This window comes from Klebsiella sp. G-Nf4 (genome assembly GCF_002810615.1).
GTDB lineage: Bacteria > Pseudomonadota > Gammaproteobacteria > Enterobacterales > Enterobacteriaceae > Klebsiella > Klebsiella variicola.
Genome location: NZ_PION01000010.1, coordinates 56,652 through 113,283, shown reverse-complemented (window position 1 = coordinate 113,283; position 56,632 = coordinate 56,652). Strand labels below are relative to the sequence as shown.

Annotated in this window: 55 protein-coding genes, 7 tRNA genes and 1 pseudogene (2 of these 63 only partly in view); 43 read left to right on the top strand and 20 right to left on the bottom strand. The window is 57.5% G+C overall.

All coding sequences use genetic code 11. The features are described 5' to 3' along the window. Window positions 1-540, top strand: partial view of a glutamine--tRNA ligase gene (gene glnS / locus CWM57_RS20000; RefSeq protein WP_061155335.1) — the 3' end only. 1,128 nt of this gene lie to the left of the window's left edge; 540 of the gene's 1,668 nt are visible here — the last part of the coding sequence; the start codon falls outside the window, past its left edge; it ends in the stop codon at window positions 538-540. Window positions 541-594: 54 nt separating this feature from the next. Here the strand turns inward: glnS and CWM57_RS28455 are convergent, their stop codons facing one another. Further along, window positions 595-747, bottom strand: a complete 153-nt coding sequence (locus CWM57_RS28455; protein WP_411550375.1) for a hypothetical protein — start codon at window positions 745-747, stop codon at window positions 595-597. A 230-nt stretch (window positions 748-977) separates the two neighbouring features. Here CWM57_RS28455 and chiP point away from each other — a divergent pair, with 230 nt between their 5' ends. Both chiP and chiQ read left to right on the top strand, forming a co-directional pair. After that, window positions 978-2,381, top strand: a complete 1,404-nt coding sequence (gene chiP / locus CWM57_RS19990; protein WP_061155334.1) for a chitoporin ChiP — start codon at window positions 978-980, stop codon at window positions 2,379-2,381. Between the two features lie 47 nt (window positions 2,382-2,428). Then, a complete protein-coding gene (chiQ, locus tag CWM57_RS19985; RefSeq protein WP_061156400.1) occupies window positions 2,429-2,764 on the top strand; it encodes a ChiQ/YbfN family lipoprotein in 336 nt (111 codons plus the stop codon). 52 nt (window positions 2,765-2,816) lie between these two features. On the opposite strand, the gene CWM57_RS19980 is transcribed toward chiQ, so the two are convergent. The 8 genes from CWM57_RS19980 to ybfF form a co-directional block, all read right to left on the bottom strand. Continuing rightward, window positions 2,817-4,112 (bottom strand): MFS transporter, encoded by a 1,296-nt coding sequence (locus CWM57_RS19980; RefSeq protein WP_100675906.1) that lies wholly within the window; start codon window positions 4,110-4,112, stop codon window positions 2,817-2,819. A gap of 55 nt (window positions 4,113-4,167) precedes the next feature. Beyond that, window positions 4,168-5,307 (bottom strand): tricarballylate utilization 4Fe-4S protein TcuB, encoded by a 1,140-nt coding sequence (tcuB, locus tag CWM57_RS19975; RefSeq protein WP_100675905.1) that lies wholly within the window; start codon window positions 5,305-5,307, stop codon window positions 4,168-4,170. Continuing rightward, a complete protein-coding gene (gene tcuA / locus CWM57_RS19970) occupies window positions 5,294-6,697 on the bottom strand; it encodes an FAD-dependent tricarballylate dehydrogenase TcuA (protein WP_061155331.1) in 1,404 nt (467 codons plus the stop codon). The genes tcuB and tcuA overlap by 14 nt, the downstream gene beginning before the upstream one ends. 97 nt (window positions 6,698-6,794) lie before the next feature. Then, on the bottom strand, window positions 6,795-7,721 hold the full coding sequence (gene tcuR, locus CWM57_RS19965) for a tricarballylate utilization LysR family transcriptional regulator TcuR (RefSeq protein WP_100675904.1): 927 nt from the start codon (window positions 7,719-7,721) through the stop codon (window positions 6,795-6,797). A gap of 127 nt (window positions 7,722-7,848) precedes the next feature. Continuing rightward, window positions 7,849-8,301 carry a ferric iron uptake transcriptional regulator gene (fur, locus tag CWM57_RS19960; RefSeq protein WP_002894761.1) on the bottom strand — a complete coding sequence of 151 codons (453 nt, stop codon included), beginning with the start codon at window positions 8,299-8,301 and terminating at the stop codon, window positions 7,849-7,851. A 291-nt stretch (window positions 8,302-8,592) separates the two neighbouring features. After that, window positions 8,593-9,123, bottom strand: a complete 531-nt coding sequence (gene fldA, locus CWM57_RS19955; RefSeq protein WP_002894765.1) for a flavodoxin FldA — start codon at window positions 9,121-9,123, stop codon at window positions 8,593-8,595. Window positions 9,124-9,274: 151 nt separating this feature from the next. Next, window positions 9,275-9,568 carry a LexA regulated protein gene (gene ybfE / locus CWM57_RS19950; RefSeq protein WP_074386525.1) on the bottom strand — a complete coding sequence of 98 codons (294 nt, stop codon included), beginning with the start codon at window positions 9,566-9,568 and terminating at the stop codon, window positions 9,275-9,277. Between the two features lie 133 nt (window positions 9,569-9,701). Continuing rightward, entirely contained in the window at window positions 9,702-10,475 is a 774-nt protein-coding gene (ybfF, locus tag CWM57_RS19945) for an esterase (protein ID WP_074386524.1), read from the bottom strand. Between the two features lie 183 nt (window positions 10,476-10,658). On the opposite strand from ybfF, the gene seqA reads away from it, so the two are divergent. The 3 genes from seqA to CWM57_RS19930 are packed head-to-tail and all read left to right on the top strand — an operon-like array spanning window position 10,659 to window position 13,371. Then, window positions 10,659-11,207, top strand: a complete 549-nt coding sequence (gene seqA, locus CWM57_RS19940; protein WP_100631542.1) for a replication initiation negative regulator SeqA — start codon at window positions 10,659-10,661, stop codon at window positions 11,205-11,207. Between the two features lie 32 nt (window positions 11,208-11,239). Next, a complete protein-coding gene (pgm, locus tag CWM57_RS19935) occupies window positions 11,240-12,880 on the top strand; it encodes a phosphoglucomutase (alpha-D-glucose-1,6-bisphosphate-dependent) (protein ID WP_074386523.1) in 1,641 nt (546 codons plus the stop codon). A gap of 53 nt (window positions 12,881-12,933) precedes the next feature. Next, a complete protein-coding gene (locus CWM57_RS19930; protein WP_074386522.1) occupies window positions 12,934-13,371 on the top strand; it encodes an arginine:ornithine antiporter in 438 nt (145 codons plus the stop codon). On the opposite strand, the gene kdpE is transcribed toward CWM57_RS19930, so the two are convergent. The 6 genes from kdpE to kdpF are packed head-to-tail and all read right to left on the bottom strand — an operon-like array spanning window position 13,353 to window position 21,138. Further along, the gene (gene kdpE, locus CWM57_RS19925; RefSeq protein WP_061155327.1) at window positions 13,353-14,030 is read right to left on the bottom strand and encodes a two-component system response regulator KdpE; all 678 of its coding nucleotides are present in this window, start codon (window positions 14,028-14,030) and stop codon (window positions 13,353-13,355) included. The genes CWM57_RS19930 and kdpE overlap by 19 nt on opposite strands. Further along, complete coding sequence (gene kdpD, locus CWM57_RS19920) at window positions 14,027-16,714, bottom strand: two-component system sensor histidine kinase KdpD (RefSeq protein ID WP_074386521.1); 2,688 nt, start codon at window positions 16,712-16,714, stop codon at window positions 14,027-14,029. The genes kdpE and kdpD overlap by 4 nt, the downstream gene beginning before the upstream one ends. Beyond that, window positions 16,715-17,290: a potassium-transporting ATPase subunit KdpC gene (gene kdpC / locus CWM57_RS19915; protein ID WP_100675903.1), complete on the bottom strand. Its 576-nt coding sequence runs from the start codon at window positions 17,288-17,290 to the stop codon at window positions 16,715-16,717. 10 nt (window positions 17,291-17,300) lie between these two features. Beyond that, the gene (gene kdpB / locus CWM57_RS19910; RefSeq protein WP_008805672.1) at window positions 17,301-19,349 is read right to left on the bottom strand and encodes a potassium-transporting ATPase subunit KdpB; all 2,049 of its coding nucleotides are present in this window, start codon (window positions 19,347-19,349) and stop codon (window positions 17,301-17,303) included. A gap of 20 nt (window positions 19,350-19,369) precedes the next feature. Then, window positions 19,370-21,049, bottom strand: coding sequence for a potassium-transporting ATPase subunit KdpA (kdpA, locus tag CWM57_RS19905; protein ID WP_074386519.1), 1,680 nt, complete (start codon window positions 21,047-21,049; stop codon window positions 19,370-19,372). Next, a complete protein-coding gene (kdpF, locus tag CWM57_RS19900) occupies window positions 21,049-21,138 on the bottom strand; it encodes a K(+)-transporting ATPase subunit F (RefSeq protein WP_020323459.1) in 90 nt (29 codons plus the stop codon). Before kdpF ends, kdpA begins: the two co-directional genes overlap by 1 nt. Window positions 21,139-21,444: 306 nt before the next feature. On the opposite strand from kdpF, the gene CWM57_RS19895 reads away from it, so the two are divergent. Both CWM57_RS19895 and phrB read left to right on the top strand, forming a co-directional pair. Then, entirely contained in the window at window positions 21,445-21,654 is a 210-nt protein-coding gene (locus CWM57_RS19895; protein WP_162677839.1) for a DUF2517 family protein, read from the top strand. A gap of 182 nt (window positions 21,655-21,836) precedes the next feature. After that, the gene (phrB, locus tag CWM57_RS19890; protein ID WP_100675902.1) at window positions 21,837-23,279 is read left to right on the top strand and encodes a deoxyribodipyrimidine photo-lyase; all 1,443 of its coding nucleotides are present in this window, start codon (window positions 21,837-21,839) and stop codon (window positions 23,277-23,279) included. On the opposite strand, the gene CWM57_RS19885 is transcribed toward phrB, so the two are convergent. Next, on the bottom strand, window positions 23,251-24,729 hold the full coding sequence (locus tag CWM57_RS19885; protein WP_074386516.1) for an MFS transporter: 1,479 nt from the start codon (window positions 24,727-24,729) through the stop codon (window positions 23,251-23,253). The genes phrB and CWM57_RS19885 overlap by 29 nt on opposite strands. Before the next feature lie 267 nt (window positions 24,730-24,996). On the opposite strand from CWM57_RS19885, the gene CWM57_RS19880 reads away from it, so the two are divergent. Genes CWM57_RS19880 through nei form a run of 6 tightly spaced genes read left to right on the top strand, consistent with a single transcriptional unit; the run spans window position 24,997 to window position 29,560 of the window. Further along, window positions 24,997-25,740 (top strand): type 2 GTP cyclohydrolase I, encoded by a 744-nt coding sequence (locus CWM57_RS19880; RefSeq protein ID WP_100631539.1) that lies wholly within the window; start codon window positions 24,997-24,999, stop codon window positions 25,738-25,740. Between the two features lie 14 nt (window positions 25,741-25,754). Continuing rightward, window positions 25,755-26,411 carry a 5-oxoprolinase subunit PxpB gene (gene pxpB, locus CWM57_RS19875; RefSeq protein WP_061155320.1) on the top strand — a complete coding sequence of 219 codons (657 nt, stop codon included), beginning with the start codon at window positions 25,755-25,757 and terminating at the stop codon, window positions 26,409-26,411. Then, window positions 26,405-27,337 (top strand): 5-oxoprolinase subunit PxpC, encoded by a 933-nt coding sequence (pxpC, locus tag CWM57_RS19870; protein WP_061155319.1) that lies wholly within the window; start codon window positions 26,405-26,407, stop codon window positions 27,335-27,337. Before pxpB ends, pxpC begins: the two co-directional genes overlap by 7 nt. Continuing rightward, the gene (gene pxpA / locus CWM57_RS19865; protein WP_061155318.1) at window positions 27,327-28,079 is read left to right on the top strand and encodes a 5-oxoprolinase subunit PxpA; all 753 of its coding nucleotides are present in this window, start codon (window positions 27,327-27,329) and stop codon (window positions 28,077-28,079) included. The genes pxpC and pxpA overlap by 11 nt, the downstream gene beginning before the upstream one ends. A gap of 29 nt (window positions 28,080-28,108) precedes the next feature. Then, complete coding sequence (gene pcp / locus CWM57_RS19860) at window positions 28,109-28,753, top strand: pyroglutamyl-peptidase I (RefSeq protein WP_100675901.1); 645 nt, start codon at window positions 28,109-28,111, stop codon at window positions 28,751-28,753. Window positions 28,754-28,768: 15 nt separating this feature from the next. Beyond that, entirely contained in the window at window positions 28,769-29,560 is a 792-nt protein-coding gene (gene nei / locus CWM57_RS19855; protein ID WP_100675900.1) for an endonuclease VIII, read from the top strand. 67 nt (window positions 29,561-29,627) lie between these two features. Here the strand turns inward: nei and gltA are convergent, their stop codons facing one another. Then, entirely contained in the window at window positions 29,628-30,911 is a 1,284-nt protein-coding gene (gene gltA / locus CWM57_RS19850; RefSeq protein ID WP_061155315.1) for a citrate synthase, read from the bottom strand. A 640-nt stretch (window positions 30,912-31,551) separates the two neighbouring features. On the opposite strand from gltA, the gene sdhC reads away from it, so the two are divergent. The 26 genes from sdhC to CWM57_RS19705 all read left to right on the top strand — a co-directional run bounded on the left by sdhC (window position 31,552) and on the right by CWM57_RS19705 (window position 52,715). Further along, window positions 31,552-31,956, top strand: a complete 405-nt coding sequence (gene sdhC / locus CWM57_RS19835; RefSeq protein WP_061155314.1) for a succinate dehydrogenase cytochrome b556 subunit — start codon at window positions 31,552-31,554, stop codon at window positions 31,954-31,956. Then, the gene (gene sdhD / locus CWM57_RS19830) at window positions 31,950-32,297 is read left to right on the top strand and encodes a succinate dehydrogenase membrane anchor subunit (RefSeq protein WP_002894949.1); all 348 of its coding nucleotides are present in this window, start codon (window positions 31,950-31,952) and stop codon (window positions 32,295-32,297) included. Before sdhC ends, sdhD begins: the two co-directional genes overlap by 7 nt. Then, complete coding sequence (gene sdhA, locus CWM57_RS19825) at window positions 32,297-34,063, top strand: succinate dehydrogenase flavoprotein subunit (RefSeq protein ID WP_061155313.1); 1,767 nt, start codon at window positions 32,297-32,299, stop codon at window positions 34,061-34,063. Before sdhD ends, sdhA begins: the two co-directional genes overlap by 1 nt. A 15-nt stretch (window positions 34,064-34,078) precedes the next feature. Further along, on the top strand, window positions 34,079-34,795 hold the full coding sequence (gene sdhB / locus CWM57_RS19820) for a succinate dehydrogenase iron-sulfur subunit SdhB (protein WP_002894954.1): 717 nt from the start codon (window positions 34,079-34,081) through the stop codon (window positions 34,793-34,795). Window positions 34,796-35,300: 505 nt separating this feature from the next. Continuing rightward, window positions 35,301-38,108, top strand: a complete 2,808-nt coding sequence (gene sucA / locus CWM57_RS19815; protein ID WP_061155312.1) for a 2-oxoglutarate dehydrogenase E1 component — start codon at window positions 35,301-35,303, stop codon at window positions 38,106-38,108. Between the two features lie 14 nt (window positions 38,109-38,122). Then, on the top strand, window positions 38,123-39,349 hold the full coding sequence (odhB, locus tag CWM57_RS19810; protein ID WP_061155311.1) for a 2-oxoglutarate dehydrogenase complex dihydrolipoyllysine-residue succinyltransferase: 1,227 nt from the start codon (window positions 38,123-38,125) through the stop codon (window positions 39,347-39,349). Between the two features lie 147 nt (window positions 39,350-39,496). Continuing rightward, window positions 39,497-40,663 (top strand): ADP-forming succinate--CoA ligase subunit beta, encoded by a 1,167-nt coding sequence (gene sucC / locus CWM57_RS19805; protein WP_002895039.1) that lies wholly within the window; start codon window positions 39,497-39,499, stop codon window positions 40,661-40,663. Next, the gene (gene sucD / locus CWM57_RS19800) at window positions 40,663-41,532 is read left to right on the top strand and encodes a succinate--CoA ligase subunit alpha (RefSeq protein ID WP_100675899.1); all 870 of its coding nucleotides are present in this window, start codon (window positions 40,663-40,665) and stop codon (window positions 41,530-41,532) included. Before sucC ends, sucD begins: the two co-directional genes overlap by 1 nt. 828 nt (window positions 41,533-42,360) lie before the next feature. Beyond that, window positions 42,361-43,929, top strand: a complete 1,569-nt coding sequence (gene cydA, locus CWM57_RS19795; RefSeq protein WP_061155310.1) for a cytochrome ubiquinol oxidase subunit I — start codon at window positions 42,361-42,363, stop codon at window positions 43,927-43,929. 15 nt (window positions 43,930-43,944) lie between these two features. Next, window positions 43,945-45,084 carry a cytochrome d ubiquinol oxidase subunit II gene (gene cydB, locus CWM57_RS19790; RefSeq protein ID WP_074386512.1) on the top strand — a complete coding sequence of 380 codons (1,140 nt, stop codon included), beginning with the start codon at window positions 43,945-43,947 and terminating at the stop codon, window positions 45,082-45,084. Window positions 45,085-45,099: 15 nt separating this feature from the next. After that, window positions 45,100-45,213, top strand: coding sequence for a cytochrome bd-I oxidase subunit CydX (gene cydX / locus CWM57_RS19785; RefSeq protein ID WP_004100325.1), 114 nt, complete (start codon window positions 45,100-45,102; stop codon window positions 45,211-45,213). A 130-nt stretch (window positions 45,214-45,343) separates the two neighbouring features. Continuing rightward, window positions 45,344-45,628, top strand: coding sequence for a cyd operon protein YbgE (gene ybgE / locus CWM57_RS19775; RefSeq protein WP_008805691.1), 285 nt, complete (start codon window positions 45,344-45,346; stop codon window positions 45,626-45,628). Window positions 45,629-45,777: 149 nt separating this feature from the next. After that, complete coding sequence (gene ybgC, locus CWM57_RS19770; RefSeq protein WP_002895056.1) at window positions 45,778-46,182, top strand: tol-pal system-associated acyl-CoA thioesterase; 405 nt, start codon at window positions 45,778-45,780, stop codon at window positions 46,180-46,182. Further along, on the top strand, window positions 46,179-46,871 hold the full coding sequence (gene tolQ / locus CWM57_RS19765; protein ID WP_074386511.1) for a Tol-Pal system protein TolQ: 693 nt from the start codon (window positions 46,179-46,181) through the stop codon (window positions 46,869-46,871). The genes ybgC and tolQ overlap by 4 nt, the downstream gene beginning before the upstream one ends. Window positions 46,872-46,874: 3 nt before the next feature. Next, window positions 46,875-47,303 (top strand): colicin uptake protein TolR, encoded by a 429-nt coding sequence (gene tolR, locus CWM57_RS19760; RefSeq protein ID WP_002895061.1) that lies wholly within the window; start codon window positions 46,875-46,877, stop codon window positions 47,301-47,303. 99 nt (window positions 47,304-47,402) lie between these two features. Beyond that, complete coding sequence (gene tolA / locus CWM57_RS19755) at window positions 47,403-48,743, top strand: cell envelope integrity protein TolA (protein ID WP_074386510.1); 1,341 nt, start codon at window positions 47,403-47,405, stop codon at window positions 48,741-48,743. 129 nt (window positions 48,744-48,872) lie between these two features. After that, complete coding sequence (tolB, locus tag CWM57_RS19750; RefSeq protein WP_023288877.1) at window positions 48,873-50,165, top strand: Tol-Pal system beta propeller repeat protein TolB; 1,293 nt, start codon at window positions 48,873-48,875, stop codon at window positions 50,163-50,165. Between the two features lie 34 nt (window positions 50,166-50,199). Next, window positions 50,200-50,724: a peptidoglycan-associated lipoprotein Pal gene (gene pal / locus CWM57_RS19745; RefSeq protein ID WP_002895068.1), complete on the top strand. Its 525-nt coding sequence runs from the start codon at window positions 50,200-50,202 to the stop codon at window positions 50,722-50,724. Between the two features lie 9 nt (window positions 50,725-50,733). After that, window positions 50,734-51,534 carry a cell division protein CpoB gene (cpoB, locus tag CWM57_RS19740; RefSeq protein WP_061155305.1) on the top strand — a complete coding sequence of 267 codons (801 nt, stop codon included), beginning with the start codon at window positions 50,734-50,736 and terminating at the stop codon, window positions 51,532-51,534. A gap of 161 nt (window positions 51,535-51,695) precedes the next feature. Next, a tRNA-Lys gene (locus CWM57_RS19735) sits at window positions 51,696-51,771 on the top strand. A gap of 125 nt (window positions 51,772-51,896) precedes the next feature. Then, window positions 51,897-51,972, top strand: a tRNA-Val gene (locus CWM57_RS19730). Window positions 51,973-51,974: 2 nt separating this feature from the next. Beyond that, window positions 51,975-52,050: transfer RNA gene (locus CWM57_RS19725), tRNA-Lys, on the top strand. Between the two features lie 79 nt (window positions 52,051-52,129). After that, window positions 52,130-52,205 (top strand) — tRNA-Val (locus tag CWM57_RS19720). A 3-nt stretch (window positions 52,206-52,208) separates the two neighbouring features. Continuing rightward, window positions 52,209-52,284: transfer RNA gene (locus CWM57_RS19715), tRNA-Lys, on the top strand. A 146-nt stretch (window positions 52,285-52,430) separates the two neighbouring features. Further along, window positions 52,431-52,506: transfer RNA gene (locus tag CWM57_RS19710), tRNA-Lys, on the top strand. Between the two features lie 133 nt (window positions 52,507-52,639). Continuing rightward, window positions 52,640-52,715, top strand: a tRNA-Lys gene (locus CWM57_RS19705). A gap of 39 nt (window positions 52,716-52,754) precedes the next feature. On the opposite strand, the pseudogene CWM57_RS28250 reads toward CWM57_RS19705, so the two are convergent. Beyond that, window positions 52,755-52,930: pseudogene (locus tag CWM57_RS28250) on the bottom strand (hypothetical protein). Window positions 52,931-52,999: 69 nt separating this feature from the next. On the opposite strand from CWM57_RS28250, the gene nadA reads away from it, so the two are divergent. Further along, window positions 53,000-54,043, top strand: coding sequence for a quinolinate synthase NadA (gene nadA, locus CWM57_RS19700; RefSeq protein ID WP_012968682.1), 1,044 nt, complete (start codon window positions 53,000-53,002; stop codon window positions 54,041-54,043). Between the two features lie 35 nt (window positions 54,044-54,078). After that, the gene (gene pnuC, locus CWM57_RS19695; RefSeq protein ID WP_008805696.1) at window positions 54,079-54,798 is read left to right on the top strand and encodes a nicotinamide riboside transporter PnuC; all 720 of its coding nucleotides are present in this window, start codon (window positions 54,079-54,081) and stop codon (window positions 54,796-54,798) included. On the opposite strand, the gene zitB is transcribed toward pnuC, so the two are convergent. Together zitB and CWM57_RS19685 are read right to left on the bottom strand one after the other, a co-directional pair. Continuing rightward, window positions 54,795-55,739, bottom strand: coding sequence for a CDF family zinc transporter ZitB (gene zitB / locus CWM57_RS19690; protein ID WP_061155303.1), 945 nt, complete (start codon window positions 55,737-55,739; stop codon window positions 54,795-54,797). The genes pnuC and zitB overlap by 4 nt on opposite strands. Window positions 55,740-55,856: 117 nt before the next feature. After that, entirely contained in the window at window positions 55,857-56,234 is a 378-nt protein-coding gene (locus tag CWM57_RS19685) for a YbgS-like family protein (protein ID WP_012542423.1), read from the bottom strand. A gap of 315 nt (window positions 56,235-56,549) precedes the next feature. On the opposite strand from CWM57_RS19685, the gene aroG reads away from it, so the two are divergent. Beyond that, window positions 56,550-56,632: the 5' portion of a 3-deoxy-7-phosphoheptulonate synthase AroG gene (gene aroG, locus CWM57_RS19680; protein WP_061155302.1), read on the top strand. It continues 970 nt past the right edge of the window; the window shows 83 of its 1,053 coding nt (coding positions 1-83); it begins with the start codon at window positions 56,550-56,552; the stop codon falls past the right edge of the window.

Here is a 56,632-nt window from a genome sequence, read left to right as displayed (position 1 = left end):
GGCAGCCGCGAAGTGCCGTTCAGCGCCGAAATCTGGATCGACCGCGCTGACTTCCGCGAAGAAGCCAACAAACAGTACAAGCGTCTGGTGCTGGGTAAAGAAGTGCGTCTGCGCAATGCCTACGTGATCAAAGCGGAACGCGTGGAGAAAGATGCCGAAGGCAATATCACCACTATTTTCTGCACCTACGATGCCGATACCCTGAGTAAAGATCCGGCCGACGGTCGCAAGGTCAAAGGCGTGATTCACTGGGTGAGTGCGGCGCATGCGCTGCCGGTGGAGATCCGTCTCTACGATCGCCTGTTCAGCGTACCGAACCCGGGTGCGGAGGAAGATTTCCTCGCGGTGATCAATCCGCAATCACTGGTGATCAAGCAGGGATATGCGGAGCCGAGCCTGGCGCAGGCCGAAGCGGGCAAAGCTTACCAGTTTGAACGTGAAGGTTACTTCTGCCTCGACAGTCGCTATGCAACCGCAACCAGTCTGGTGTTCAACCGCACTGTCGGGCTGCGTGATACCTGGGCGAAAGTCGGCGAATAAATTTCCCTTCCTGTAAAAGCGCCGCACCTTGCGGCGCTTTTTTTTGTTTCAGAATCAGCTAATTAAACTTTTTATTTTCGCGATGCGAATTAATCCTGTTGCTGCACGGTAATAAATAGCGCTTCTGATGTTTCCCGTCACATACAAAAAACCAATGTAATCGCTTTCAATTCTCGCTTTTTTCCCTGATTTTGCAATGACTTCCATAACAAAATCATCAGAGATAAGACTGTAACAAAAAGACATAAATTATGTGCGCTTTGTCATAATCTTAAGCTTTGCCTCACGAAAAACATTGATAATTCGCGTCACGAAAAATAGTCTATCTACAGTGGTTTCGCGGCCTTTTTCACCGCCCCACATTTTGCAGTTTTATTTATTTTTTTAGCGAATGACCGTTGGTCTTCGCCTTTTAAAACGTCAAAGAGGATATGCACATGCGTACGTTTAGTGGCAAACGTAGTACGCTGGCGCTGGCTATTGCCGCCGTCACCGCGATGTCGGGCTGGGTTGTGATTCCGCAGGCCAGTGCAGCAGGATTTATCGATGATTCAACCTTAACCGGCGGTATCTATTACTGGCAGCGTGAGCGTGACCGTAAAGATGTGACCGACGGCGACAAATATAAAACCAACCTTTCACACTCCACCTGGAACGCCAACCTGGACTTCCAGTCCGGCTATGCCGCCGATATGTTTGGCCTTGATATTGCTGCATTTACCGCGATTGAAATGGCTGAGAACGGCGATAGTGGCCACCCGAACGAAATCGCCTTCTCGTCGCGCAACAAAGCCTATGACGAAGATTACTCTGGCGATAAGAGCGGCATCAGCCTGTATAAGGCCGCAGCAAAATTCAAATACGGTCCGACGTGGGCGCGCGCGGGCTATATCCAGCCAACCGGCCAGACTCTGCTGGCGCCGCACTGGAGCTTTATGCCAGGTACCTATCAGGGGGCGGAAGCCGGGGCTAACTTCGACTACGGTACTGCGGGCGCATTAAGTTTCTCCTATATGTGGACGAACGAGTATAAAGCGCCATGGCATATCGAGATGGACGACTTCTATCAGAACGACAAGAAAACCAAAGTCGATTATCTCCACTCCGTCGGTGCCAAATATGATTTCAAAAATGACCTGGTGCTGGAAGCGGCATTTGGTCAGGCACAAGGCTATATCGATCAGTACTTTGCAAAAGCCAGCTACAAATTTGACGTCGCTGGCGCGCCGTTGAGCACCAGCTACCAGTTCTATGGCACCCGCGATAAGGTCAGCAACGGCGGCATCAACGATATCTATGACGGCACCGCATGGCTGCAGGCACTGACCTTTGGCTATAAAGTGGCGGATGTGCTGGACCTGCGTCTGGAAGGTACCTGGGTGAAGGCCGAAGGCCAGCAGGGCTACTTCCTGCAGCGTATGACCCCAACCTACGCCTCTTCCAACGGCCGTCTTGATATCTGGTGGGATAACCGCTCCGACTTCAACGCCAATGACGAAAAAGCGGTCTTCTTCGGCGCGATGTATGACATGAAAAACTGGGACATGCCGGGCTGGGCGTTTGGCGCGTCTTATGTGTACGCCTGGGATGCGAAGCCGGGGAGAATGTCCTCACCGGATGCGTACTACGATCCGAACTATCGCCTGAAAGAGTCAGCTTACAGCCTGGATGCACTGTATACCGTGCAGGAAGGCCGGGCGAAGGGCACCCTGTTCAAACTGCACTTTACCCAGTACGACAACCATTCCGATATTCCGAGCTGGAGCGGCGGCTACGGCAACATCTTCCAGGATGAGCGCGACGTGAAGTTCATGGTTATCGCCCCGTTCACTATTTTCTGATGCCTGCGCGGCGGGCGTGAGCCTGCCGCACCTCTGGGAGAACAATGATGAAAAAAATGCTGCTTATTGCCATGATGGCATCGGGTTTGGTGGCCTGCGCCACGTCGCCAGCGCCAAAAGAAGACACCAAACTCAAAGATGCCTATAGCGCCTGTATTAATACGGCGGAAGGGAATCCGGACAAGATTGAAGCCTGTCAGAGCGTACTGAATGTGCTGAAAGAGGATAAACAGCACCAGCAGTTTGCCAACCAGGAGAGCGTTCGCGTGCTGGATTACCAGCAGTGTATTCAGGCCACTCGTACCGGCAACGATCAGGCGGTGAAAGCACGCTGCGACCAGATCTGGAAAGAGATCCGCAGCAATAATAATACCCCCCATTAAGTCAGACGGCTGTGGCAAACGGGCGGAGCGCATCTCCGCCCGTTTGTTTTTTTTAGCGTTGACTCTCCGCCGGTTGATAGCCGCGGCTCAGGCGTACAAACAGCAGCGCGGTGGCAACGAATCCGCACAGCGCGGCGCACATCAGCCACCAGCCCGGTGAACTTTTATCACCGGTAAGCTCGACCAGGGCGGTAGAGATAGCCGGCGTCAGGCCGCCGAAAATGGCAGTAGCGAGACTAAAGGCCAGAGAGAAGCCCACGGTGCGGACGTACACCGGCATCACTTCGGTGAGCGCCGCCACCATCGCGCCGTTATACATACCAAAGAAGAACGAGAACCACAGCAGGACCAGCGTCATACGGGTGAAATCGGGCGCGGCGGTGAGCCAGTGCATCACCGGCCAGGTGGTGAGCAGCGCCAGCAGCGTAATGCCCATCAGCACCGGGCGACGACCGATCCGATCAGAGATCGCCCCGCCAATCGGTAACCAGATAAAATTAGAGATGCCCACCAGCATGGTCACCAGCAGGCTGTCGCGAGCGCTGAGGTTCAGCACGGCTCTGCCGTAGGTCGGCGTATAGACGGTGATAAAATAAAAGGTGGTGGTGGTCATCGCCACCAGTAACGTCCCCGCGGTAATAATGCGCCAGTTGCTGGCGATGGTGGTCAGGATCTCTTTGGTATCCGGGCGGTGTTTACGCTGCAGGAACTCTTCTGTCTCCTGCAGCGAGCGGCGCAGCACGAAAATCAGCGGAATGATCAGACAGCCAATGAAGAAGGGAATGCGCCAGCCCCAGTCAGCGATCTTCTCATGCTCCAGCGTGGCGTTCAGCGCATAGCCAATCAGCGCCGCCATGACGATAGCCACCTGCTGGCTGGCGGACTGCCAGCTGGTATAGAACCCTTTATTGCCCGGTGTGGCGATTTCCGACAGATAGACCGACACCCCGCCAAGCTCGACGCCCGCGGAGAACCCCTGCAGCAAGCGGCCCACTAACACCAGGATCGGCGCCAGCACGCCGATGGTGTGGTAGCCAGGGACCAGGGCTATCAGAAGCGTTCCGCAGCCCATGATCGCCAGGGTGACCATCAGCCCTTTGCGGCGCCCGATTCTGTCGATATAGGCACCGAGTACCACCGCACCGATGGGGCGCATCAGGAAGCCCGAACCAAACACCGCAAAGGTCAGCATCAGCGCCGCAAACTCGCTCTCCGCCGGAAAGAAGGTGCGGGCGATATAGGTGGCATAAAAGCCAAACAGGAAAAAGTCGAACTGTTCAAGAAAATTACCGCTGGTCACGCGGAGGATAGCGCCGACGGTGCCAGCGCGCGTGGGTTGTTGCGTCATAGGGTGTGCTCTCCATTGTCTTTATCTTGTTGTTATTGGGTTCAGAGGGAGTGGGTCAGTCGCCGGCGACGCCCACCTGTTTTCCGCGCCGCTTCTCAATCGCCCACTTGAGTAACGCTGCACAGCGGTAAAATCCGTGGGCAAATTTTCCGTAGGGAAGGGTTAAAAACAGCGCCATCACCACCCCGAGATGAACAGCGAGCAGGATGCCCATCCACGAGGTATCTCGTCCCGCCAGCAGGGCCAGGCCGGTGAAACTGGTCAGCAGCAGCAGCAGGATAAAGCCGCGGTCCATCGGTTTTTGTCGCGCATCGCCGTGCAATGGCGACCGGCGCAGGTTCAGCCACAGCAGGCCAGCCGGGCCGACCAGCAGGCCGATGCCGCCGAGGGTCCCCAGCAGCACCGGGACGCTGAAGAACGGGTAGGGGGCTTCCAGGCCGGCGAAATAGTGATAGCCCGTGGCCACCACGGTGGCGGCGAAGCAGAGCATAAAGCCGTAGAAGGTGAAGTGGTGGAAACGGCGGCGCATCAGCGTGAAGGCGTCATCGGCTTCGTTGCAGCCTTTGCCGTGCCCGCCATCGAGATATTTCAGCGTCAACGCATCCTGTGAGGCCTTTGCGATATCAACAGGCTGCGGCTGGCCCGGAGAGATCTCGCGCCAGAAGCGGATCACCCCGGTCATCAGTAAGCCAATCGCCAGCACGAAGACCGAACCAAACATCCACGCCAGCAGGTTATGCGGGAATATCTGATAGAAATCGCCGGCCAGAGGAGAGTGAAGCAGCGAGCCTTTAAGCCCCATCGCCAGCAGCAGAAAGAAAATCAGTCCGCCGACCAGCGCCAGCACGGTGGTCACGCCAGCCCGACGGTACAGGCTGCCAAAGGCCGCAGGCTGGGCGTAGTGTTGATAGGTCTCCAGCCGGACTTCGGCCATCGCCTTCGGAACATTAATGGCAAACTCGTGCGGCGGCGCGTACTGGCAGGCGTGCAGGCAGGCGCCGCAGTTATGACACAGGTTAGCCAGATAGTTAATATCCGCTTTGCCAAAGGCCAGGCGTTGGGTCATCGCCGGAAATACGGCGCAAAACCCTTCACAGTAGCGGCAGGCGTTACACACCTGCATCACCCGTTCGACTTCCGCCTCCGGCTCGGTGATGATCTGCGCGTCAATGATCAGCTTCTCAAGCGACTTCATGGTGTTTCTCCTGCTGTGCCGCCCGGGCGGCTTGCTGGCCGGCGATGCGGCCGAAGGTAGTGCCGATCGACATCCCGACGCCGGCGGTGTAGCCCTTGCCCAGCACGTTGCCGGCCATCATTTCCCCGGCGACAAACAGATTACGGCTGGGTTTGCCGGCGAAGTGGACGGCGGCGGTTTTGTCGACGTAGAGCCCGAGGTAGGTGAAGGTGATCCCCGGACGGAGGGCGTAGCCGTAGTAAGGCGGCGTATCGAGGGGCCGCGCCCAGTGGGTTTTTGGCGGCGTCAGGCCTGCCGTCGCGCAGTTATCCAGGCGGGTATGATCGAACTGGCCCGGCGCGCAGGCGGCATTATATTCGGCGATGGTTTGCGTTAAGCGTTCGCTGTCCAGGCCGAGCTGGCGGGCCAGCTCGGGAAGGGTGTTGGCCTGAGCGCCGGGAAAGACGGGCGGCATAAAGTGGCCGATGGCTTTGCTGTCGATGATCGAGTAGCCGATCTGTCCGGGCTGGTGGGCGACCAGCCGGCCCCAGATGGCATAACGTTTGGGCCAGAAATCTTCCCCTTCATCGTAAAAGCGGTCGGCATCGCGGTTGACCACTACCCCCAGCGACACGCAGTCGACGCGGGTGCAGATCCCGCCATCGTAGAGCGGCGCCCGGGCGTCAATGGCGACGCAGTGGGACTGCGAGGGATCGCCGATGATATCTGCCCCGGCGTCGATCATAAACTTGAGCAGCACCCCCTGGTTGAAGCGGGTGCCGCGGATGAGGAAGTTATCGGCGGGCCATTCACCGCGGTCATTTTGCCCCCAGGCCTCGCGCAGCCACTCGCGGTTGGATTCAAATCCACCGGCGGCGAGGACGCAGCTTTTCGCAACAATCCGTTCCTCGCCCGCCAGCGCGGCGACAAATTCGCCGTTGCGCAGCTCGAGAGCCTGCACCGGGGTGTTGTAGCGGATCTGCACCCCCATCTGCTCCGCGCTGCGGTAATAGGCATTGACCAGTGCTTTGCCGCCGCCCATAAAAAAGGCGTTGGTGCGGGCCACGTGCAGGGCGCCGGAGAGCGGTGGCTGAAAGTTCACGCCGTGCTGGCGCATCCAGTCCCGGCATTGTGACGAGGTGCGGATCACCAGTCGGGCCAGCGCTTCGTTGGTGTTACCCTCGGTGACGCGCAGCAGATCTTGCCAGTACTCTTCTTCCGGGTAGCTGTCGACCAGCACGTCCTGCGGCGCATCGTGCATACAGCGCAGGTTACGCGTGTGCTGCGAGTTGCCGCCGCGCCACTCCCGCGGCGCCGCCTCCAGCAGCAGCACCGAGGCGCCAGCTTCCCGGGCGGTTAAGGCGGCGCATAGCGCGGCATTGCCGCCGCCAATCACCAGTACATCCACCATTATCGGCTCCCTTACAATTTAATTAATTGTTAAATTTGTAATTGGAATGTAGGTGGTAACGGCGGTGAGGCGCTATGGTGTAATGCTAAAGAGGGGTTTAGTGAGCGTAAAGGGTAGCGCCCGGCCAGCGGTCAGACTCCACCAGCTGGCGCATGACTTTGCTGAGTATCACACGCGCCGCAAGGCCTGCCGGAGTGAGTTCATCATCGGACAGACTGACCAGAAAGTTGGGGCGACTGAGTACCGGATTAACGACGTCGATCACCCTTAGCGCCTGATGGTCAAGATGGGAAATGGCGGCTCCGGGCTGTAGGGTGGCCCCCAGTCCGCTGCGCACGGCCTGCATCAGCAGAGCCAGACCGTCAATGTCCGCCACCACCTCAACGCTGAGATTGTGTTGCTGGCAAACCGCCTCCAGCCTGCCGCGCAGGCCGTGGCCCTGGCTTGGCATAATCAACGGCAGGGAGGTGAGCTGGTCAGGAGAGATGTGGTCCTCCTGCAGGGGGGCCAACAGCGTATGGGTGCCTATCAGGAACAGGCGCTCTTCCAGCACCGGTCTGGCGCTCCAGCGCAGGATCTTCTCCTGCTGGAAGACGATAGCTAAATCGAGCTGGCGGGTGTTGATCATCCGCTCCAGATTACCGGAGAGGCTTTCCACCAGATGCAGGCGTACGTCGGGATAGCTTTCGCGCATCGCATTGATGAACGGGACGCCGAGAACGGAGGCGGTGCTGGGGGCCATGCCGACGCTAACGTGGCCTGACAGGCGCGCCTCGCGGGCGGCGAGGATGGCATCATCGGCATGGCGCAGCGCCAGCTGTGCCTGCGAGTAGAAGGCGAGCCCCGCGCTGGTGGGCGTGACCCCGCGGGAGGTCCGCTGCAGCAGGCGAATGGCCAGTTCGTTTTCCAGGCGCGCGATCTGCTGGCTGAGCGCCGAGACGCCGATATTAAGATCAAGCGCGGCGCGTCCCATGCTGCCGGTTTCAACAATGCGCACAAAATAGCGTAGCTGGCGAAGTTCCATATCAACTCTCCGGACAAAACGGGGACGCGGGAAGGTCACCTTTGGGACGAGAGCGGGAAGGGCGGCAGAGGCGCCCATAAAAAAGCCAACCGGCAGGTTGGCTTTTCAGTCTCAGCGAAGCGGGAAATTATTTTTCCACCGCGTCGTGGGCGTGTTCGTCCTCGCGGCAATCACCTTCCGCACAGTGACCGTACAGATACAGACTGTGGTTGGTCAGGCGGATGCCGTGGCGGGAGGCAATTTCACGCTGGCGCAATTCGATCGAGTCATCGCTGAATTCGATCACTTTGCCGCAGTCGAGGCAAATCAGGTGATCGTGGTGATGCTGCTGGGTCAGTTCGAAAACGGATTTACCGCCTTCAAAATTATGACGAGTCACGATACCGGCATCATCAAACTGGTTGAGTACGCGGTAAACAGTCGCCAGACCGATCTCCTCGCCCATGTCGATCAGGCGTTTATATAAGTCTTCCGCACTGACATGATGGTTATCCGGTTCCTGCAGCACTTCAAGGATTTTCAGTCGAGGAAGTGTGACTTTCAGGCCAGCCTTCTTTAATGCGGTATTGTTGTCAGTCATGCGGAATCTGTCCTGTTGCTAAACGATCTACTTCCTTCAACGGAAGTCATACAGAAATTAACCCGACGTAATGCGTCTCATTATAGAACTGCCACTGGTAAATGAAAACTGCAAGCATCAGGCCTGGTTTGCTGTCAAAAACGAGGCACCAGCTACAAACTGCGTCACGTGCCTCGTAGAATCAGAGGACATTGTACAGATATGTGATTAAAAGTTAAAAACTTGTAGCTATTAGTTTGATTGCTTTTGTCTATTAATGCGACGCAACTCAATGATTGCGCCGCTTAATCATCAGGCGTTTTTGATTTCTTCGAGGTGCAGCTCTTCGGCAACCTGCTTCACCCATTTCTCAACGCGCTCGTTGGTCAGCTCCGGCTGGCGGTCTTCATCGATGGCGAGGCCGACGAAGTGGTCGTCATCCGCCAGGCCTTTGGAGGCCTCAAAATGATACCCGGCTGTCGGCCAGTGACCGACGATGGTCGCGCCGCGCGGCTCAATGATGTCGCGGATGGTGCCCAGCGCGTCGCAGAAGTATTCTGCGTAGTCTTCCTGGTCGCCACAGCCGAACAGCGCCACCAGTTTACCATTGAAGTCGATCTCTTCCAGCGTCGGGAAGAAGTCATCCCAGTCACACTGCGCTTCCCCGTAGTACCAGGTGGGGATACCGAGCAGCAGAATGTCATGGGCTTCCAGGTCTTCTTTGCTGCTTTTGGCAATGTCGTGAACATCAGCAACATCTTTACCAAGCTGCTTTTGAATCATTTTTGCAATATTTTCGGTGTTGCCGGTGTCGCTGCCAAAAAAGATGCCGATGATTGCCATGAGTAAAATAACCTCTTGAAACTTAAATGATGTGGTAGGGACGCGATGCCCATAGATAACGGCAATCATAGCAGAACAGGCAAGGGCGCGGAAACAGCAATCACGCCCGACTGCACACTCTGCTACACGAATGCGGATTTTTCGCGGAAAGTTAGACTTTTCCCTGGCTGTGCAGGGCGTGCAATTGCGTCATCAGCATCTCTTCAATGAGATCGCTGCGGCTCATATTACGCGCTTCCGCCAGTTCATTGAGCGCATCGACCGCCTCGGCGTTGAGTTTTAACTCGACGCGCTTCAGCCCGCGAACCTTATCGCGTTTCAGCTGGTTACGTTTGTTGATGCGCAGTTGTTCATCGCGCGACAGCGGATTGGTTTTCGGTCTTCCCGGGCGACGCTCGTTTGCGAACAAATCTAATGTCGTACGGTCCGTTTGTTCTTTTGCCATGATTCTGAGTGACTTCGGGGAAACAAGCAGCCGGGCTCTAGCCGGCGCAGATAGCGCGCCATCATACATCAGGCGAACGGCTGCGCCAACGACCGCGGGCATTCTGCGGCGCGGTCGGGCATATTTTAGCCAATCAGGCGGCGATGCTCGTCAGATAGCGGCGGATGGCGCGTAACACCGCTTCGGGTTTCTCGGCATGCACCCAGTGTCCGGCGCCGGCGATGACGTGCGCCCGGGCCTGCGGGAACTGCGCCAGCAGCGCGTCGCGGTAGGCGTCGGTCACATAGGGCGAGTTGCCGCCGGGAATAAACTGCGTCGGATGCGGCCAGGCCGGAATAGTTTCCCAGCCGACGATATGCGGGTACTGGTCCCACAGCACCGGCACGTTAAAGCGCCATTCGCCGTCGACAAAAGATTTCAGCAGAAACTGAATCACGCCTTCTTCCCGCAGATGCTCGCGCATCACCTGCGCCGCCTGCTGGCGGCTGCTGGCGGGGGATTCGCTGACGGCGCGGATAGCGGTGAAGATCTCGTCATGGCGACGCACATGATAATCCACCGGCGCGATATCGATCGCCACCAGTCCGCTGATGCGTTCCGGCGCCAGCGCGGTGAGCGCCATCACCGCTTTCCCGCCCATCGAATGGCCGATAAAGGTGGCGCGCTCGATCTGGTGCGCGTCGAGCGTATCGAGCAGATCCTGCGCCATCGCGGGGTAGGTCATCTCTGGCGATCGCGGCGACAAACCGTGGTTGCGCATATCGACCTGCACAATATCGTGGTCGGCGATCAGGTCGCGGGCGAGGATGCCCAGGTTGTCCAGGCTGCCAAAAAGACCGTGGACCAGCACGATCGGGGAGTGGTTGTGCGGATTCTGTGCAGATTGCGCTCGGCTATTTAATTTCATGGCAAAGTTCTTTTTTTCGCTCCGTCGGGTTAGGGTATTATGTTGGACATTCTGCCATCCGGCTGCAAGACCCAGAAGTTTTCTGAGTTTTACCGCCATCCTGGTTTGACGCTATCCGCGGTTGGGATTTGAACTTATAATCCCAACGATTTGTATTCAGAAAAGATATCGCACTGGATTAAGATGAAAACAATTGAAGTTGATGATGAACTCTATCGCTATATTGCCAGCCACACTCTGCATATCGGCGAGAGCGCATCCGACATTTTACGGCGCATGCTGAAATTTTCCGCCGTTTCCCAACCGGCTACACCGGTCAGCAAAGCCGCGCCGGCACTGGCGCCAGCGCCTGCCGTTGAGGTGAAACCCGTTAACCCGGCGAAAGATAAAGTCCGCGCCATGCGCGAGCTGCTGTTATCTGATGAATACGCCGAGCAGAAGCGCGCGGTGAACCGTTTTATGCTGGTGTTGACGACCCTCTATTCCCTGGACAATAAAGCATTTGCCGAGGCGACTGAGTCTCTGCATGGCCGCACGCGCGTCTACTTCGCAGAAGATGCGCGTACGCTGCTGAAAAGCGGTAATCAGACCAAACCAAAACAGGTTCCTGGTACACCGTGGTGGGTTATCACTAATACCAATACCGGCCGTAAATGCAGCATGATTGAGCACATCATGCAGTCGATGCAGTTCCCTGCGGAGCTAATCGAAAAGGTTTGCGGCACGATCTAGCTTTTTAACATTTGCACCAGAAGGATCAGGCAATGGCAATCGATAAACGTGCGGGGCAGCCTGCGCAACAGAGTGATTTGATTAACGTCGCCCAACTGACTGCTCAGTACTACGTGCTGAAGCCTGAAGTCGGTAATGCGGAGCATGCGGTAAAATTCGGCACCTCTGGCCATCGCGGTAGCGCGGCGCGCCACAACTTCAACGAACCGCATATCCTGGCCATCGCCCAGGCCATTGCGGAAGATCGTGCGAAGAACGGGATCACCGGTCCGTGCTATGTCGGCAAAGATACCCACGCTCTCTCCGAGCCGGCGTTTATTTCGGTGCTGGAAGTGTTAACCGCCAACGGCGTTGACGTGATCGTGCAGGAAAACAACGGCTTCACTCCGACGCCGGCGGTCTCCAATGCGATTCTGGTGCATAACAAGAAAGGCGGTCCGCTGGCAGACGGCATTGTGATCACCCCGTCACACAACCCGCCGGAAGATGGTGGTATTAAGTACAACCCGCCAAACGGCGGCCCGGCTGATACCAACGTCACCAAAGTGGTGGAAAACCGCGCCAACGAACTGCTGGCCGCGGGCCTGCAGGGCGTGAAACGCATTTCTCTGGACGCGGCGCTGGCTTCTGGTCACGTTAAAGAACAGGATCTGGTGCAGCCGTTCATTGAGGGGCTGGCGGACATCGTCGACATGGCGGCGATCCAGAAAGCGGGCCTGACGCTGGGCGTCGATCCGCTGGGCGGGTCCGGTATCGAATACTGGAAACGCATTGGCGAATACTACAAGCTCAATCTGACCATTGTGAACGATCAGGTTGACCAGACTTTCCGCTTTATGCACCTCGATAAAGACGGCGCCATCCGTATGGACTGCTCCTCAGAGTGTGCGATGGCGGGCCTGCTGGCGCTGCGCGATAAGTTCGATCTGGCGTTTGCTAACGATCCGGATTACGACCGCCACGGGATTGTCACCCCAGCCGGGCTGATGAACCCGAACCACTACCTGGCGGTAGCGATCAACTACCTGTTCCAGCATCGTCCGCAGTGGGGCAAAGAGGTGGCGGTGGGTAAAACGCTGGTCTCCTCCGCGATGATTGACCGCGTGGTGAACGATCTGGGCCGCAAGCTGGTGGAAGTGCCAGTGGGCTTTAAATGGTTTGTCGACGGCCTGTTCGACGGCAGCTTCGGCTTCGGCGGCGAAGAGAGCGCCGGGGCCTCCTTCCTGCGCTTCGACGGCACGCCGTGGTCCACCGATAAAGACGGCATCATCATGTGCCTGCTGGCGGCGGAAATCACCGCGGTGACCGGGAAAAACCCGCAGGAGCATTATAACGAACTGGCTGAACGCTTCGGTGCGCCGAGCTATAACCGTTTGCAGGCTTCCGCAACTTCCGCGCAGAAAGCGGCGCTGTCCAAGCTCTCTCCGGAAATGGTCAGCGCTGACACGCTGGCGGGCGATCCGATCACTGCCCGTCTGACCGCGGCGCCGGGCAACGGGGCGGCGATTGGCGGTCTGAAGGTGATGACCGACAACGGCTGGTTCGCGGCGCGTCCGTCAGGCACCGAAGACGCCTATAAGATCTACTGCGAAAGCTTCCTCGGCGAAGAGCATCGCAAGCTGATTGAAAAAGAAGCGGTAGAGATTGTGAGTGAAGTGCTGAAGAACGCGTAACGTAGCCAAACATCAGGCCCCTTGAGGGCCTGATTTTTTTCGCAAGGATAGCGATGAAAATACAACGGAAGACCCTGTTTTTATTCTGGGCGTGGATGGATCTCTTTTTCGTCCTGCAATTCTTATGGTGGAATATTGCCCACCGCCGCCTCCCTTTTTACGACGATCTGCTGGCTTATCTCCAGTTGCTGCAGACTTACGGCTCCGCGGCGGCCTGGCTGTACCCGCTGAATGTTCTGCTGATTATCAGCATCCCGCTGTCGATGATCCTCTTTTTCCGCCAGAGCCGTTATGCGTTGTGGCTGGCCTGGGGGCAGGCGCCGCTCAGGCTGGTGTTTATGCAACCTTCGCTGTCACTGGGTCTGTGGCTGATTCAGGCTGCCGGCATCAGGCATGTAGCGATCCTGGCAGGTTTTCTGCTGCTCTCTGAAGGTCTGAAACTCGCCAGCCTCTGGTACTGCAGAGGCGGGATTCACGGCATAAAGCGATAGCCAATGCCGGTTTCGGTCAGCAGATGCTGCGGCCGTGCCGGATCGGCCTCCAGCTTTTGTCGCAGATGACCCATATAGATCCGCAGATAGTGGCTGTGCTCCACGGCGTTAGGCCCCCACACCTGATTTAGCAGCTGACGCTGGGTCAGTACTTTACCGGGATTATTCAACAACGCCGCCAGCAGGCGAAACTCGATGGGCGTCAGGTGGATCTCTTCGCTGCCGCGCAGGATGCGGCGGGCGGGGATATTGACCTCCAGGTCGGCGAAGCGAACCACTGGCTCATCGTCCTGCGCCGCGCCGTGGCGACGCAGCGCAACGCGCAGGCGGGCCTGCAACTCGCCGATGCCAAAGGGTTTACTTAAGTAGTCATCAGCGCCGGCATCCAGGGCGGCAATTTTGTCATGCTCTTCGCTACGCGCTGACAGGACGATAATCGGCATCTGGCTCCACTGGCGCAGATCGCGAATAAAATCAATGCCGTCACCATCCGGCAGGCCCAGATCGAGGATCACGAGGTCGGGCTTACGGGTGGCGGCTTCAATCAGCCCACGCTGCAGGGTTTCCGCTTCAAATACGCGCATGCCGTCGGCTTCCAGCGCGGTGCGCAGAAAGCGACGGATAGCGTGTTCGTCTTCGATAATCAGAACGTTAATCACAATTCCTCAGGTAGCTCTTCCAGTTCAGGGGGCGCTTCTCTCGGCAGTGTAACACGGAAAGAGGCACCGCCCTCGGGCCGGTTGCTGGCGGAGATGGTCCCGCCGTGGACGTCGACGATGGCCTGACAGATGGCAAGGCCCAGCCCGACGCCAGGGATCGCCGACTCTTTGTTGCCGCGGGCGAATTTATCAAAGATAGCCTGTTCCTGGCCCGTCGGGATCCCCGGACCATTATCCCATACTTCCAGCGACAGCTGCCTGGCGTCCGCCTCGGCGCGGATGCCGATGTCTGCCCGGGCGCCGGCATACTTATGGGCATTTTCCAGCAGGTTGATCAGCACCCGCTCGAACAGCGGCCCGTCGACATGCACCAGCTGGAGGGGATCGGGTAAATCCAGCTGAATGTGCTGGCCGCCGAGACTCGGTTCGAGCATGCGCAGCGCGCTGCCGACCACTTCCTCCAGCGTCAGCCACTCCTTATGCAGATTAAAGCCGCCGGACTGGATCCGCGCCATATCCAGCAGGTTGTTCACCAGTCGTGTGGTGTTGAGTACATGCTGGCGAATTTCGTTGGCCTGCGGAGCATGTTTTGAACCTTCGCTGGCCAGATCGAGAGTCAGGATTTCCGCCTGGCCAAACAGCACGGTCAGCGGAGTACGCAGATCGTGCGACAGGGCAGCGAGCAGCGAGTTACGCAGGCTTTCGCGCTCGCTGGTCAGCCGGGCCTGCTCTTCGCTGGCGGTCAGAGTGAGGCGCTCCAGGGCGCTGGCCACCAGCAGGGTGAAGGTCTCCAGCAGCCGCTGCTGCTCCGGGATCATCAGCTGGCGCAGATTCTCCGGTTCCACCACTAAGAGCCCCCAGGTTCGGACGGCGCTCTTCAGGGGTAAAATCTGGTACGGCACGCCCGGCAGGGTATCGGTGCCGGCGCCGGCAGGTTGGCCCTTATCAAAGCTCCAGCGGGCGATGGCGTCATCCCATGGGGTCAGCCCTGGCTGGTGGGTTAAGGGCAGCAGTTTTCCCTGGGCGTCCGGCAGCAGCAACTGGCTGCGGGCCTGAAAGGTGGAGGCGATAAACCGCTCGCTGGTGATGGCGATATCCAGTGGGCTGCGACCTACCGCCAGCGCTTTAGACATCTCATACAGGTGACGGGTACGGCGTTCACGGTAGCGCGCCACCCGTGCCTGGTAGCGCACGCCGGCGGTAAGGTTACCGATAAGCAGGCCCACGGTGAGCATCACGCCGAAAGTGAGCAGATACTGGACATCTGACACCGCCAGCGTCCCGCGCGGGGCAACAAAAAAGAGATCGAAGCTGATAACGTTGATCACCGTCGCCAGCACCGACGGCCAGCGGCCATAGACCAGGGCGATGATCACCACCCCCAGCAGATAGAGCATTACCAGGTTGGCGGCTTCGAAGGCCATCAACCACTGCATGGCCACCAGGGTAATGATGGCGCATAGCGCTACCGCCACCGCACAGCCCTGCAGCTGCAGACGCCACTTTTCCAGCGCCGTACGGCTGTCGTTGGCCCGGGCAGGGAGGGGGGACGGTTTTTCATCGAGGGCGATCACCACCAGATCGAGGTCCGGCGCATGGCGAGCCAGACGGTCGGCGAAGCCGCTGCGATCCCACCAGCGGCGTTTGCGCTGGCGGCCGATGACGATTTTGCCGAGGTTATGCTCGCGGGCGTAATGGAGGACCGCTTTCTCTTCCGACGGGTCGGAGAGGGTGGCGGTTTCGGCCCCCAGTTCCTGGGCCAGACGCAGCGCGGCGAGGATAGCCCGCCGCCGGGCTTCCGGCAGGCGGTGCAGGGAAGGGGTCTCGACATACACCGCATGCCAGACGCTGCCCAGGCGGGCGGCGAGCCGGGCGGCGGCGCGCACCAGCTTTTCGCTGCCGGTGTTGTGCCCGATACAGAGCAGGATCGCATCGCGGGTGTGCCAGACTTTCTCCTGGCCCTGGCGGTCGCGCCAGGCGCGCATCTGTTCATCGACGCGGTCGGCGGTGCGGCGGAGGGCCAGTTCGCGCAGCGCAATCAGGTTTCCTTTGCGGAAAAAGTTTTCGATGGCGCGCTCGGCCTGGCCGCCGATATAGACTTTGCCCTCATTGAGCCGCTGGCGCAGATCGTCAGGGGGGAGGTCCACCAGCACCACGTCGTCTGCGGCGTCAAAGAAGGGATCGGGGACGGTCTCCCGCACCTGAACGCCGGTGATCCCGCTGACGACGTCATTCAGGCTTTCCAGATGCTGGACGTTGACGGTGGTAAAGACATCAATCCCGGCATCCAGCAGTTCATCCACATCCTGCCAGCGCTTCGGATGGCGGGAGCCGGGCGCATTGCTGTGCGCCAGCTCATCCACCAGAATCAGCGCCGGACGGCGGGCGAGGGCGGCGTCGAGATCGAACTCATAGACGTACCGCCCACGATGAGCGAGTCGCCGCGGCGGCAGAGTGCTCAGGCCCTGCAGCATCGCGGCGGTCTCTTTTCGGCCGTGGGTCTCCGCCACGCCAATCAGAATATCCAGCCCCTGGGCGCGCAGCCGCTGCGCTTCCGCCAGCATCGCCCAGGTTTTCCCCACCCCGGCGCAGGCGCCGAAGAACACTTTCAGTTTGCCGCGATGCGGGGCGGCGGTGTGCTGCAGCAGGCGGTCAGGGTCCGGGCGCAGCGGCTCGTCACTCATTTACTTATCCTTCAGGGCATCCAGCGCCATATTGAGTTGCAGTATATTGACCACCGGCTGACCAAGGAAGCTCAGCAGCGGGGTTTGTGTGGCCTGATTCACCAGCAGGGTCACCTGCTCAACGCTCAGTTGGCGCGCTTTAGCCACCCGGGGCACCTGCCACAGTGCGGCGGCCGGGGTCAGGTTGTTATCGAGACCGCTCGCCGAGGTGGTGACCAGCTCGACTGGTACCTGCGGGTCGGCGTCCGGGTTAGCGGCGCGCAGAGCCTGTACGCGCTCGCTCACTGCTTTATCCAGCACCGGGTTGCTGGCGGCGAGGTTGCTGCCGCCCGAGGCCATCGGATTATCCGCCGTCTCAGCGGTGGCCGACGGGCGGCTCTGGAAATAGCCAGCTGCGCTAAAGTTCTGGCCAATCAGTCCGGAGCCGCGTACCTCACCGTTCAGGCGGATCAGCGAGCCGTTGGCCTGTGAGTTAAACCACCATTGTCCCAGACTGGTGGTGAGCAGAGGATAGACGCCGCCGGTGAGCAGCGTTAACAGAATAAATAGCACAAGTGCTGGACGAATCAATGACATAGTTTTTTCCTCACACCAGACCGCTCAGGGTCAGCAGCAGGTCAATGGCTTTAATACCGATAAAGGGCACCAGCAGACCGCCAAGGCCGTAGATCCACAGGTTGCGGCGCAGCATCGCCGACGCGGAGAGCGGACGATAGCTCACCCCTTTCAGGGCCAGCGGGATCAGGAAGACGATGATCAGCGCGTTAAAGATGACGGCGCTCAGGATCGCCGACGACGGCGAATGCAGGCCCATCACGTTCAGCATGGCCAACTGGGGATAGACCGCGGCAAACGCTGCCGGAATAATGGCGAAATATTTCGCCACGTCGTTGGCAATACTGAAGGTGGTCAGCGAGCCGCGCGTCATTAACATCTGTTTGCCGATATGGACCACCTCAATCAGCTTGGTGGGGTTGGAATCCAGGTCGACCATGTTGCCCGCTTCCTTCGCCGCCTGGGTGCCGGAGTTCATGGCCACCGCCACGTCGGCCTGAGCCAGCGCGGGCGCGTCGTTGGTGCCGTCGCCGGTCATCGCCACCAGCCGACCTTCCGACTGATACTGGCGGATCAAGGCCAGCTTGGCTTCCGGCGTCGCTTCGGCGAGGAAATCATCGACCCCGGCCTCGGCGGCGATCGCCGCGGCGGTCAGGCGGTTATCGCCGGTGATCATCACCGTTTTAATGCCCATTTTGCGCAGCTGGGCGAAACGTTCTTTGATGCCGCCTTTGACGATATCTTTGAGTGAAATAATCCCCAGCACCTTTTCACCTTCGGCGACCACCAGCGGCGTGGCCCCCTGGCGGGCGACCTCTTCCACCTGCTTATCGACATCGGCAGGGAAGTGGCCTCCATTGGCCTCCACATGGCGGCGAATGGCGTCCACCGACCCTTTGCGGATCATGCGTTGATCGATATTGATGCCGCTCATCCGCGTTTGCGCGGTAAAGGGGACAAAGGTGGCGTGCAGCGACTGCAGATCGCGTTCGCGCAGGTTAAAGCGCTGTTTCGCCAGCACCACGATGCTGCGCCCCTCAGGGGTTTCATCCGCCAGCGAGGAGAGCTGGGCGGCGTCGGCGAGGGTTCGCTCTTCCACGCCGCGCGCCGGCAGGAAGGCAGAGGCCTGGCGGTTGCCGAGGGTAATGGTCCCGGTTTTATCCAGCAGCAGGACATCGACGTCGCCAGCGGCTTCCACCGCGCGGCCGCTGGTGGCAATCACGTTGGCGCCGAGCATACGACTCATCCCGGCGACGCCGATGGCCGACAGCAGCCCGCCGATGGTGGTCGGGATCAGGCACACCAGCAGGGCGACCAGCACGGTAACGCTGACCGCATTGCCGCTCCACGCCGAGAACGGCCAGATGGTGGCGGTGGCCAGCAGGAACACCAGCGTCAGGGCGATCAGCAGGATCGTCAGGGCGATTTCGTTCGGCGTTTTACGACGCTGGGCGCCTTCCACCATGGCGATCATCCGGTCGAGGAAGGTTTCTCCCGGGTTCACGCTGCAGCGGATCACCAGCCAGTCGGAGAGAATGCGCGTCCCGCCGGTCACTGAGGCAAAATCGCCACCGGATTCACGGATCACCGGGGCAGACTCGCCGGTAATGGCGCTTTCGTCCACCGAGGCGCCGCCTTCGATGACTTCACCGTCGCAGGGGATAATATCCCCGGCTTCCACCAGCACCACGTCGCCCTTGCGCAGGTCTTCCGCCGGCACGTGGTCGACCGTCGCGTCATGCTGCGGGGCGCGCAGTTTGCGGGCGAAGGCCGTTTTTTTCACCCCTTTCAGGCTGTTGGCCTGGGCTTTGCTACGGCCTTCCGCCATCGCTTCGGCAAAGTTGGCGAACAGCACGGTAAACCATAGCCAGATACTAACGGCGGCGGTAAAGGTGGCGCTACCGGTCAGGGCGCCGCCAGCCATCGCGATCGCCAGCAGGGTAGTTAACAGGCTGCCCACCCAGACGATAAACATCACCGGATTGCGCCATTGCACCATCGGGCTGAGTTTTTTCACGGCATCCAGCAGCGCCTGGCGCACCAGCGTCGGCTCCAGCAGGGCTAATTGTTTGCGACTCATAACAGGGTGCTCCGCATCGCTCAAAGTAAGGTAAAGTGTTCAGCCAGCGGACCAAGCGCCAGCGCAGGAATAAAGGTCAGGGCGCCCACCAGCAGCACGGTGCCGATCAGCAGACCGATAAACAGGGCGTCGTGGGTGGCCAGGGTACCGGGACTGGCTGGTTGAATTTTCTTCACCACCAGCGAGCCGGCAATAGCCATCACCGGAATGATGACGGCGAAGCGGCCGACCAGCATGCAGAACGCCAACAGCAGGTTCCAGAACGGCGTCGCCGCACCCAGGCCAGCGAAGGCGCTGCCGTTGTTATTGGCTGCCGAGGTGACGGCGTACAGCACCTCGCTAAAGCCGTGTGGTCCGGGGTTGAACATCCCGGCGCGGCCAGCTTCGGTCATCATCGCCAGTGCCGTGCCAAGCAGTACCAGCGTCGGGGTGACCAAAATGGCCAGGGCGATCATTTTCATTTCCCGGACATCGATTTTCTTCCCGAGGTACTCCGGGGTGCGGCCGACCATCAGTCCGGCGATAAACACCGCCAGCATGACGAACAGCAGCATGCCGTACAGGCCCGAGCCGACGCCGCCGAACACGACTTCGCCAATCTGCATCAGCCACATCGGCACCATGCCGCCCAGCGCGGTGAAGGAGTCATGCATGGCGTTGACCGCGCCGCAGGAGGCCGCAGTGGTGATCACCGCGAACAGGCTACTGGCGAGAATACCGAAGCGGCTCTCTTTACCTTCCATATTCAGGCTGCTGTCGGCGCCCAGCGTCAGCAGGTGTGGGTTACCGCGAGTTTCCGCCCACATCACCACGGCGACGCAGAGGATAAAGATCAGCGTCATTGCCCACAGGATGGCGCGCCCCTGGCGGCGATCGCTCACTACCTCGCCGAAGGCGAAGCACAGCGCCGCCGGGATAAGGAAGATCGCCAGCATCTGCACGAGATTGGTCAGCGCGGTCGGGTTTTCAAACGGGTGAGCGGAGTTGGCGTTAAAGAAACCGCCGCCGTTGGTGCCCAGCAGCTTAATCGCTTCCTGCGAGGCGACAGGCCCCATCGGCAGCAGCTGGTGTGCCCCTTCGAGGGTGGTAAAGGGCTGGTAGGCCAGCAGATTCTGCGGTACCCCTTGCTGAATAAAGAACAGAGCGACCAGCAAGGAGAGCGGCAGCAGCAGCCACAGGGTAATGCGTGTCAGGTCGACCCAGGCATTGCCAAGGGTGGACATTTTCTGCCGGGCAAAGGCACGGGTCAGGGCGAAGACCACGGCGATCCCGGTGGCGGCAGAGAGGAAATTCTGTACCGTCAGGCCAACCATCTGGCTGAGATAGCTCATGGTGCTTTCGCCGGCGTAAGCCTGCCAGTTGGTATTACTGACAAAGCTGATCGCCGTGTTGAGCGCCAGATCCCACGACAGCCCCGGCAGGTGCTGCGGGTTAAACGGCAGCACGCCCTGGAGCATCAGCAGGGCAAACAGCGCCAGGCCGCCGAGCGCGTTAAACAGCAGGATTGCCAGCAAATACTGTAGCCAGCCCATCTCCTCGGCGCGGATCCCGGCCACGCGCCACAGGACGCGCTCGACCCCGGCCAGGCCGGGAAGCGGGATATCGTTCACCATCCTCGCCAGACACGTCCCCAGCGGGCGCGCCAGCACCAGCAGCACCAGCAGGTAGCTGGCTAATAATAAAAATCCCTGGGCAGCCATCAGAATGCCTCCGCGTGTATCAAGGCATAAACCAGATAAGCCAGTAACAGGAACACCAGCCCAACGCCAGTGAGTACGCCTGCAGTCACAATCCACCTCCGGGTGTCTTTTTGATTTACCAGGAGAATAGGAATTACGGCGCAAAGATTTTGCAAAAATCGGCGGGCACGGTGTAAAAAAAGTATAAAAATGGCAAAGGCACAATCTAACTGATGATTAGTATTAATTTAACTTTTTCGTAACTAATTTACGTGGTGAATGTAAATTAAGTATAAATACGTGCTTTTTAGTGGTCGGATGAGTAGTAAAATTACAACCAGAGCGGTATTATTTTGCTCAGACAAACATGATTAATTTTACCGGCGCTGCTTGCCGGCCTGAGAAAGGGGAGAGAAATGATGGCGTTGTACAAAGCTTATCCTGCTCATATTATTTTGCTGCGTCGTGCTTTCGCCGTCGTGGCTGGCGTCGCGGCGCTGCCAGTGATGCTGTTCTGGAAAGATCGCGCCCGCTTCTACAGCTGGTTGCACCGGGTGTGGTCGAAAACCAGCGAACAGCCGGTGTGGATGGCGCAGGCGGAAAAAGCCGCTCACGATTTCTATTAATCCGCCCTGCTGCGACGCAGAACAATAACCGCCGGTGCCCCCGGCGGTTTTTTTTCGTCGCTTGTCTACACTCGTTTTCATGCGCCGCAGTGGAATTGGCAGGTGCTTATTTTGCCGGAGCGCGCTATTTTTTCCGGCTTATATCATGAGATGAGTTTTGCTTACGGATATCGAGGAGTTATATGGCCACCCATCTGGTCTGGTTACGCACGGATTTACGCATTCACGATAACCTGGCGCTGGCCGCCGCCTGCCGCGATCCGCAGGCGCAGGTGTTGGCGCTGTATATCGCCACCCCGGGGCAGTGGCGTGAGCATCACCTGGCGCCGCGGCAGGCCGCGTTTATCGCCAGCCATTTGCACAGTCTGCACGCCGCGCTGGCGGAACGGGGCATACCGCTGTGGGTCGAAGAGGCGGACGATTTTACCGCCAGCGTCGAACGGCTGGCCCATTTCTGCCAGCAGCACCAGGTCAGTCACCTGTTCTACAACTATCAGTACGAATTCAATGAACGTCAGCGCGATGCCGCCGTTGAGAACACCTTGCGCGATGTCATTTGCCAGGGCTTTGACGACAGCGTCCTGTTGCCGCCCGGCAGCGTCATGACCGGTGGCGGCGAAATGTATAAAGTTTTCACGCCGTTTAAGAATGCGTTTATTCGCCGTCTGCGGGACGGGCTGCCGGCGTGCGTGGCGGCCCCGAAGCCGCGCCAGGCACCTGTCCGTCAGGCGCCGCCGCTGCCTGAGCTCAACTATCCGCAAACGCCGTTCGATGGGCTGCTGTTTGCTGCGGATGAAAAAACGGCGCTGGCGCGGCTGCGCGCGTTTTGTCAGCAACCGGCGGCGGAGTATGAGGAACAGCGTGACTTCCCCGCCGTGGAAGGGACCAGCCGCCTGTCGCCCTGCCTGGCTATCGGGGTACTGTCGCCGCGCCAGTGCCTGCATCGTCTGCTGACGGAACACCCCGCCGCGCTGGATGGCGGGGCAGGCGCCACCTGGCTTAATGAGCTGATTTGGCGCGAGTTTTACCGCCATCTGATGGTCTACTATCCGAAACTCTGTAAAGGACGCCCGTTTATCGCCTGGACCGATAAGGTCGCCTGGCGCGAAGATGATGCCGCCCTGCGGGCGTGGCAGCGCGGGGAGACCGGCTTTCCGATAGTCGATGCCGCGATGCGCCAGCTTAACGCCACCGGCTGGATGCATAACCGGTTGCGCATGATTGTCGCCAGCTTCCTGACGAAAGATCTGCGCCTCGACTGGCGGGCAGGGGAGCGTTACTTCATGAGTCAGCTGATTGATGGCGACCTGGCGGCGAACAACGGCGGCTGGCAGTGGGCGGCCTCGACGGGCACCGACGCCGCGCCCTACTTCCGCATATTTAATCCCATCACCCAGGGCGAGAAGTTTGATAAGCAGGGGGTGTTTATGCGTCGCTGGCTGCCTGAGCTGGCAAAGGTGCCGGAAAAAGCGCTGCATCAGCCGTGGGCGTGGGCGGATAAACAAGGGATCAAACTGGATTATCCGCGCCCGATAGTCGATCACAAACAGGCGCGGCAGGAGACGCTGGCGGCCTGGGAGGCCGCCAGAAAAGGAATTACTCCACCGCCAGACGGCGGGTCCTGACCTTCAGTGAGTGATACAGCCAGATGACCAGCACCACGCCAACGCAGGCCAGCGCGCCCCAGGTGATCTGGCTGAAAACCTTGATGTAGGCGTCAATGGAGTAGTTCACCGCCCCGGCAGCGTCGAATGACGCCTGCGAGGTCTGGTCGGCAATGACGCCGGCCAGATAGTTGGCGATGGCTCCGGAGAGCAGCATATAGATGCCGGTCAGCACCCCAGTGACCCCCGGGATCTCAATGCGGGTGATTTGCGACATCGCGACCGGATCGATAAACAGTTCGGCAAAGCCCATCACCGCCAGACCCAGTACCATCAGCGGCATGGACGACTGGCCATAGGCCGCGGACCAGCGGGCGCTGAGGGTCAGGATGCAGAATCCGGCGCTCATCAGGCCCAGACCGAGGGCAAATTTCCCCCAGATGCGCACGGTGCGATTGCCACCGACGCTCTCTTTCACCAGCCACGCCAGCACCATCCCGCAGAGCATCACCGCGAAGGCGTTGACCGACTGGAACATGGCGGTAGGGACTTCGTAGCTCATGATATGGCGATTAACGAAGCGGTCAATATACAGGCTGATGGAGCTCCCGCCCTGCTGGGCGAAGGCCCAGAACAGCAGGCTAAACGCGGTGAGGACAACGATCAGGCGCAGATCCTTACGCTGTTTATCGGTTTCAGCGCGCAGGTAGATCCGCGCCAGCACCGCCAGGCCGATAACGGTGGCCACGATCAGGGCATACACCGACCACTCCTGCCAGAACAGCACGGCGATCAGCAGCGGGGCGGTAACCAGCAGCACCAGCAGCCAGCCCCAGTTCGGCAGCAGGAAGGTTCGCGCGCACAGCGCCTGGCGGTTGACGCCGGCGGTATGCTGGAAGTGACGGTTGCCGCAGAGAAAAATCACCAGTCCCGCCACCATGCCGATGGCCGCCAGGGCAAAGCCCATCGCCCAGCTATACTCCTCCTGTACGTAGCCGCAGGCGATAGGCGCGATAATCGAGCCGATATTGCCCGCGGCATACATCAGCGAGAAGCCGCCATCGCGACGCGGATCGGCAGGTTCGTAGAGTTCGCCCAGCAGACAGCTGACGTTGGATTTAAACAACCCGTAGCCGCAGACGATGATCGCCAGCGACAGGTAGAGGAAGACCGGGGCGGTTTCGCTGGCCCCGAGCACCAGATGGCCAATGGCCATCAGCAGCGCGCCGAGCATCACCGCCATCCGGTTGCCCAGCAGCTTATCGGCCAGATAGCCGCCGAGGATCGGCGTCACATAAACCAGCGAACAGTAGGCGCTGAACAGGGCGTAGGCGTGGTTATCGTCATATTTGAGCTGATTGGTGAGATAGAGGATCAGCAGGGCGCGCATGCCGTAGAAGCTAAAATACTCCCAGATTTGCAGCGCCACGACGTAGTAAATCGCCCGCGGCTGCGATGATGATGTCTTCATGTGAAGTGTGTTTCCTGACGTAAAGCGAAAGTCGATCGTTCTGCATGAATAGCGTTTAATTAGTCATATTCATGGCTGGAGGGGCTTTCTGGTTATTTAATATGCTTTATTAGTGCATAAATATACACGAATGCGCGACGGGGTGGGTAGACAAAATGCGGGATCCGGTAAAAAGTCATGGTCGGTGCCGGTAGTGGACTATCGACGGCCCGAATGGATATGGTTATGTTATGCCTTTGTATACCCTGATTATCTGCTGGAGTGGCGATGAAAAATAGCGAACTGGAACAACTGATTAACGACAAGCTCAATAGTGCGGCCATCAGTGACTTCGCCCCTAACGGTTTGCAGGTGGAAGGACGCGACACGGTGCACAAGATTGTCACCGGGGTGACGGCCAGCCAGGCGCTGTTGGATGAAGCCGTTCGGCTGCAGGCGGATGCGGTGATCGTCCATCATGGCTATTTCTGGAAAAACGAGTCGCCAGTGATCCGTGGCATGAAGCGCCGCCGCCTGAAAACGCTGCTGGCCAACGATATCAATCTCTATGGCTGGCACCTGCCGCTGGATGCCCATCCGGAGCTGGGCAACAACGCGCAGCTGGCGCATCTGCTGGGGATTAACGTACTGGGTGAAATCGAACCGCTGGTGCCGTGGGGCGAACTGTCGATGCCGGTTTCCGGCCTCGAACTGGCCTCCTGGATCGAAGCGCGGTTGGGGCGCAAGCCGCTGTGGTGCGGCGATACCGGGCCGGACACCGTCAGCCGCATCGCCTGGTGTACCGGCGGCGGCCAGGGCTTTATTGACGCCGCGTCGCGCTTTGGGGTGGACGCGTTTATCACCGGCGAGGTGTCGGAACAAACCATTCACTCTGCCCGCGAGCAGGGGCTGCATTTTTATGCCGCTGGTCACCACGCCACCGAGCGCGGTGGCATTCGCGCCCTCAGCGAATGGCTGACGGAAACGACCGACCTGGATGTCACCTTTATTGATATTCCCAACCCTGCCTGACGGGAGAGAGAAAAGTGCAGCGAGCGCGTTGTTATCTGTTAGGAGAAACGGCCGTCGTGCTGGAGCTGGAGCCGCCGGTCACGCTCGAGAGCCAGCAACGGATATGGGGATTGGCCCAGCGTCTGTCTCACCACGAAGAGGTGGTTGACGCCATTCCCGGTATGAACAATATCACCGTAGTGCTCCGCCGTCCGCAGGAGATGGCGTGGGAGGCGATAGACCGTCTACAGCGCTGGTGGGAGGAGAGTCTTGCGCTGGCGCCGGAGTCGAGGTCATTAACCATCCCGGTGGTGTACGGCGGCGAGGCCGGGCCGGATCTCGGGGTGGTGGCGCAGCACAGCGGCCTGAGTGAAAAACAGGTTGTGGAGCTGCATGCTTCGGTGGAATACCTGGTCTGGTTTATTGGTTTTCAGCCGGGATTTCCCTACCTGGGCGGGCTGCCGCCGGCGCTGGCGACCCCGCGTCGCGCCGAACCGCGCGTACGGGTGCCGGCCGGTTCGGTGGGCATTGGCGGCGCGCAAACCGGCATCTATCCGCTGGCGACGCCTGGCGGCTGGCAGCTGCTGGGGCGGACCGCGTTGACGCTGTTTGACCCGGCGCGTAAGGAGCCTGCGCTGCTGCGCGTGGGCGATAAAATTCGCTTTGTGCCGCAAAAGGAGGGGGTATGTTGACCCTGATCCGCGCCGGTCTGTACACCTCGGTACAGGACGGTGGACGAGAAGGCCTGCGCCAGTCTGGCATCAGTCGCTGCGGCGCCCTGGATTATCCGGCGCTGGTGATTGCCAATCTGCTGGTTGGCAACGAGGCGAACGCCGCCGGGCTGGAGATAACCCTCGGCCAGGTGGAGATTGAATTTGCCCGCAGCGGCTGGTTCGCGCTGACCGGCGCCGCCTGCGAAGCGACGCTGGACGGCAAAGCGGTCTGGGTGGGCTGGCGTACCGCCTACCGGGCCGGGCAGCGGCTGGTGCTGAAAACGCCGCAGCATGGCATCCGCAGCTATCTGGCGGTGGCGGGCGGGATTGCGGTCCCGGTGGTGCTTGGCTCGCGCAGCACGGATCTTAAGGCGGGGATTGGCGGTCTGGAAGGACGCCGCCTGCAGGATGGCGACCAGCTGAAGCTCGGGAAAGCCGCCCGGCGCTTTACCACCTCGCGCGGCGTCAAGCAGCTGCCGCTGGACAATCGCATTCGCGCGCTGCCGGGCCCGGAGTATCACGAGTTTGATGCGGCCTCGCAGGCGTCGTTCTGGCGCTCTCCCTGGCAGCTCAGCCCGCAGAGCAACCGTATGGGTTACCGCCTGCAGGGGCAGCCGCTGAAACGGACCACCGATCGCGAAATGCTGTCGCACGGTCTGCTGCCTGGCGTGGTGCAGGTGCCGCACAACGGCCAGCCCATCGTGCTGATGAACGATGCGCAAACCACCGGCGGTTATCCGCGCATCGCCTGCATTATTGAGGCTGATATGTACCAGCTGGCGCAGATCCCGCTGGGGCAGCCGATCCACTTCGTCGCCTGCTCGCTGGAGGAGGCGCTGAAGGCGCGGGCCGATCGTCAGCGTTATCTTGAACAACTGGCCTGGAGACTCCACGATGATGATTGATCTCAATGCCGATCTCGGGGAAGGGGGCGCGAACGATAGCGCGCTGCTCCAGCTGGTGTCGTCGGCGAATATCGCCTGTGGTTTTCACGCCGGCGATGCCCGGCTGATGGTGCAGAGCGTGCGCGAGGCGCTGAAGTACGGCGTGGCGGTGGGCGCCCATCCGGGGTATCCCGACCGGGAAAATTTTGGTCGTACGGCGATGGATCTACCGCCGGAAACGGTCTATGCCCAGACGCTGTATCAAATTGGCGCCCTGGCGGCGATCGTTCAGGCGCAGGGCGGCGAGCTGCAGCATGTGAAGCCGCACGGCATGCTTTATAACCAGGCGGCCAAATCGCCGCCGCTGGCGGACGCCATTGCCCGCGCGGTCCGTGATGTTAACCCGAAGCTGGTGCTGGTGGGGCTGGCGGGCAGCGAACTGATCCGTGCCGGGCATCACTATGGTCTGACGACGCGCCAGGAGGTGTTTGCTGACCGCGGCTACCTGGCCGACGGTAGCCTGGTGCCGCGTAGCCAGCCCGGCGCGCTGATTGACAGCGAAGAGCAGGCCCTGGCGCAAACCCTCGAGATGGTGCAACACCACCGGGTGCGCAGCATCAGCGGCGAGTGGGCCAACGTGGTGGCGCAGACGGTGTGTCTGCACGGCGATGGCCCGCACGCGCTGGATTTTGCCCGCCGTCTGCGGGCGGCGTTTGCCGGGCGCCATATTCTGGTCAGCGCGCAACTGGACGCTGAAGCGTGACAACCTGAATGACCGCGAAGGAGAGAATAATGGCAGGCGTGTTGTTAACCGGTTTTGAACCCTTTGATGGCGAGACGGTTAACCCTTCATGGGAAGTGGTGAAGCTGCTGGACGGGATGATGATTGCCGGGCAGCCGGTGATCGCCCGCCAGCTCCCCTGTGTGTTTGGCGAGGCGCTGTCGGTGCTCTACGCGGCGATAGAAGACCTGCAGCCGAGGCTGGTCATTGCTGTGGGGCAGGCCGGTGGTCGCGTCGATATCAGCGTTGAACGTGTGGCTATCAATGTCGATGATGCGCGCATTCCCGATAACAACGGCCAGCAGCCTGTCGACACGCCGATCGTCGACGGGGGGCCGGCGGCGTGGTTCAGCACCTTACCGATCAAAGCGATCGTCAGCGCGTTGCGCGATCGCGGGATCCCGGCTTCGGTCTCCCAAACCGCCGGCACCTTCGTCTGCAATCACGTGATGTATGGTTTGCTACATAAGCTGCAGGAGCAGGCTGGCGTCAGGGGCGGCTTTATCCATATTCCGTGGCTACCGGCGCAGGCGGCGGCCCATCCCGGCGAGCCGAGTATGGCGACCGCCACCGTGCGGGAGGCGCTGGAAACGGCCATTGCCGTGGCGCTGCGCCAGTCGGTGGATAGTAAACTGGGCGGCGGCGCCACCCATTAACAGAAGGATGACAGTATGCCGGAAGGTCCGGAGATCCGCCGCGCGGCGGATAAACTGGAGGCGGCAATCAAAGGCGAACCTTTAACCGACGTCTGGTTCGCCTTTCCCCAGTTGCAACCCTACCAAACCCCGCTGATGGGTCAGCGGGTTACCCATATTGACACCCGGGGGAAAGCCCTGCTGACCCGCTTCTCCGGCGGGTTGACTCTGTACAGCCATAATCAGTTGTACGGTGTCTGGCGCGTGGTCGATGCCGGGGAACAGCCCGCCTCTAACCGGGTGCTGCGCGTCAGGCTGCAGACCGCCCGCAAGGCGATTTTGCTCTACAGCGCGTCGGACATTGAAATGCTCACGGCGGAGCAGGTTGCTCATCACCCGTTTTTACTGCGCGTGGGGCCAGATGTGCTGGATATGACGTTAACCGCGGAGGAGGTGAAAGCGCGGCTGCTGTCGGCCAAATTCCGCCATCGTCAGTTTTCCGGCCTGCTGCTGGATCAGGCCTTTCTGGCCGGGCTCGGTAACTATCTGCGGGTGGAGATCCTTTGGCAGGTGGGATTAAGCGGAAAGCGTAAAGCCGCTGAACTGAGCGATAGTCAGCTGGATGCGCTGGCGCACGCGCTGCTGGATATCCCGCGGCTTTCTTATCGAACCCGCGGCCAGGCGGATGACAATAGGTATCACGGCGCGCTGTTTCGCTTTAAGATCTTCCATCGTGACGGGGAAAGGTGCGAGCGCTGTGGGGGGGTGATTGAGAAGACGACACTCTCCTCACGGCCGTTTTACTGGTGTCCCGGATGCCAGCATTAAGCCGGCTGTCAGGGAGATAAAAAAAACGCGCCAGTTGGCGCGTTTATTGTTATCCGGTACGGCAAGATTACCGCTTAATGTCAGACTGGTAATCGCGTTTGGTGTAGCCGGTGTACAGCTGACGCGGACGGGCGATCTTCATGCCATCGTTGTGCATTTCGTTCCAGTGCGCAATCCAGCCCACGGTACGCGCCATGGCGAAGATAACGGTAAACATGGAGGACGGAATACCCATCGCTTTCAGGATGATACCGGAGTAGAAGTCGACGTTCGGGTAAAGTTTCTTCTCGATGAAATACGGGTCGTTCAGCGCGATATGCTCCAGCTCCATGGCCACCTGCAGCAGGTCGTCTTTAGTGCCCAGCTCTTTCAGCACTTCATGGCAGGTTTCACGCATCACAGTGGCACGCGGGTCGTAGTTCTTGTAAACACGATGGCCGAAGCCCATCAGGCGGAAAGAGTCATTTTTGTCTTTCGCACGACGGACAAACTCCGGAATGTGCTCAACGGAGCTGATCTCTTCCAGCATTTTCAGCGCCGCTTCGTTGGCGCCGCCGTGTGCCGGTCCCCACAGGGAGGCGATACCGGCTGCGATACAGGCGAACGGGTTAGCGCCGGAGGAGCCGGCGGTACGTACCGTCGAGGTCGACGCGTTCTGCTCGTGATCGGCGTGCAGGATCAGAATACGATCCATCGCGCGCTCAAGCACCGGATTGACTTCATACTCTTCGCACGGTGTGGCGAACATCATGCGCAGGAAGTTGCCGGCGTAGGAGAGGTCGTTGCGCGGATAAACAAACGGCTGGCCGATAGAATACTTGTAACACATGGCTGCCATGGTTGGCATTTTGGACAGCAGACGGTAGGCGGCAATCTCGCGGTGACGCGGGTTATTCACGTCGAGGGAGTCATGATAAAACGCCGCCAGGGCACCAGTGATCCCGCACATCACCGCCATCGGGTGGGAATCGCGACGGAACGCATGGAACAGACGGGTGATCTGCTCATGAATCATGGTGTGGCGGGTGACGGTGGTTTTGAATTCGTCATATTCGGCCTGAGTCGGTTTTTCACCGTACAGCAGAATATAACACACTTCGAGATAGTTAGATTCGGTCGCTAACTGGTCGATCGGGAAGCCGCGGTGCAGCAGGATCCCCTCGTCACCATCGATAAACGTAATTTTAGATTCACAAGAAGCGGTGGATGTGAAACCTGGGTCAAAAGTAAATACGCCTTTTGAACCAAGACTACGAATATCAATAACATCCTGACCGAGCGTGCCTTTTAGCACATCCAGTTCAATAGCAGTGTCACCACCCAGGGTGATTTTTGCTTTAGCATCAGACATTTATGGTCTCCTTAGCGCCTTTATTGCTTAAGACTGCCGGGTGGTGGATTTGCTTTCGGCCCGCGCCTGCATACGTTACCAGTTTGTTATGTTGCACACAGCTCTGCGTCAGCGAAAAGGGCAGGGTACAGAGCAACGGCGCTTGATGGTACGTCCTTCAGGGCTGCGGTGAAACAACAGCAAATCAGCGTTTTAGCAGTCCGAATATTAAAACCTATATACCACTAATAACTGTCCTGATTACATCGGTCAATACTGACACACTGTTACATAACTTATTCTCAGGTGAAAGAGTGACCCCATAACTTTTGAGCATTATTGCATTTAACTGGTAATGGTTGTAACAAGAATGTTTAATATTTGTCAAATCAGGTGATTAAAAATTAAAAAAATGTTGTTATCGTGACCTTGATCACTGTTCCGGAGAAAACCCAACAAACTATATGTAGGTTAATTGTAATGATTTTGTGAACGGCCTATACTGCGGCCAGGTCTCCGGAACACCCTGCAATCCCGAGCCACCCAGCGTTGTTTAGTGATGTTTTAATGCCTGAAAAGACGTTTTAACATGACTTCTGGTTATAGAAAGGACGCTGTCTGACCCGCAAGCAGACCGGAGGAAGGAAACAATAAGAACAGCATGTGGGCGTTATTCATGGTAAGAAATGTGAAAAAACAAAGACCTGTCAATCTGGATCTACAAACGATACGGTTCCCAATCACGGCGATAGCGTCCATTCTCCATCGCGTTTCCGGTGTCATCACCTTCGTGGCGGTCGGAATTCTGCTTTGGTTGCTGGGCACCAGCCTTTCCTCCCCAGAAGGTTTTCTGACGGCGGCCTCAATCATGGATAGCTTCTTTGTGAAGTTCATCATGTGGGGCATTCTGACCGCGCTGGCCTACCACGTGGTTGTCGGTATCCGCCATCTGCTGATGGACTTTGGCTACCTGGACGAAACCCTCGAAGCAGGGAAACGTTCCGCCAAAATCTCTTTTGTTATTACTGTCGTGCTTTCACTTCTCGCAGGAGTCCTCGTATGGTAAGCAACGCCTCAGCACTGGGACGCAACGGCGTACATGACTTTATTCTGGTCCGTGCTACCGCCATCGTTCTGACCCTCTACATCATCTACATGGTTGGCTTCTTTGCCACCACCGGTGAAATCTCATGGGAAGTGTGGACCGGATTCTTTGCCTCCGGTTTCACTAAAGTCTTCACTCTGCTGGCTCTCGTCTCCATTCTCATCCATGCCTGGATCGGGATGTGGCAGGTGTTAACGGACTACGTTAAACCACTGGCTCTGCGCCTGGTTCTGCAACTGGCTATCGTTGTGGCGCTGGTGGCTTACGTTCTTTATGGATTTGTTGTGGTGTGGGGTGTGTAATGAAATTGCCAGTCAGAGAGTTTGATGCTGTTGTTATCGGTGCCGGCGGCGCAGGCATGCGCGCGGCGCTACAAATTTCCCAGAGCGGACAGACCTGTGCACTGCTCTCCAAAGTGTTCCCTACCCGTTCCCATACCGTTTCCGCGCAGGGTGGTATCACCGTCGCGCTCGGTAACTCCCATGAAGATAACTGGGAATGGCATATGTACGACACCGTAAAAGGGTCGGACTATATTGGCGACCAGGACGCCATCGAATATATGTGTAAGACCGGCCCGGAAGCGATTCTTGAGCTGGAACATATGGGCCTGCCGTTCTCCCGTCTTGACGACGGCCGTATTTATCAGCGCCCGTTCGGCGGCCAGTCGAAAAACTTCGGCGGCGAGCAGGCGGCACGCACCGCGGCGGCGGCTGACCGTACCGGCCACGCGCTGTTGCACACTCTGTATCAGCAGAACCTGAAAAACCACACCACTATCTTCTCCGAATGGTATGCCCTCGATCTGGTGAAAAACCAGGACGGCGCGGTGGTCGGTTGTACCGCCCTGTGCATCGAGACCGGCGAAGTGGTCTACTTTAAAGCCCGCGCCACCGTGCTGGCGACCGGTGGCGCAGGCCGTATCTATCAGTCCACCACCAACGCCCACATCAACACCGGTGACGGCGTCGGGATGGCCATCCGAGCAGGCGTTCCTGTGCAGGATATGGAAATGTGGCAGTTCCACCCGACCGGTATCGCCGGGGCAGGGGTGCTGGTCACCGAAGGTTGCCGCGGCGAAGGCGGATACCTGCTGAACAAACACGGCGAGCGCTTTATGGAGCGTTATGCGCCGAACGCGAAAGACCTGGCGGGTCGTGACGTGGTGGCGCGTTCCATCATGATCGAAATTCGTGAAGGTCGCGGCTGCGATGGACCGTGGGGCCCGCATGCGAAACTGAAACTGGATCACCTGGGTAAAGAGGTTCTGGAATCTCGTCTGCCAGGTATCCTCGAGCTGTCCCGTACCTTTGCTCACGTCGATCCGGTTAAAGAGCCGATTCCGGTTATCCCAACCTGCCACTACATGATGGGCGGTATTCCGACCAAAGTCACCGGCCAGGCGCTGACCGTGAATGAGAAGGGCGAAGACGTGGTGATCCCGGGTCTGTTCGCGGTAGGCGAAATTGCCTGCGTATCGGTACACGGCGCCAACCGTCTGGGCGGCAACTCACTGCTGGACCTGGTGGTCTTCGGCCGCGCGGCGGGCCTGCATCTGCAGGAGTCCATCGCCGAGCAGGGCGCCCTGCGCGCAGCCAGCGAATCCGATGTCGAAGCCTCTCTGGACCGTCTCAACCGCTGGAACAACACCCGCTCCGGCGAAGACCCGGTTGCTATCCGCAAAGCGTTGCAGGAATGTATGCAACATAACTTCTCGGTATTCCGTGAAGGCGATGCGATGCACAAGGGCCTGGAGCAGCTGAAAGTGATCCGCGAGCGTCTGAAAAATGCGCGCCTGGACGATACTTCCAGCGAGTTCAACACCCAGCGCGTCGAGTGCCTGGAGCTGGATAACCTGATGGAAACCGCCTATTCAACGGCCGTATCCGCCAACTTCCGTACCGAAAGCCGTGGCGCCCACAGCCGCTTCGACTTCCCGGATCGTGATGATGAAAACTGGCTGTGCCATTCCCTGTATCTGCCAGAGTCGGAATCCATGACGCGTCGTAGCGTCAACATGGAACCGAAACTGCGTCCGGCATTCCCGCCGAAGATTCGTACTTACTAATGCGGAGACAGGAAAATGAAACTCGAGTTTTCAATTTATCGCTATAACCCGGATGTTGACGACGCTCCGCACATGCAGGATTACACCCTCGAAGCGGAAGAAGGTCGCGACATGATGCTGCTGGATGCGCTGATCCAGTTGAAAGAAAAAGATCCGTCGCTGTCGTTCCGCCGCTCCTGCCGTGAAGGGGTTTGCGGTTCCGATGGCCTGAACATGAACGGGAAAAACGGTCTGGCGTGCATCACGCCGATCTCCGCGCTGAATCAGCCGGGCAAGAAGATTGTTATCCGTCCGCTGCCAGGATTACCGGTTATCCGTGATTTGGTGGTAGACATGGGGCAATTCTATGCACAATATGAGAAGATTAAGCCTTACTTGTTGAATAATGGGCAAAATCCTCCGGCTCGCGAGCATCTGCAGATGCCTGAGCAGCGTGAGAAACTCGATGGTCTGTACGAGTGTATTCTGTGCGCATGTTGTTCAACCTCCTGCCCGTCGTTCTGGTGGAACCCGGACAAGTTCATCGGCCCGGCAGGCCTGTTGGCCGCGTATCGCTTCCTGATCGACAGTCGCGATACTGAAACCAGCGAGCGCCTGGACGGCCTGAGCGATGCTTTCAGCGTATTCCGCTGTCACAGCATTATGAACTGCGTCAGTGTGTGTCCTAAAGGGCTTAACCCGACGCGCGCCATCGGCCATATTAAGTCGATGCTGCTGCAGCGCAGCGCGTAAGCAACACGGTCTGTCCCGGATGGCGCTTGCGCTTATCCGGGCTACCAAAGCAGTAACCCCGGTAGCGTTTGTGCCACCGGGAAATGAATACCCTAAATAATTCGAGTTACAGGAAGGCGGCGACGCAGCGAATCCCCAGGAGCTTACTCAAGTAAGTGACTGGGGTGAGTGAGGAAAGCCAACGCACATGTAACTTGAAGTATGAAGGGGATAGCAGGAAATCTTTAAAAACCGCCACAAGATGTACCAGTAATCGAGGCGTTCAGTGCGAGGTAAGGCGGCAACTGAGCGCATCCCCGGGAGCATAGTGAACTATGTGACCGGGGTAAGCGAAGGCAGCCAACGCAACCGCAGCCAGAACGCTGAAGATTAATGGCAGTTTTTAAAGGTTCCTTAGCGGATCGAAACCACAACTCGTCCGCAAAAAGTGAACCCCGGCACGTGCACTCGGTGTGCGTGGTAGTTTCTACGGCGAAATAAGCATAAAAATGCTTAAGGGATCACGATGCAGAACGGCGCAATGAAAGCCTGGCTGGACTCTTCTTTCCTCTCTGGTTCGAACCAGAGCTGGATAGAACAGCTCTATGAAGACTTCTTAACCGATCCTGACTCTGTTGACGCCAACTGGCGTTCGATGTTCCAGCAGTTACCTGGCACCGGAGTTAAACCGGATCAATTCCATTCCAAAACACGTGATTATTTCCGTCGACTGGCGAAGGATGCCTCACGTTACACTTCTTCGATTTCCGACCCTGACACCAATGTGAAGCAGGTTAAAGTCCTGCAGCTCATCAACGCATACCGTTTCCGTGGCCACCAGCATGCGAATCTCGATCCGCTGGGGTTGTGGAAGCAAGAGAGAGTGGCGGATCTTGATCCGGCCTACCACGATCTGACCGAGGCCGATTTCCAGGATAGCTATAACGTAGGTTCATTTGCCATCGGTAAAGACACGATGAAGCTGGGCGAGTTGATTGCCGCCCTCAAGCAAACCTACTGCGGCTCTATCGGCGCGGAATACATGCATATCACCTCTACTGAGGAAAAACGCTGGATCCAGCAGCGTATTGAATCGGTAGCGGGTAAAGCGAGCTTCACCGCGGCAGAGAAAAAACGCTTCCTCAGTGAACTGACCGCTGCAGAAGGGCTGGAACGCTACCTCGGCGCTAAATTCCCGGGGGCGAAACGCTTCTCGCTGGAAGGCGGTGATGCCCTGATCCCGATGCTCAAAGAGATGATCCGCCATGCAGGCAAAAGCGGCACCCGAGAAGTGGTGCTGGGCATGGCACACCGCGGCCGTCTGAACGTGCTGGTCAACGTGCTGGGTAAAAAACCGCAGGACCTGTTCGACGAATTCGCGGGCAAACATAAAGAACACCTCGGCACCGGCGATGTGAAGTACCACATGGGCTTCTCTTCCGATATGGAAACCGAAGGCGGTCTGGTTCACCTGGCGCTGGCGTTTAACCCGTCGCACCTGGAAATCGTCAGCCCGGTGGTTATCGGTTCCGTACGCGCCCGTCTGGATCGTCTGGACGAGCCAAGCAGCAACAAAGTTCTGCCTATTACTATTCACGGCGACGCCGCCGTTACCGGCCAGGGCGTGGTTCAGGAAACCCTGAACATGTCGAAAGCCCGCGGTTACGAAGTCGGCGGTACCGTGCGCATCGTTATCAACAACCAGGTTGGCTTTACCACCTCCAACCCGCTGGATGCGCGTTCTACGCCATACTGTACCGATATCGGTAAGATGGTTCAGGCGCCGATTTTCCACGTTAACGCGGATGACCCGGAAGCCGTTGCTTTCGTTACCCGTCTGGCGCTGGATTTCCGTAATACCTTCAAACGCGATGTCTTCATCGACCTGGTGTGCTACCGCCGTCACGGCCACAACGAAGCCGACGAGCCGAGCGCTACCCAGCCGCTGATGTACCAGAAAATCAAAAAGCATCCGACCCCGCGCAAAATCTATGCTGACAAGCTGGAGCAGGACAAAGTCGCGACGCTGGAAGACGCGACCGAGCAGGTTAACCTTTACCGCGATGCGCTGGATGCCGGCGAGTGCGTGGTGGAGGAGTGGCGTCCGATGAATATGCACTCCTTTACCTGGTCTCCCTACCTTAACCACGAGTGGGATGAGAGCTATCCGGATAAAGTGGAGCCAAAACGTCTGCAAGAGCTGGCCAAACGCATCAGTACGGTGCCGGAAGGTATCGAAATGCAGTCTCGTGTGGCGAAAATCTACGGCGATCGCCAGCTGATGGCCGCCGGTGAGAAGATGTTCGATTGGGGCGGTGCCGAAAACCTGGCTTACGCCACTCTGGTTGACGAAGGCATTCCGGTGCGTCTGTCCGGCGAAGACTCCGGTCGTGGCACCTTCTTCCACCGTCATGCGGTTATTCATAACCAGAGCAACGGTTCTACCTATACCCCGCTGCAGCACGTGCACAACGGCCAGGGCCAGTTCCGCGTCTGGGACTCGGTGCTGTCTGAAGAAGCCGTGCTGGCGTTCGAATACGGTTACGCCACCGCAGAACCGCGTACGCTGACCATCTGGGAAGCGCAGTTCGGCGACTTCGCCAACGGCGCGCAGGTGGTCATTGATCAGTTCATCTCCTCTGGCGAACAGAAATGGGGCCGGATGTGTGGTCTGGTGATGCTGCTGCCGCACGGCTACGAAGGGCAGGGTCCGGAGCACTCCTCCGCGCGTCTGGAACGTTATCTGCAGCTGTGCGCTGAGCAGAACATGCAGGTTTGCGTCCCGTCCACCCCGGCACAGGTTTACCATATGCTGCGTCGTCAGGCACTGCGCGGTATGCGCCGTCCGCTGGTGGTGATGTCGCCGAAGTCTCTGCTGCGCCACCCGCTGGCGGTCTCCAGCATGGACGAACTGGCGAACGGCACCTTTATGCCGGCCATCGGCGAAATCGACGATCTCGATCCGCAAGCCGTGAAGCGCGTCGTACTGTGCTCTGGTAAGGTTTACTATGACCTGCTGGAACAGCGTCGCAAAAACGAGCAAAAAGATGTCGCCATCGTGCGTATCGAACAGCTCTACCCGTTCCCGCATCAGGCGGTGCAGGAAGCGCTGAAAGCTTACTCGCACGTACACGATTTTGTCTGGTGCCAGGAAGAGCCGCTCAACCAGGGCGCATGGTACTGCAGCCAGCACCACCTTCGTGAAGTAGTTCCATTTGGGGCCTCTCTGCGTTATGCAGGCCGCCCGGCCTCCGCCTCTCCGGCGGTAGGGTACATGTCCGTTCACCAGAAACAGCAACAAGATCTGGTCAATGACGCGCTGAACGTCGATTAATTAAAGGATACACAATGAGTAGCGTAGATATTCTGGTTCCCGACCTGCCTGAGTCCGTAGCTGACGCAACCGTCGCCACCTGGCATAAAAAACCGGGCGACGCGGTCGTCCGTGACGAAGTTCTGGTCGAAATCGAAACTGACAAAGTGGTACTGGAAGTACCGGCATCAGCGGACGGCATTCTGGATGCAGTGCTGGAAGACGAGGGCGCTACCGTCCTGTCTCGCCAGATCCTTGGCCGCCTGCGTGAAGGCAACAGCGCAGGTAAAGAAACCAGCGAAAAAGCGGACGCGAAAGCGTCCACCCCGGCGCAGCGCCAGCAAGCCTCTCTGGAAGAGCAGAACAATGACGCGCTCAGCCCGGCGATCCGTCGTCTGCTGGCGGAACACAACCTCGATGCCGCTGCCATCAAAGGCACCGGCGTGGGTGGCCGTCTGACTCGTGAAGACGTCGAGAAGCATCTGGCGAAAGCCCCGGCGGCGGCTGAAGCCAAAGCGCCAGCGGCTACCGCGGCGGCAGCACCAGCGCCGCAGCTGGGTCACCGCTCAGAAAAACGCGTCCCGATGACCCGTCTGCGTAAACGCGTGGCCGAGCGTCTGCTGGAAGCGAAAAATTCCACCGCCATGCTGACGACCTTTAACGAAGTCAACATGAAGCCGATTATGGATCTGCGTAAGCAGTACGGCGATGCCTTCGAAAAACGTCACGGTATCCGTCTGGGCTTCATGTCCTTCTACGTGAAAGCGGTTGTTGAAGCGCTGAAACGCTACCCGGAAGTGAACGCTTCCATCGACGGCGACGACGTGGTTTACCACAACTACTTCGACGTCAGCATGGCAGTATCCACTCCGCGCGGCCTGGTAACCCCGGTTCTGCGTGACGTTGACCTGCTGGGCATGGCGGACATCGAAAAGAATATTAAAGAGCTGGCAGTGAAAGGCCGTGACGGCAAGCTGACCGTAGATGACCTGACCGGCGGTAACTTCACCATTACCAACGGCGGCGTTTTCGGTTCCCTGATGTCCACGCCGATCATCAACCCACCGCAGAGCGCCATTCTGGGTATGCATGCCATTAAAGACCGTCCGATGGCGGTGAATGGCAAGGTAGAGATCCTGCCGATGATGTACCTGGCGCTCTCCTACGACCACCGTCTGATCGATGGGCGTGAATCGGTTGGCTTCCTGGTGGCGATTAAAGAGCTGCTGGAAGATCCGACTCGTCTGCTGCTGGACGTGTAGTCAGTAATAGTATGACTTACCGTAGGCCGGATAAGGCATTTATATGCCGCCATCCGGCGTTGATGAGATGCCTGATGGCGACGCTAGCGCGTCTTATCAGGCCTACAGGTTTAAAGATAATTACACCCTGAAGGATGGACTGAACACATGAACTTACATGAATATCAGGCAAAACAACTTTTTGCCCGCTATGGCTTACCGGCGCCGGTGGGTTATGCCTGTACTACTCCGCGTGAAGCAGAAGAAGCCGCTTCAAAAATCGGTGCGGGTCCGTGGGTAGTGAAATGTCAGGTTCACGCTGGTGGCCGCGGTAAAGCGGGCGGTGTGAAAGTAGTTAAGAGCAAAGAAGAGATCCGCGCATTTGCTGAACACTGGCTGGGCAAACGCCTGGTGACCTACCAAACAGATGCCAATGGCCAGCCGGTAAACCAGATTCTGGTGGAAGCGGCGACCGATATCGATAAAGAACTGTACCTCGGCGCGGTCGTTGACCGTAGCTCCCGTCGCGTGGTGTTCATGGCGTCTACTGAAGGCGGTGTGGAAATCGAAAAAGTCGCGGAAGAAACCCCGCACCTGATCCACAAGATCGCTATCGATCCGCTGGCGGGCCCGATGCCTTACCAGGGGCGCGAACTGGCGTTCAAACTGGGTCTGGAAGGTAAACAGGTTCAGCAGTTCACCAAGATTTTCATGGGGCTGGCGACCATTTTCCTGGAGCGCGACCTGGCGCTGATCGAAATTAACCCGCTGGTTATCACCAAACAGGGCGACCTGATCTGCCTCGACGGTAAACTGGGCGCTGACGGCAACGCACTGTTCCGCCAGCCGGATCTGCGCGAAATGCGCGACCAGTCTCAGGAAGACCCGCGTGAAGCGCAGGCGGCACAGTGGGAACTGAACTATGTGGCACTGGATGGCAACATCGGCTGCATGGTTAACGGCGCAGGCCTGGCGATGGGCACCATGGACATCGTTAAGCTGCACGGCGGCGAACCGGCTAACTTCCTCGACGTAGGTGGCGGCGCGACCAAAGAGCGCGTGACTGAAGCGTTCAAAATCATCCTTTCTGATGACAATGTGAAAGCGGTGCTGGTTAACATCTTCGGCGGTATCGTACGTTGCGACCTGATCGCTGACGGTATCATCGGTGCGGTAGCGGAAGTTGGGGTTAACGTTCCGGTCGTGGTTCGTCTGGAAGGTAACAACGCCGAACTGGGCGCGAAAAAACTGGCTGACAGCGGCCTGAATATTATTGCAGCGAAAAGTCTGACGGACGCAGCACAGCAGGTTGTTGCCGCAGTGGAGGGGAAATAATGTCAGTTTTAATTAATAAAGATACCAAGGTTATCTGCCAGGGCTTCACCGGTAGCCAGGGGACCTTCCACTCTGAACAAGCGATCGCTTATGGTACGCAAATGGTTGGCGGCGTGACGCCAGGCAAAGGCGGCACCACCCATCTGGGTCTGCCGGTGTTCAACACCGTACGCGAAGCCGTTGAAGCGACCGGCGCCACCGCGACCGTTATCTACGTTCCGGCACCGTTCTGCAAAGACTCCATTCTGGAAGCAATCGACGCGGGCATTAAGCTGATTATCACCATCACCGAAGGTATCCCGACGCTGGATATGCTGACTGTGAAAGTGAAGCTGGACGAAGCGGGCGTACGCATGATTGGCCCGAACTGCCCAGGCGTTATCACCCCGGGCGAGTGCAAAATCGGCATCATGCCTGGCCACATTCACAAGCCGGGTAAAGTGGGCATCGTTTCCCGTTCCGGTACCCTGACTTATGAAGCGGTTAAGCAGACGACCGACTACGGTTTCGGCCAGTCTACCTGCGTCGGTATCGGCGGCGACCCGATCCCGGGCTCCAACTTCATCGATATCCTGAAGCTGTTCCAGGAAGATCCGCAGACCGAAGCGATCGTGATGATCGGTGAGATCGGCGGCAGCGCGGAAGAAGAAGCGGCAGCCTACATCAAAGAGCACGTGACCAAGCCGGTTGTCGGCTACATCGCGGGCGTGACCGCGCCGAAAGGCAAGCGTATGGGCCACGCTGGCGCCATCATCGCTGGCGGTAAAGGTACTGCTGATGAGAAATTTGCCGCTCTGGAAGCCGCCGGTGTGAACACCGTTCGCAGCCTCGCCGATATCGGCGAAGCGCTGAAAGCTATCATCAAGTAAACCCTCTCTGCTTCTCCGCAAGCAGAAATCTGTCCGATTTCGACATGGTTGGCCACCGTCAGGTGGCCTTTTTTATGGGCGTTATCCGCCTTGCCGGGAAAGTCGCTGAACCGGCGGATTGTCTGTCCCGCGAAAAACCTTACCTATCATATTGATTTTATGAATTATTTCATGAATATTATCTCGGCAGTGTTGTCGCTGAAGAAAATAATTTCGCAGTGGCTGACAGGCAAGGGTTTGAGACAGAGAAAAAAACAGCAGGAGAGGGCGTAAGAAAACAGGAAAAATACTGTGAGCAGTCTAGCATTATTTAGATCGGCTCATTTTTTTTCATTTTTTTCCTCGGCGTTAAATAATATTACCTATGATTCTCATATCTCTCTTTTCAGTAACCAATCAAGGCATACTTTAAACACAACATTAACATTAAATTCACCAATATTCTTTATTGAGCTACATAATTAACACGTAGAGTAAAAATTGATTTATATCAATGCTTAATGCTTGGAAAAATCCTTCAAAAAACGTTAAATTGTCGCAAGTCAAATTGGCCTAAACCGGCCATCTTCGCTATATATTGATCACCGTCGAAAAATGTAAAACTGGAACAATAAAAACATATTTATTGTAAGGTTATTGCGGCGTAATATATTGGGGAATCAATTGGGTTTTCGTTAACGTATTTGTAACCTTATCGTGGCGTGGCTTCACTTTCAGTTGAAACGTGCTGCGGACGGGCAACAAATAACATTTGTATTGGGGCATGCGTATGAACCAGAGCTTCTCGGTTCATTTTCGGAGTCTTCATGCGATGAGCAAGGAGTCATGATGTTAGATATAGTCGAACTGTCGCGCTTACAGTTTGCCTTGACCGCGATGTACCACTTCCTTTTTGTGCCGCTAACGCTCGGTATGGCGTTCCTGCTGGCCATCATGGAAACGGTTTACGTCCTTTCCGGCAAACAGATTTATAAAGATATGACCAAGTTCTGGGGCAAGTTGTTTGGTATCAACTTTGCGCTGGGTGTGGCGACCGGTCTGACCATGGAGTTCCAGTTCGGGACTAACTGGTCGTATTACTCACACTACGTGGGCGATATCTTCGGTGCGCCGCTGGCCATTGAAGGTCTGATGGCCTTCTTCCTCGAATCCACCTTTGTAGGTCTGTTCTTCTTCGGTTGGGATCGTCTGGGTAAAGTTCAGCACATGGCGGTCACCTGGCTGGTCGCGCTGGGCTCCAACCTCTCCGCGCTGTGGATCCTTGTCGCCAACGGCTGGATGCAGAACCCTATCGCATCGGACTTCAACTTCGAAACCATGCGTATGGAGATGGTCAGCTTCTCTGAACTGGTGCTCAACCCGGTCGCCCAGGTGAAGTTCGTGCACACCGTGGCGTCTGGTTATGTCACCGGCGCGATGTTCATCCTGGCCATCAGCTCCTGGTATATGCTGAAAGGCCGCGACTTTGCCTTTGCTAAGCGCTCCTTTGCCATCGCCGCCAGCTTCGGTATGGCAGCGATCCTCTCCGTTATTGTGCTGGGTGACGAATCCGGTTACGAAATGGGTGACGTGCAGAAAACCAAACTGGCGGCTATCGAAGCAGAGTGGGAAACCCAGCCTGCGCCGGCTGCCTTTACCCTGTTTGGTATTCCCGATCAGAATGCGCAGACCAACCACTTCGCGATCCAAATCCCTTACGCGCTGGGCATCATCGCCACCCGCTCGGTGGATAAGCCGGTTATCGGCCTGAAGGATCTGATGGTTCAGCACGAAGAGCGTATCCGTAACGGGATGAAAGCGTACGCGCTGCTGGAGCAGCTGCGCGCCGGTTCGACCGACCAGGCCATTCGCGACCAGTTCAACAGCGTGAAGAAAGACCTCGGCTATGGCCTGTTGCTGAAGCGCTATACCCCGAACGTCGCTGACGCCACGGAAGAGCAGATCGCCAAAGCGACCAAAGACTCTATTCCAAGCGTCGCACCGCTGTACTTCGCCTTCCGTATCATGGTGGCGTGCGGCATCCTGATGCTGTTGATTATCGGCGCCTCCTTCTGGAGCGTGATTCGTAACCGCATTGGCGAGAAAAAATGGCTGCTGCGCGCCGCGTTCTTTGGTCTGCCGCTGCCGTGGATTGCCGTGGAGTCAGGCTGGTTTGTTGCCGAATATGGCCGTCAGCCGTGGGCGATTGGTGAGGTCCTGCCGACGGCGGTGGCCAACTCGTCGCTGACCGCGGGCGATCTGATCTTCTCAATGTTGCTGATCTGCGGTCTGTACACGCTGTTCCTGGTGGCTGAACTGTTCCTGATGTTCAAGTTTGCCCGCAAAGGACCTAGCAGCCTGAAAACCGGCCGCTATCACTTTGAACAGTCCTCTGCGGCTATTCAGTCGGCACGCTAAGACAGGAGTCGTCAAATGATCGATTATGAAGTATTGCGTTTTATCTGGTGGCTGCTGATTGGCATTCTGCTGATTGGCTTCGCTGTCGCCGACGGGTTCGACATGGGGGTGGGCATGCTCACCCGTTTCCTCGGCCGTAACGACACCGAGCGTCGGATTATGATCAACGCCATCGCCCCGCACTGGGACGGTAACCAGGTGTGGCTCATCACCGCTGGCGGCGCGCTGTTCGCGGCGTGGCCGATGGTTTACGCCGCGGCGTTCTCTGGCTTCTATGTGGCGATGATTCTGGTACTGGCCTCGCTGTTCTTCCGTCCGGTAGGTTTTGACTACCGTTCCAAGATCGAGGACACCCGCTGGCGCAACATGTGGGACTGGGGCATCTTCATCGGTAGCTTCGTGCCGCCGCTGGTGATTGGTGTGGCCTTCGGCAACCTGCTGCAGGGCGTGCCGTTCCACGTCGATGAATACCTGCGTCTGTTCTATACCGGTAACTTCTTCCAGCTGCTGAATCCGTTTGGTCTGCTGGCCGGTATCGTCAGCGTGGCGATGATCCTGACTCAGGGCGCCACCTACCTGCAGATGCGTACCGTAGGCGAACTGCACCTGCGTACCCGCACCGTTTCCACGGTGGCGGCGCTGGTGACGCTGGTCTGCTTCGCGCTGGCGGGCGTGTGGGTCTACTACGGCATCGACGGCTATGTGGTCAAATCGGTAATGGATCATAGCGGCCCGTCTAACCCGCTGACTAAAGAAGTGGTGCGTGAAGCCGGTGCATGGATGGTGAACTTTAATAACATGCCAGCGCTGTGGGCCGTTCCTGCCCTGGGCGTGGTGCTGCCGCTGCTGACCGTCGTCTCGACTAAAGCGGATAAAGGCGCATGGGCATTCCTGTTCTCCTCGCTGACCCTGGCCTGCATCATTCTGACCGCCGGTATTGCGATGTTCCCGTTCATCATGCCGTCCAGCACCATGCTGAACGCCAGCCTGACGATGTGGGACGCGACTTCCAGCCAGCGGACGCTGAACCTGATGACCTACGTGGCGATTATCTTCGTGCCAATCATTCTGGCCTACACCAGTTGGTGTTACTGGAAGATGTTTGGCCGCATCACGCGCGAAGACATCGAAAAGAACACCCACTCGTTGTACTAAGGTAAGGAGCTATATATGTGGTACTTCGCATGGATTTTGGGAACGCTTCTTGCCTGTGCCTTTGGGGTGATTACCGCGCTGGCGCTTGAGCACGTGGAAGCCACCAAAGCAGGTAAAGAAGAACACTGATGAGTATTATCGTGATGCGATATACGAAATCATTCGGGTTGCATCGAGGCGGCAAGTCTGTGAATCCCCAGGAGCTTACACCAGTAAGTGACTGGGGTAAGCAGACGTAGCCAACAAAGAGGCGACGTGAATGATAAAGTATATGTATGCGATAATGGACAAGCGCCCGTTAAGGGCGCTTTCCTTATTGATGGCGCTGCTGCTGGCAGGCTGCATTTTCTGGGATCCGTCGCGCTTTGCGGCGAAGACCAGCGAGCTGGAAATCTGGCATGGTTTCTTGCTGATGTGGGCGGTTTGCAGCGGCGTTATTCACGGCGTGGGCTTCCGTCCGCGTGCCGTTCACTGGCAGGGGATTTTCTGTCCGCTTATCGCTGATATTGTGCTCGCTTTAGGTCTCTTCTTTTTCTTCTTTTGAATAAGAGATCTCTGTTAATGGTATGGGCTTGCATAAGCCCATAAAAATTTACGCCCCGTTTACTTTCCCCCATTCCAAACCACCTTTCCCGCGCGTATAGTAGCGAAGTTTGAAAGCTCTAACCTTTTTTTGCATTACCGGGATGTAAAGTGAATACAACGCTGTTTCGATGGCCGGTTCGGGTCTACTACGAAGATACCGACGCCGGTGGTGTGGTTTACCACGCCAGTTACGTCGCTTTTTATGAAAGAGCACGCACAGAGATGCTGCGCCACCATCACTTTAGTCAACAGGTTCTGTTGGCTGAACGCGTTGCCTTCGTGGTTCGCAAAATGACGCTGGAGTATTTTGCCCCCGCCAGACTCGACGACATGCTCGAAGTCCAGACGGAAATTACCTCGATGCGCGGCACCTCTTTGGTTTTCACGCAGCGAATCGTCAACGCCGAGAATACAGTGTTAAACGAAGCTGAGGTTCTCATTGTGTGCGTTGATCCACTCTTAATGAAGCCACGTGCGCTTCCCAAGTCTATTGTCGCGGAGTTTAAGCAGTGACTGACATGAATATCCTTGATTTGTTCCTGAAGGCGAGCCTTCTGGTTAAACTTATCATGTTGATTTTGATTGGTTTTTCTATCGCTTCCTGGGCTATCATTATTCAGAGAACGCGTATCCTCAACTCGGCCGTGCGTGAAGCTGAAGCGTTCGAGGACAAATTCTGGTCCGGGATCGAACTGTCCCGTTTGTATCAGGAGAGCCAGGGGCGTCGCGATAATCTGACCGGTTCGGAGCAAATCTTCTACAGCGGCTTCAAAGAGTTTGCGCGCCTGCATCGGGCCAACAGCCATGCGCCGGAAGCGATTGTCGAAGGGGCATCGCGCGCGATGCGTATTTCGATGAACCGCGAACTGGAAACGCTGGAGACGCATATCCCGTTCCTCGGCACCGTAGGTTCCATCAGCCCGTATATCGGTCTGTTTGGTACCGTCTGGGGGATCATGCACGCTTTTATCGCCCTTGGCGCGGTGAAGCAGGCCACCCTGCAGATGGTGGCACCGGGTATCGCCGAAGCGCTGATCGCCACCGCGATCGGTCTGTTCGCTGCTATCCCGGCGGTCATGGCGTATAACCGCCTGAACCAGCGCGTGAACAAACTGGAACTGAACTACGACAACTTTATGGAAGAGTTCACCGCCATTCTGCACCGTCAGGCCTTTACCACCAGCGAAAGCAATAAGGGGTAAGCCATGGCCAGAGCACGTGGACGCGGACGTCGCGAACTGAAGTCCGAGATCAACATCGTTCCGCTGCTGGATGTCCTGTTGGTGCTGTTGCTGATCTTTATGGCAACGGCGCCGATCATTACGCAGAGCGTGGAAGTCGATCTGCCGGACGCCACGGAATCGCAAGCGGTGAAAAGCAATGACGATCCGCCGGTGATTGTAGAAGTCTCCGGGGTAGGGCAGTACAGCGTGAAAGTGGGGCAGGAGACGCTGTCCCAGCTGCCGCCGGAGCAGGTGATTGCCGAAGCGAAGCGACGTCTTGAAGCCAATGAGAAAACGGTGTTCCTGATCGGCGGTGCGAAAGACGTCCCTTACGATGAAATTATTAAAGCGCTGAACCTGTTGCATAGTGCAGGGGTTAAATCGGTCGGCTTGATGACCAAACCTATTTAATCGCTTCAGGTATGTGCGTCCGCGCGGCGTCCGGTGGCGAGTATCGCTCGCCGTCGGTGCGTATCGCGGGTACAGGCGAACAGTTTTTGGGAACCGATAGTGTCAAAGGCAACCGAACAAAACGACAAGCTTAAACGAGCGATCATCATTTCAGTCGCGCTGCACATCATTCTGATCGCGCTGCTGATCTGGAGTTCGTTTGACGAGCATCTGGATGCCTCTGCCGGCGGCGGCGGGGGATCGTCCATTGATGCCGTCATGGTCGATCCCGGGGCGGTGGTAAATAACTATAACCGTCAGCAACAGCAGCAGGCCAGCGCACGTCGCGCCGCTGAACAGCGTGAAAAACAGGCGCAGCAGCAGGCGGAAGAGTTACGTGAGAAACAGGCGGCGGAACAGGAACGGCTGAAACAGCTCGAACAGGAGCGTCTGCAGGCGCAGGAAGCGGCGAAAGAAGCGAAGGAACAGCAGAAGCAGGCTGAGGAAGCGGCTGCCAAGGCCGCCGCGGCGGCGAAAGCCAAAGCGGATGCGCAGGCTAAAGAAGCGCAGGAAGCAGCAGCCAAAGCGGCTGCCGACGCAAAAGCGAAGGCGGATGCCCAGGCAAAAGCGGCTGAGCTGGCAGCGGCTAAAGCCGCCGCTGACGCGAAGAAACAGGCCGATGCCGCCGCCGCGAAAGCGGCAGCCGATGCGAAGAAACAGGCGGAAGCCGAAGCGGCGAAAGCCGCAGCAGAGGCGCAGAAGAAAGCGGAAGCGGCAGCGGCGAAGAAAGCGCAGCAGGAAGCAGAGAAGAAGGCCCAGCAGGAAGCGGCCAAGCAAGCCGCGGCTGAAAAAGCGGCTGCAGAAAAAGCCGCCGAAAAAGCAGCTGAGAAAGCCGCCGCCCAAAAAGCGGCCGCAGAGAAGGCCGCCGCCGAGAAAGCCGCCGCAGCTGAAAAAGCGGCGGCAGCCAAAGCGGCTGCGGCTGAGAAGGCAGCTGCCGATAAAGCGGCCAAAGCGGCAGCAGCAAAAGCGGCAGCAGCGAAGAAAGCGGCCGCTGCGAAAGAAGCGGACGGCGTTGATGACCTGCTCGGCGATCTGAGTTCGGGTAAGAATGCGCCTAAGACAGGCGGTGGGGCCAAAGGCAGTGGTCAGCCAGCGAAAGATAGCGGAACCTCTGGTGCCAACGGTGGCGCTACGGGAGCCGATATCAGTTCCTATGCGAAGCAAATACAAATGGCGATTCAAAGCCGCTTGTATGATGCAAGCCTCTATCAAGGCAAGCGTTGCGTATTGCATATTAACCTGGCTGCTGATGGTACGTTAAAGGACATAACGTCCGAAGGCGGCGACCCTGCTCTGTGTCAGGCAGCTTTAACGGCAGCCAAAACGGCGACTATTCCTAAACCGCCAAGTCAGGCTGTTTATGAGAAAATAAAAAATGCCACACTAGACTTTAAACTGTAATGATTTTTCCCCGAATAATCGGGGAAAACAATCTATCGTAGTCACAGGGTTTTGGTAGTTTTGTGTATTTGAGTTTGTTAACATTCTGCTAAATTATCGTGGGCTTTCCGCCCGGATAAGGGAGATATGATGAAGCAGGCATTACGAGTAGCATTTGGTTTTTTAATGCTGTGGGCAGCGGTGCTGCACGCAGAAGTACGTATCGAGATCACCCAGGGGGTGGACTCGGCACGCCCTATCGGCGTGGTACCGTTCCAGTGGGCTGGCCAGGGGGCTGCGCCTGAAGATGTCGGCGGTATCGTGGCAGCTGACCTGCGCAACAGCGGTAAATTCAACCCGCTGGATCGCTCGCGTCTGCCGCAGCAGCCGACCAGTGCCCAGGAAGTGCAGCCTGCTGCCTGGTCTGCGCTGGGTATTGACGCCGTGGTCGTCGGTCAGGTCACCTCAAACCCGGATGGTTCTTATCAGGTGGCGTATCAGCTGGTGGATACCGGCGGCGCGCCGGGCACAACGCTGGCACAAGGCTCTTTCAAAGTCACTAAACAGTATCTGCGCTATGCGGCGCATACTGCCAGTGACGCGGTATTTGAAAAGCTGACCGGTATTAAAGGCGCATTCCGTACTCGTATTGCCTACGTGGTGCAGACCAACGGTGGTCAGTTCCCGTACGAGCTGCGCGTCTCCGATTATGATGGCTACAACCAGTTCGTGGTTCACCGTTCCTCCCAGCCGCTGATGTCCCCGGCCTGGTCTCCGGACGGTTCTAAACTGGCTTACGTGACTTTTGAAAGCGGACGTTCTGCGCTGGTGGTGCAGACCTTGGCGAACGGCGCTGTGCGTCAGATCGCCTCCTTCCCGCAGCATAACGGCGCGCCGGCGTTCTCACCGGATGGTTCTAAACTGGCCTTCGCACTGTCGAAAACCGGTAGCCTGAACCTGTACGTGATGGATCTGGGCTCGGGTCAGATTCGTCAGGTGACTAACGGTCGCAGCAACAACACCGAACCTAGCTGGTTCCCGGACAGCCAGAACCTGGCCTTCACCTCTGACCAGGCCGGTCGTCCGCAGGTGTATAAAGTCAACATCAATGGCGGCACGCCGCAGCGTATCACCTGGGAAGGTTCACAGAACCAGGACGCCGACGTGAGCGCAGATGGTAAAACGATGGTAATGGTCAGCTCGGCCGGCGGTCAGCAGCACATTGCCAAACAAGATCTGGAAGCGGGTGGTGTACAGGTTCTGTCATCAACGTTTTTAGACGAAACGCCAAGTCTGGCACCTAACGGCACTATGGTAATCTACAGCTCTTCTCAGGGGATGGGATCCGTGCTGAATCTGGTTTCTACAGATGGGCGTTTCAAAGCGCGTCTTCCGGCAACTGATGGACAGGTAAAATCACCTGCCTGGTCGCCGTATCTGTAATAATAAATAATTGATTATTAAAGGAATCAAAGAAATGCAACTGAACAAAGTGCTGAAAGGGCTGATGATCGCTCTGCCGGTTATGGCAATCGCGGCATGTTCTTCTAACAAGAACGCCAGCAACGACCAGAGCGGTGAAGGCATGTTGGGTGCCGGCACTGGTATGGACGCTAACGGTAACGGCGGCAACATGTCTTCTGAAGAGCAAGCTCGTCTGCAGATGCAGCAGCTGCAGCAGAACAACATCGTTTACTTCGATCTGGACAAGTACGATATCCGTTCTGACTTCGCTGCCATGCTGGACGCGCACGCTAACTTCCTGCGTAGCAACCCGTCCTACAAAGTGACTGTAGAAGGTCACGCGGATGAGCGCGGTACACCGGAATACAACATCGCTCTGGGTGAGCGTCGTGCTAACGCCGTTAAGATGTATCTGCAGGGCAAAGGTGTTTCTGCCGATCAGATCTCCATCGTTTCTTACGGTAAAGAAAAACCAGCAGTACTGGGTCATGACGAAGCGGCATATGCCAAAAACCGTCGCGCCGTACTGGTTTACTAAGAGAATTGCATGAGCAGTAACTTCAGACATCATTTATTGAGTCTGTCGTTACTGGTTGGCATAGCGGCCCCCTGGGCCGCTTTTGCTCAGGCGCCAATCAGTAGTGTCGGCTCAGGCTCGGTCGAAGACCGCGTCACTCAACTCGAGCGTATTTCCAATGCTCACAGCCAGCTTTTAACCCAACTCCAGCAACAACTCTCTGATAACCAGACTGACATTGATTCTCTCCGTGGCCAGATCCAGGAGAACCAGTATCAGCTGAATCAGATCGTTGAGCGCCAGAAGCAGATTCTGCTGCAGATAGACAGTCTGAGCAGCGGTGGCGGCGCAGCGGCAGCATCAGGTGCGCAGGCTCCGTCGTCTTCTGGCGATCAGAGCGCGGCTGCCACCAGCGCAGCGCCAGCGGCCTCGTCAGGCGCCCCGGCGATGACGGGCGATGCGAACACCGATTACAATGCGGCGGTTGCCCTGGTGAAGGATGCTTCACGCCAGGATGACGCCATGGTGGCGTTTCAGAACTTCGTTAAAAAGTACCCGGATTCAACTTATCAGCCGAACGCCAACTACTGGCTCGGACAGTTGAACTACAACAAGGGGAAAAAAGACGATGCGGCGTTTTACTTCGCCTCGGTGGTGAAGAACTACCCGAAATCGCCTAAAGCGCCCGACGCCATGTTTAAGGTCGGCGTGATCATGCAGGACAAAGGTGATACCGCAAAAGCGAAAGCGGTTTACCAGCAAGTGATCAGTAAATTCCCCGGCACCGACGGTGCAAAACAAGCGCAAAAACGTCTCAATGCTCTTGGTTGATTACGGCATGACCAGAAATCGCGTTATTTCTGGTCTTGTCGCCTGAATCACCAGCAGTTAAGTGATCTTTATCGAAATTTTAGTTGCGCTGAATTCTGAAATCAGTAATATATGCCGCCGTTGCCAAGGGATATCAAACAAGCCCAAAGCGATGCCAGAGTGGGTCGTTAGCTCAGTTGGTAGAGCAGTTGACTTTTAATCAATTGGTCGCAGGTTCGAATCCTGCACGACCCACCAATCGTTCTGGTGGAACGCGATAGTAAAACGTGAAGGATAACGTTGCGACAGCAACGGCCCATAGGGCGAGGCGAAGCCGAGTCATCCTGCACGACCCACCATTTAGCAGTATCCAGCGTAGTATCGGGTGATTAGCTCAGCTGGGAGAGCACCTCCCTTACAAGGAGGGGGTCGGCGGTTCGATCCCGTCATCACCCACCACCGGGTCGTTAGCTCAGTTGGTAGAGCAGTTGACTTTTAATCAATTGGTCGCAGGTTCGAATCCTGCACGACCCACCATCTTTAACATCGAACATCGGTGTTAAACGTGAATGATGGGGTCGGTGGACGCAGTATCGGTAGTATCCAGCGCAGTTTCGGGTGATTAGCTCAGCTGGGAGAGCACCTCCCTTACAAGGAGGGGGTCGGCGGTTCGATCCCGTCATCACCCACCACTCGGGTCGTTAGCTCAGTTGGTAGAGCAGTTGACTTTTAATCAATTGGTCGCAGGTTCGAATCCTGCACGACCCACCAATTTCAGCATTTAACTCAGATGTTGAACGTGAAGGATAACGTTGCGTCAGCAACGGCCCGTAGGGCGAGGTGAAGCCGAGTCATCCTGCACGACCCACCAATTTCAATATTGGTGTCGAGTGAAATTATTCAGGTAATACCAGAGCGGGTCGTTAGCTCAGTTGGTAGAGCAGTTGACTTTTAATCAATTGGTCGCAGGTTCGAATCCTGCACGACCCACCAGTTTCAGCATTTAACTTAGATGTTGAACGTGAAGGATAACGTTGCGACAGCAACGGCCCGTAGGGCGAGGCGAAGCCGAGTCATCCTGCACGACCCACCATCCTGAATGATTACAGTAGCAAAATCCCGCAAGGGGTCGTTAGCTCAGTTGGTAGAGCAGTTGACTTTTAATCAATTGGTCGCAGGTTCGAATCCTGCACGACCCACCAATGTAAAAAGGCGCCCTAAAGGCGCCTTTTTGCTATCCGCTATACGTCAAAATTCGACTTCAGCATGACTCCACGGTCACGCTGCGCTACACCGGGTGCGAACCGGTCGCTCGGGCAGATGCGCACCATCGTCCCCGGAATACGGACGGATGTACAAAATTCATCACGACTTTTTGCGCGTAATCCGCTATCTTGTTTAGCATATAAAACACCATGACCGTATTAAGGCACAGACAGGCCATACTGACGGTCTTAGAGTTAAGCCAGTAAAACGAGATTGCATGATGAGCGTAATGTTTGATCCTGAAACGGCGATTTATCCTTTCCCAGCGAAACCACAGCCGCTGACCGTCGACGAAAAGCAGTTTTATCGCGAAAAAATCAAGCGCCTGTTGCGCGAGCGCGACGCCGTGATGGTGGCGCATTACTACACCGATCCTGAAATTCAACAACTGGCGGAAGAAACCGGCGGCTGTATCGCCGACTCGCTGGAGATGGCGCGTTTTGGCGCCCGTCATTCGGCCTCCACGCTGCTGGTCGCCGGGGTGCGTTTTATGGGGGAAACCGCCAAAATCCTCAGCCCGGAAAAGACCATTCTGATGCCGACCCTGAACGCGGAGTGTTCGCTGGATCTGGGCTGCCCGATTGAGGAATTCAACGCCTTCTGCGATGCCCATCCCGATCGCACCGTGGTGGTTTATGCCAATACGTCCGCCGCGGTGAAGGCCCGCGCTGACTGGGTGGTTACCTCCAGTATCGCCGTGGAACTCATTGATCATCTGGACAGCCTGGGTCAAAAGATCCTCTGGGCGCCGGACCGCCACCTTGGCCGCTATGTCCAGCGTCAGACCGGCGCAGACGTGCTGTGCTGGCAGGGGGCATGCATCGTGCACGATGAGTTTAAAACCCAGGCACTGACGCGTATGAAGGCCCTCTATCCTGAAGCTGCTGTACTGGTCCATCCTGAGTCGCCGCAGGCGATTGTCGAGATGGCGGATGCCGTGGGCTCCACCAGCCAGCTGATTGCGGCGGCGAAAAGCTTGCCCCAGCGTCAGCTGATCGTGGCGACCGATCGCGGTATCTTCTATAAAATGCAGCAGGCGGTACCGGAGAAAACGCTGCTGGAAGCGCCCACCGCCGGCGAAGGGGCGACCTGCCGCAGCTGCGCGCACTGCCCGTGGATGGCGATGAACGGCCTGAAAGCCATTGCCGAGGGACTCGAACAGGGCGGTGCTGAACACGAAATCCACGTCGACGAAGCGCTGCGCACCGGGGCATTGATTCCGCTTAACCGGATGCTGGATTTTGCGGCTACACTACGGGGATAACGTATTGTCGCGTCGCAAGACGCTGAGGGGATGAAATGGATTTTTTTAGCACGCAGAATATCTTAGTACATATACCCATCGGCGCCGGGGGGTACGATCTCTCCTGGATAGAGGCCGTGGGGACCATCGCCGGGCTGCTGTGCATCTGGCTGGCGAGCCTGGAGAAGATCAGTAACTATGCTTTCGGGCTGGTCAACGTCACGCTGTTCGCCATCATCTTCTTTCAGATCCAGCTGTACGCCAGCCTGCTGCTGCAGCTGTTCTTCTTTGCCGCTAACGTTTACGGCTGGTATGCCTGGTCGCGGCAAAGCAGCAACCATGAGGCTGAACTGCAGATCCGCTGGTTACCCCGTAGCAAAGCCCTGGGTTGGCTGGCGGCCTGCGTAGTGGCGATCGGCTTGCTGACCCTGTTTATCAACCCGTTCTTTGCTTTCCTGACGCGGATCGCGGTCAGCCTGATGCAAGCGCTGGGTCTGCAGGTCTCCATGCCGGTGCTGCAGCCGGATGCCTTCCCGTTCTGGGACTCTTGCATGACAGTGCTGTCGGTGGTGGCGATGATCTTAATGACCCGCAAGTATGTTGAGAACTGGCTGCTGTGGGTAATCGTCAACGTGATAAGCGTGGTGATTTTTGCCCGCCAGGGCGTCTATGCCATGTCCCTGGAATATCTCTTGCTGACGTTCATTGCGCTGAACGGCAGCCGGATGTGGATAAACAGCGCGCGTGAGCGAGGTTCTCACGCGTTTTCTGGCTAATGGTGGTGGTGATGATCGTGCCCGGCGTGCATCGTGTTGAGATGGCACTCCGGGCCGCTGCAGGGCTGGTACTCCATCTGCACCGTGGCATGCTCAATTTCATATTTATGTTCCAGGAAATGCAGGATGCGGTTGAGTAACGCATCATGATCGTGCGGCGGGACCACCTGAACATGCAGCGTCATCACCGGTTTTTCCCCCACCAGCCAGACGTGGACGTGGTGAACATCGCGTACCTCCGGGATAGAGCGGCGAATATCCCGCTGCAGGGCCGCGACGTCCAGCGAACGCGGCGCGCCTTCCAGCAGTTCATTCAGACTCTCCTTTAGCAGCCGCCAGGCGCTACGTAATACCAGGCAGGAAACCAGCACGGAAAGAATCGGGTCGACAGGCGTCCAGCCGGTGGTGAGGATCACCACGGCTGCCACGATCGCGCCGACCGAGCCCAGCAGGTCGCCAAGCACGTGTAGCGCCGCAGCGCGCACGTTGAGATTCTGCTCTTCACTCCCCCGATGCAGGATCCAGAAGGCCAGTACGTTAGCCAGCAGGCCGGCGACCGCAATCACCATCATCGTCACGCCAGCCACCGGCTGCGGATGCTGGAAGCGCTGAATGGCCTCCCAGACAATCAAAATGGTAATCACCACCAGGGCAATGGCATTGAGAAACGCCGCCAGGGTGGTCAAACGCAACCAGCCAAAGGTATGGCGGGTATTCGGTGGGCGGCTGGCGAAGCGAACCGCCAGCAGCGCAAACAGCAGGGCGGCGGAATCGGTGAGCATATGGCCGGCATCCGCCAGCAGGGCCAGCGAACCGGAGATCGCGCCGCCGACGGCTTCAATCAACATAAAACCGGCGGTGACGATAAATGCCCACAGCAGCCGGCGAGCGTTACTGCTGTCCGGAGCCTGAGCAGGAGAGTGCGAATGCGGGTGGGCCATCGTGTCGTCCCTTGATAGTTATCATTATTATTCTATGACATCATAAACAGAGGTCGATAACAAACAGAGAAAAGGCGAGCTGTGCTCGCCTTTTCTCTGTTTGTGCCCACCGCATACTTACTGGGTGGTGCCGTCGGTTTTGCTGTTGTCGTGGTTCATGCTGCCGCCATTGTCCAGTTTCTTACCGGTGTCTGGACAGCGGCCATCTTTACACATCGAGTTTTTATGCACTTCATCGCTCGACATATTGTCCTGGCTCATCGTCGAGCCGTCAGGATGGAGCATGGTGCCGCCAGAGCCGGAATTGATCTGGTTATTGTCCACATTGTTTGGCGCCACGTTCTCACGGGCATCTGGCGCCACCTGACCGGCATCCGCGGAAGAGTTAGCCTGGCCATTGTTGGACTGTGCGCCAGTGTCTGCCGCCAGGGCCGCGCCGCTGGCAAGACCTAAGGTGGCGGTGAGCAAAAGGGTCGTCAGTTTTTTCATATTCATCGGATACTCCTGTTAAGCCGGGAAGGGGGAAATGCGCTTCCCGCGGTGAGTGTGCCAGGGATCTGACTCGCTATGGTTAAAGACTCCGCAGACGATCGCAGTGTCACTATATAATCCTGAAACGTAAGGCTTAATTAGCTTTAACAGTTAATTATTGTAGTACATGAGCCTGGTTTCGCTACTTTATGGCGTATTTTTGCCTATTTCCAGGATTATTCCATCACTACTGTAAAATCACGTTTACACTTTTTCGGCGAAGAGATAGATTGGAGGGATTGCATTTCATTGAATAAGTATGGCAACGCTGGAAAGAAGATGAATTATCAGAACGACGATTTACGTATTAAAGAGATCAACGAATTATTACCTCCCGTTGCGCTCCTGGAAAAATTCCCTGC

Coding starts and splice junctions, on each gene's coding strand:
- CWM57_RS19930 (WP_074386522.1), top strand. CDS start 12,934: ATGAAAATACAACGGAAGACCCTGTTTTTATTCTGGGCGTGGATGGAT.
- sdhB (WP_002894954.1), top strand. CDS start 34,079: ATGAAACTCGAGTTTTCAATTTATCGCTATAACCCGGATGTTGACGAC.
- kdpC (WP_100675903.1), bottom strand. CDS start 17,290: ATGTCATTGATTCGTCCAGCACTTGTGCTATTTATTCTGTTAACGCTG.
- pxpA (WP_061155318.1), top strand. CDS start 27,327: ATGATGATTGATCTCAATGCCGATCTCGGGGAAGGGGGCGCGAACGAT.
- kdpA (WP_074386519.1), bottom strand. CDS start 21,049: ATGGCTGCCCAGGGATTTTTATTATTAGCCAGCTACCTGCTGGTGCTG.
- CWM57_RS19685 (WP_012542423.1), bottom strand. CDS start 56,234: ATGAATATGAAAAAACTGACGACCCTTTTGCTCACCGCCACCTTAGGT.
- tcuR (WP_100675904.1), bottom strand. CDS start 7,721: ATGGAACTTCGCCAGCTACGCTATTTTGTGCGCATTGTTGAAACCGGC.
- sdhD (WP_002894949.1), top strand. CDS start 31,950: ATGGTAAGCAACGCCTCAGCACTGGGACGCAACGGCGTACATGACTTT.
- nadA (WP_012968682.1), top strand. CDS start 53,000: ATGAGCGTAATGTTTGATCCTGAAACGGCGATTTATCCTTTCCCAGCG.
- CWM57_RS19895 (WP_162677839.1), top strand. CDS start 21,445: ATGATGGCGTTGTACAAAGCTTATCCTGCTCATATTATTTTGCTGCGT.
- ybfF (WP_074386524.1), bottom strand. CDS start 10,475: ATGAAATTAAATAGCCGAGCGCAATCTGCACAGAATCCGCACAACCAC.
- kdpB (WP_008805672.1), bottom strand. CDS start 19,349: ATGAGTCGCAAACAATTAGCCCTGCTGGAGCCGACGCTGGTGCGCCAG.
- pal (WP_002895068.1), top strand. CDS start 50,200: ATGCAACTGAACAAAGTGCTGAAAGGGCTGATGATCGCTCTGCCGGTT.
- sucC (WP_002895039.1), top strand. CDS start 39,497: ATGAACTTACATGAATATCAGGCAAAACAACTTTTTGCCCGCTATGGC.
- pgm (WP_074386523.1), top strand. CDS start 11,240: ATGGCAATCGATAAACGTGCGGGGCAGCCTGCGCAACAGAGTGATTTG.
- sdhC (WP_061155314.1), top strand. CDS start 31,552: ATGTGGGCGTTATTCATGGTAAGAAATGTGAAAAAACAAAGACCTGTC.
- cydB (WP_074386512.1), top strand. CDS start 43,945: ATGATCGATTATGAAGTATTGCGTTTTATCTGGTGGCTGCTGATTGGC.
- zitB (WP_061155303.1), bottom strand. CDS start 55,739: ATGGCCCACCCGCATTCGCACTCTCCTGCTCAGGCTCCGGACAGCAGT.
- pnuC (WP_008805696.1), top strand. CDS start 54,079: ATGGATTTTTTTAGCACGCAGAATATCTTAGTACATATACCCATCGGC.
- chiQ (WP_061156400.1), top strand. CDS start 2,429: ATGAAAAAAATGCTGCTTATTGCCATGATGGCATCGGGTTTGGTGGCC.
- chiP (WP_061155334.1), top strand. CDS start 978: ATGCGTACGTTTAGTGGCAAACGTAGTACGCTGGCGCTGGCTATTGCC.
- fur (WP_002894761.1), bottom strand. CDS start 8,301: ATGACTGACAACAATACCGCATTAAAGAAGGCTGGCCTGAAAGTCACA.
- nei (WP_100675900.1), top strand. CDS start 28,769: ATGCCGGAAGGTCCGGAGATCCGCCGCGCGGCGGATAAACTGGAGGCG.
- CWM57_RS19980 (WP_100675906.1), bottom strand. CDS start 4,112: ATGACGCAACAACCCACGCGCGCTGGCACCGTCGGCGCTATCCTCCGC.
- CWM57_RS19880 (WP_100631539.1), top strand. CDS start 24,997: ATGAAAAATAGCGAACTGGAACAACTGATTAACGACAAGCTCAATAGT.
- CWM57_RS19885 (WP_074386516.1), bottom strand. CDS start 24,729: ATGAAGACATCATCATCGCAGCCGCGGGCGATTTACTACGTCGTGGCG.
- pxpC (WP_061155319.1), top strand. CDS start 26,405: ATGTTGACCCTGATCCGCGCCGGTCTGTACACCTCGGTACAGGACGGT.
- kdpD (WP_074386521.1), bottom strand. CDS start 16,714: ATGAGTGACGAGCCGCTGCGCCCGGACCCTGACCGCCTGCTGCAGCAC.
- gltA (WP_061155315.1), bottom strand. CDS start 30,911: ATGTCTGATGCTAAAGCAAAAATCACCCTGGGTGGTGACACTGCTATT.
- phrB (WP_100675902.1), top strand. CDS start 21,837: ATGGCCACCCATCTGGTCTGGTTACGCACGGATTTACGCATTCACGAT.
- cydA (WP_061155310.1), top strand. CDS start 42,361: ATGTTAGATATAGTCGAACTGTCGCGCTTACAGTTTGCCTTGACCGCG.
- cydX (WP_004100325.1), top strand. CDS start 45,100: ATGTGGTACTTCGCATGGATTTTGGGAACGCTTCTTGCCTGTGCCTTT.
- tolR (WP_002895061.1), top strand. CDS start 46,875: ATGGCCAGAGCACGTGGACGCGGACGTCGCGAACTGAAGTCCGAGATC.
- pcp (WP_100675901.1), top strand. CDS start 28,109: ATGGCAGGCGTGTTGTTAACCGGTTTTGAACCCTTTGATGGCGAGACG.
- cpoB (WP_061155305.1), top strand. CDS start 50,734: ATGAGCAGTAACTTCAGACATCATTTATTGAGTCTGTCGTTACTGGTT.
- seqA (WP_100631542.1), top strand. CDS start 10,659: ATGAAAACAATTGAAGTTGATGATGAACTCTATCGCTATATTGCCAGC.
- ybfE (WP_074386525.1), bottom strand. CDS start 9,568: ATGGCAAAAGAACAAACGGACCGTACGACATTAGATTTGTTCGCAAAC.
- odhB (WP_061155311.1), top strand. CDS start 38,123: ATGAGTAGCGTAGATATTCTGGTTCCCGACCTGCCTGAGTCCGTAGCT.
- tcuB (WP_100675905.1), bottom strand. CDS start 5,307: ATGAAGTCGCTTGAGAAGCTGATCATTGACGCGCAGATCATCACCGAG.
- fldA (WP_002894765.1), bottom strand. CDS start 9,123: ATGGCAATCATCGGCATCTTTTTTGGCAGCGACACCGGCAACACCGAA.
- tolB (WP_023288877.1), top strand. CDS start 48,873: ATGAAGCAGGCATTACGAGTAGCATTTGGTTTTTTAATGCTGTGGGCA.
- CWM57_RS28455 (WP_411550375.1), bottom strand. CDS start 747: ATGGAAGTCATTGCAAAATCAGGGAAAAAAGCGAGAATTGAAAGCGAT.
- sucA (WP_061155312.1), top strand. CDS start 35,301: ATGCAGAACGGCGCAATGAAAGCCTGGCTGGACTCTTCTTTCCTCTCT.
- sdhA (WP_061155313.1), top strand. CDS start 32,297: ATGAAATTGCCAGTCAGAGAGTTTGATGCTGTTGTTATCGGTGCCGGC.
- sucD (WP_100675899.1), top strand. CDS start 40,663: ATGTCAGTTTTAATTAATAAAGATACCAAGGTTATCTGCCAGGGCTTC.
- ybgE (WP_008805691.1), top strand. CDS start 45,344: ATGATAAAGTATATGTATGCGATAATGGACAAGCGCCCGTTAAGGGCG.
- tcuA (WP_061155331.1), bottom strand. CDS start 6,697: ATGGTGGATGTACTGGTGATTGGCGGCGGCAATGCCGCGCTATGCGCC.